The organism is Brevibacterium epidermidis NBRC 14811 (assembly GCF_001570805.1).
GTDB classification, from domain to species: domain Bacteria; phylum Actinomycetota; class Actinomycetes; order Actinomycetales; family Brevibacteriaceae; genus Brevibacterium; species Brevibacterium epidermidis.
In genome coordinates this window covers 1-57671 of the sequence record NZ_BCSJ01000013.1, presented here as the reverse complement: position 1 = coordinate 57671, position 57671 = coordinate 1, and the positions used below count along the sequence as shown (strand labels likewise).

At 63.5% G+C, this 57671-nt stretch carries 50 protein-coding genes (1 of these 50 running past the window's edge); 29 read left to right on the top strand and 21 right to left on the bottom strand.

Going from position 1 to position 57671, the window contains the following annotated elements:
• From BEP01S_RS09370 to BEP01S_RS09355, 4 genes are all read left to right on the top strand, one after another.
• On the top strand, positions 1–1637 hold the 3' portion of the coding sequence (locus tag BEP01S_RS09370) for an ATP-binding cassette domain-containing protein (protein ID WP_244882176.1). It extends 736 nt beyond the left edge of the window; only the last 1637 of its 2373 coding nucleotides appear in the window; the start codon falls outside the window, past its left edge; it ends in the stop codon at positions 1635–1637.
• Positions 1638–1866: 229 nt separating this feature from the next.
• Positions 1867–2361 carry a transglycosylase family protein gene (locus BEP01S_RS09365; protein WP_062242508.1) on the top strand — a complete coding sequence of 165 codons (495 nt, stop codon included), beginning with the start codon at positions 1867–1869 and terminating at the stop codon, positions 2359–2361.
• A 403-nt stretch (positions 2362–2764) separates the two neighbouring features.
• The gene (locus tag BEP01S_RS09360; protein WP_244882175.1) at positions 2765–3265 is read left to right on the top strand and encodes an MFS transporter; all 501 of its coding nucleotides are present in this window, start codon (positions 2765–2767) and stop codon (positions 3263–3265) included.
• Between the two features lie 192 nt (positions 3266–3457).
• A complete protein-coding gene (locus BEP01S_RS09355; RefSeq protein ID WP_235354943.1) occupies positions 3458–3964 on the top strand; it encodes a hotdog fold domain-containing protein in 507 nt (168 codons plus the stop codon).
• Positions 3965–3976: 12 nt separating this feature from the next.
• Here BEP01S_RS09355 and BEP01S_RS09350 read toward each other — a convergent pair whose 3' ends face one another.
• Positions 3977–4537 (bottom strand): maleylpyruvate isomerase N-terminal domain-containing protein, encoded by a 561-nt coding sequence (locus BEP01S_RS09350; RefSeq protein ID WP_062242504.1) that lies wholly within the window; start codon positions 4535–4537, stop codon positions 3977–3979.
• A gap of 223 nt (positions 4538–4760) precedes the next feature.
• Between BEP01S_RS09350 and BEP01S_RS09345 the strand changes: the two genes are divergently transcribed.
• The 5 genes from BEP01S_RS09345 (at position 4761) to BEP01S_RS09325 (ending at position 9731) form a co-directional block, all read left to right on the top strand.
• A complete protein-coding gene (locus BEP01S_RS09345; RefSeq protein WP_062242502.1) occupies positions 4761–5507 on the top strand; it encodes a DUF5058 family protein in 747 nt (248 codons plus the stop codon).
• Between the two features lie 9 nt (positions 5508–5516).
• A complete protein-coding gene (locus BEP01S_RS09340) occupies positions 5517–6254 on the top strand; it encodes a hypothetical protein (protein ID WP_062242500.1) in 738 nt (245 codons plus the stop codon).
• Positions 6255–6361: 107 nt separating this feature from the next.
• Entirely contained in the window at positions 6362–7603 is a 1242-nt protein-coding gene (locus BEP01S_RS09335) for an amidohydrolase (RefSeq protein WP_062242498.1), read from the top strand.
• Positions 7600–9033, top strand: coding sequence for an amidase (locus BEP01S_RS09330; protein WP_062242496.1), 1434 nt, complete (start codon positions 7600–7602; stop codon positions 9031–9033). Before BEP01S_RS09335 ends, BEP01S_RS09330 begins: the two co-directional genes overlap by 4 nt.
• Before the next feature lie 182 nt (positions 9034–9215).
• Positions 9216–9731, top strand: coding sequence for a ferritin (locus tag BEP01S_RS09325; RefSeq protein ID WP_039207667.1), 516 nt, complete (start codon positions 9216–9218; stop codon positions 9729–9731).
• A gap of 138 nt (positions 9732–9869) precedes the next feature.
• On the opposite strand, the gene BEP01S_RS09320 is transcribed toward BEP01S_RS09325, so the two are convergent.
• A complete protein-coding gene (locus BEP01S_RS09320) occupies positions 9870–10802 on the bottom strand; it encodes an AEC family transporter (protein WP_062242494.1) in 933 nt (310 codons plus the stop codon).
• A gap of 82 nt (positions 10803–10884) precedes the next feature.
• Here BEP01S_RS09320 and BEP01S_RS09315 point away from each other — a divergent pair, with 82 nt between their 5' ends.
• Positions 10885–11355, top strand: a complete 471-nt coding sequence (locus tag BEP01S_RS09315; RefSeq protein WP_039207672.1) for an Hsp20/alpha crystallin family protein — start codon at positions 10885–10887, stop codon at positions 11353–11355.
• Positions 11356–11462: 107 nt separating this feature from the next.
• Here BEP01S_RS09315 and BEP01S_RS09310 read toward each other — a convergent pair whose 3' ends face one another.
• A complete protein-coding gene (locus tag BEP01S_RS09310; protein ID WP_062242492.1) occupies positions 11463–12197 on the bottom strand; it encodes a class I SAM-dependent methyltransferase in 735 nt (244 codons plus the stop codon).
• 130 nt (positions 12198–12327) lie between these two features.
• On the opposite strand from BEP01S_RS09310, the gene BEP01S_RS09305 reads away from it, so the two are divergent.
• Positions 12328–13587 carry an aspartate aminotransferase type Ic gene (locus BEP01S_RS09305; protein ID WP_083532644.1) on the top strand — a complete coding sequence of 420 codons (1260 nt, stop codon included), beginning with the start codon at positions 12328–12330 and terminating at the stop codon, positions 13585–13587.
• A gap of 85 nt (positions 13588–13672) precedes the next feature.
• Here the strand turns inward: BEP01S_RS09305 and BEP01S_RS09300 are convergent, their stop codons facing one another.
• From BEP01S_RS09300 to BEP01S_RS09290, 3 genes are all read right to left on the bottom strand, one after another.
• Positions 13673–14527, bottom strand: a complete 855-nt coding sequence (locus tag BEP01S_RS09300; protein WP_062242490.1) for a 3-hydroxybutyryl-CoA dehydrogenase — start codon at positions 14525–14527, stop codon at positions 13673–13675.
• A gap of 66 nt (positions 14528–14593) precedes the next feature.
• Positions 14594–15100, bottom strand: a complete 507-nt coding sequence (locus tag BEP01S_RS09295; protein ID WP_062242488.1) for a peptide deformylase — start codon at positions 15098–15100, stop codon at positions 14594–14596.
• Positions 15093–18494 carry a pyruvate carboxylase gene (locus tag BEP01S_RS09290; protein WP_062242486.1) on the bottom strand — a complete coding sequence of 1134 codons (3402 nt, stop codon included), beginning with the start codon at positions 18492–18494 and terminating at the stop codon, positions 15093–15095. The genes BEP01S_RS09295 and BEP01S_RS09290 overlap by 8 nt, the downstream gene beginning before the upstream one ends.
• A gap of 176 nt (positions 18495–18670) precedes the next feature.
• Between BEP01S_RS09290 and BEP01S_RS09285 the strand changes: the two genes are divergently transcribed.
• On the top strand, positions 18671–19516 hold the full coding sequence (locus BEP01S_RS09285) for a ParA family protein (RefSeq protein WP_052239803.1): 846 nt from the start codon (positions 18671–18673) through the stop codon (positions 19514–19516).
• A 212-nt stretch (positions 19517–19728) separates the two neighbouring features.
• On the opposite strand, the gene BEP01S_RS09280 is transcribed toward BEP01S_RS09285, so the two are convergent.
• Positions 19729–20310: a MerR family transcriptional regulator gene (locus tag BEP01S_RS09280; RefSeq protein ID WP_025778331.1), complete on the bottom strand. Its 582-nt coding sequence runs from the start codon at positions 20308–20310 to the stop codon at positions 19729–19731.
• Positions 20311–20552: 242 nt separating this feature from the next.
• Positions 20553–21395, bottom strand: coding sequence for a lysophospholipid acyltransferase family protein (locus BEP01S_RS09275; protein WP_062242485.1), 843 nt, complete (start codon positions 21393–21395; stop codon positions 20553–20555).
• 106 nt (positions 21396–21501) lie between these two features.
• On the opposite strand from BEP01S_RS09275, the gene BEP01S_RS09270 reads away from it, so the two are divergent.
• From BEP01S_RS09270 to BEP01S_RS09260, 3 genes are read left to right on the top strand one after another with little or no spacing between them, the layout of a single operon-like run.
• Positions 21502–22290 (top strand): alpha/beta hydrolase, encoded by a 789-nt coding sequence (locus BEP01S_RS09270; RefSeq protein WP_062242483.1) that lies wholly within the window; start codon positions 21502–21504, stop codon positions 22288–22290.
• A 28-nt stretch (positions 22291–22318) separates the two neighbouring features.
• Positions 22319–22771: a hypothetical protein gene (locus tag BEP01S_RS09265; RefSeq protein ID WP_062242481.1), complete on the top strand. Its 453-nt coding sequence runs from the start codon at positions 22319–22321 to the stop codon at positions 22769–22771.
• 46 nt (positions 22772–22817) lie between these two features.
• A complete protein-coding gene (locus BEP01S_RS09260; protein WP_062242479.1) occupies positions 22818–24575 on the top strand; it encodes a DEDD exonuclease domain-containing protein in 1758 nt (585 codons plus the stop codon).
• Here BEP01S_RS09260 and trpD read toward each other — a convergent pair.
• Positions 24543–25646, bottom strand: coding sequence for an anthranilate phosphoribosyltransferase (trpD, locus tag BEP01S_RS09255; protein ID WP_062243011.1), 1104 nt, complete (start codon positions 25644–25646; stop codon positions 24543–24545). The two genes, BEP01S_RS09260 and trpD, sit on opposite strands and share 33 nt — an antisense overlap.
• A gap of 197 nt (positions 25647–25843) precedes the next feature.
• Between trpD and ctaE the strand changes: the two genes are divergently transcribed.
• Genes ctaE through qcrB form a run of 4 tightly spaced genes read left to right on the top strand, consistent with a single transcriptional unit; the run spans position 25844 to position 30076 of the window.
• Complete coding sequence (gene ctaE / locus BEP01S_RS09250; protein WP_172169436.1) at positions 25844–26518, top strand: aa3-type cytochrome oxidase subunit III; 675 nt, start codon at positions 25844–25846, stop codon at positions 26516–26518.
• Between the two features lie 57 nt (positions 26519–26575).
• Entirely contained in the window at positions 26576–27361 is a 786-nt protein-coding gene (gene qcrC, locus BEP01S_RS09245; RefSeq protein WP_062242477.1) for a cytochrome bc1 complex diheme cytochrome c subunit, read from the top strand.
• A 49-nt stretch (positions 27362–27410) separates the two neighbouring features.
• Positions 27411–28454: a cytochrome bc1 complex Rieske iron-sulfur subunit gene (gene qcrA, locus BEP01S_RS09240; protein WP_062242475.1), complete on the top strand. Its 1044-nt coding sequence runs from the start codon at positions 27411–27413 to the stop codon at positions 28452–28454.
• Positions 28451–30076 (top strand): cytochrome bc1 complex cytochrome b subunit, encoded by a 1626-nt coding sequence (qcrB, locus tag BEP01S_RS09235; RefSeq protein WP_062242473.1) that lies wholly within the window; start codon positions 28451–28453, stop codon positions 30074–30076. The genes qcrA and qcrB overlap by 4 nt, the downstream gene beginning before the upstream one ends.
• Before the next feature lie 1191 nt (positions 30077–31267).
• On the opposite strand, the gene BEP01S_RS09230 is transcribed toward qcrB, so the two are convergent.
• From BEP01S_RS09230 to BEP01S_RS09205, 6 genes are all read right to left on the bottom strand, one after another.
• Complete coding sequence (locus BEP01S_RS09230; protein WP_062242471.1) at positions 31268–31669, bottom strand: cytochrome c oxidase subunit 4; 402 nt, start codon at positions 31667–31669, stop codon at positions 31268–31270.
• Positions 31666–33363 carry an aa3-type cytochrome oxidase subunit I gene (gene ctaD, locus BEP01S_RS09225; protein ID WP_062242469.1) on the bottom strand — a complete coding sequence of 566 codons (1698 nt, stop codon included), beginning with the start codon at positions 33361–33363 and terminating at the stop codon, positions 31666–31668. Before ctaD ends, BEP01S_RS09230 begins: the two co-directional genes overlap by 4 nt.
• Positions 33360–34232, bottom strand: coding sequence for an aa3-type cytochrome oxidase subunit II (gene ctaC / locus BEP01S_RS09220; protein WP_039207704.1), 873 nt, complete (start codon positions 34230–34232; stop codon positions 33360–33362). The genes ctaD and ctaC overlap by 4 nt, the downstream gene beginning before the upstream one ends.
• Before the next feature lie 110 nt (positions 34233–34342).
• The gene (aat, locus tag BEP01S_RS09215; RefSeq protein ID WP_062242467.1) at positions 34343–35020 is read right to left on the bottom strand and encodes a leucyl/phenylalanyl-tRNA--protein transferase; all 678 of its coding nucleotides are present in this window, start codon (positions 35018–35020) and stop codon (positions 34343–34345) included.
• 29 nt (positions 35021–35049) lie between these two features.
• Positions 35050–35403 carry a HesB/IscA family protein gene (locus tag BEP01S_RS09210; RefSeq protein ID WP_039207708.1) on the bottom strand — a complete coding sequence of 118 codons (354 nt, stop codon included), beginning with the start codon at positions 35401–35403 and terminating at the stop codon, positions 35050–35052.
• Positions 35404–35482: 79 nt separating this feature from the next.
• Entirely contained in the window at positions 35483–36859 is a 1377-nt protein-coding gene (locus tag BEP01S_RS09205) for a dipeptidase (protein WP_062242466.1), read from the bottom strand.
• 23 nt (positions 36860–36882) lie between these two features.
• Here BEP01S_RS09205 and BEP01S_RS09200 point away from each other — a divergent pair, with 23 nt between their 5' ends.
• Positions 36883–37494 (top strand): DUF3043 domain-containing protein, encoded by a 612-nt coding sequence (locus BEP01S_RS09200; RefSeq protein WP_062242464.1) that lies wholly within the window; start codon positions 36883–36885, stop codon positions 37492–37494.
• On the opposite strand, the gene BEP01S_RS09195 is transcribed toward BEP01S_RS09200, so the two are convergent.
• The gene (locus BEP01S_RS09195) at positions 37469–38575 is read right to left on the bottom strand and encodes a quinone-dependent dihydroorotate dehydrogenase (protein WP_083532642.1); all 1107 of its coding nucleotides are present in this window, start codon (positions 38573–38575) and stop codon (positions 37469–37471) included. The two genes, BEP01S_RS09200 and BEP01S_RS09195, sit on opposite strands and share 26 nt — an antisense overlap.
• 122 nt (positions 38576–38697) lie before the next feature.
• Here BEP01S_RS09195 and BEP01S_RS09190 point away from each other — a divergent pair, with 122 nt between their 5' ends.
• The 3 genes from BEP01S_RS09190 (at position 38698) to sucB (ending at position 43575) form a co-directional block, all read left to right on the top strand.
• Positions 38698–40173 (top strand): leucyl aminopeptidase, encoded by a 1476-nt coding sequence (locus tag BEP01S_RS09190; protein ID WP_062242462.1) that lies wholly within the window; start codon positions 38698–38700, stop codon positions 40171–40173.
• Between the two features lie 153 nt (positions 40174–40326).
• A complete protein-coding gene (lpdA, locus tag BEP01S_RS09185) occupies positions 40327–41715 on the top strand; it encodes a dihydrolipoyl dehydrogenase (RefSeq protein WP_039207715.1) in 1389 nt (462 codons plus the stop codon).
• A gap of 21 nt (positions 41716–41736) precedes the next feature.
• Positions 41737–43575, top strand: coding sequence for a 2-oxoglutarate dehydrogenase, E2 component, dihydrolipoamide succinyltransferase (sucB, locus tag BEP01S_RS09180; RefSeq protein ID WP_062242460.1), 1839 nt, complete (start codon positions 41737–41739; stop codon positions 43573–43575).
• Between the two features lie 93 nt (positions 43576–43668).
• On the opposite strand, the gene BEP01S_RS09175 is transcribed toward sucB, so the two are convergent.
• On the bottom strand, positions 43669–45084 hold the full coding sequence (locus tag BEP01S_RS09175) for a hypothetical protein (protein ID WP_062242458.1): 1416 nt from the start codon (positions 45082–45084) through the stop codon (positions 43669–43671).
• 158 nt (positions 45085–45242) lie between these two features.
• On the opposite strand from BEP01S_RS09175, the gene lipB reads away from it, so the two are divergent.
• From lipB to BEP01S_RS09160, 3 genes are all read left to right on the top strand, one after another.
• Positions 45243–45881 (top strand): lipoyl(octanoyl) transferase LipB, encoded by a 639-nt coding sequence (lipB, locus tag BEP01S_RS09170; protein WP_039207718.1) that lies wholly within the window; start codon positions 45243–45245, stop codon positions 45879–45881.
• Positions 45882–45891: 10 nt separating this feature from the next.
• On the top strand, positions 45892–46944 hold the full coding sequence (gene lipA / locus BEP01S_RS09165; protein WP_039207719.1) for a lipoyl synthase: 1053 nt from the start codon (positions 45892–45894) through the stop codon (positions 46942–46944).
• A 63-nt stretch (positions 46945–47007) separates the two neighbouring features.
• Positions 47008–47745, top strand: a complete 738-nt coding sequence (locus tag BEP01S_RS09160) for a DUF4191 domain-containing protein (RefSeq protein ID WP_039207720.1) — start codon at positions 47008–47010, stop codon at positions 47743–47745.
• Between the two features lie 154 nt (positions 47746–47899).
• Here the strand turns inward: BEP01S_RS09160 and BEP01S_RS09155 are convergent, their stop codons facing one another.
• Positions 47900–48340, bottom strand: a complete 441-nt coding sequence (locus tag BEP01S_RS09155) for an RDD family protein (RefSeq protein WP_062242456.1) — start codon at positions 48338–48340, stop codon at positions 47900–47902.
• A 143-nt stretch (positions 48341–48483) separates the two neighbouring features.
• On the opposite strand from BEP01S_RS09155, the gene glnA (BEP01S_RS09150) reads away from it, so the two are divergent.
• The gene (gene glnA, locus BEP01S_RS09150) at positions 48484–49908 is read left to right on the top strand and encodes a type I glutamate--ammonia ligase (RefSeq protein ID WP_062242454.1); all 1425 of its coding nucleotides are present in this window, start codon (positions 48484–48486) and stop codon (positions 49906–49908) included.
• Positions 49909–50057: 149 nt separating this feature from the next.
• Positions 50058–51524: a mycothione reductase gene (locus tag BEP01S_RS09145; RefSeq protein WP_062242452.1), complete on the top strand. Its 1467-nt coding sequence runs from the start codon at positions 50058–50060 to the stop codon at positions 51522–51524.
• A gap of 72 nt (positions 51525–51596) precedes the next feature.
• Here the strand turns inward: BEP01S_RS09145 and BEP01S_RS09140 are convergent, their stop codons facing one another.
• From BEP01S_RS09140 to BEP01S_RS09130, 3 genes are read right to left on the bottom strand one after another with little or no spacing between them, the layout of a single operon-like run.
• Positions 51597–54638, bottom strand: coding sequence for a bifunctional [glutamine synthetase] adenylyltransferase/[glutamine synthetase]-adenylyl-L-tyrosine phosphorylase (locus BEP01S_RS09140; protein ID WP_062242450.1), 3042 nt, complete (start codon positions 54636–54638; stop codon positions 51597–51599).
• Positions 54638–55996, bottom strand: coding sequence for a type I glutamate--ammonia ligase (gene glnA / locus BEP01S_RS09135; protein ID WP_062242448.1), 1359 nt, complete (start codon positions 55994–55996; stop codon positions 54638–54640). Before glnA (BEP01S_RS09135) ends, BEP01S_RS09140 begins: the two co-directional genes overlap by 1 nt.
• 4 nt (positions 55997–56000) lie before the next feature.
• On the bottom strand, positions 56001–56204 hold the full coding sequence (locus BEP01S_RS09130; protein ID WP_062242447.1) for a hypothetical protein: 204 nt from the start codon (positions 56202–56204) through the stop codon (positions 56001–56003).
• Positions 56205–56523: 319 nt separating this feature from the next.
• Between BEP01S_RS09130 and ald the strand changes: the two genes are divergently transcribed.
• On the top strand, positions 56524–57642 hold the full coding sequence (ald, locus tag BEP01S_RS09125; RefSeq protein WP_039207730.1) for an alanine dehydrogenase: 1119 nt from the start codon (positions 56524–56526) through the stop codon (positions 57640–57642).
• The last annotated feature ends 29 nt before the right edge of the window (positions 57643–57671 follow it).

Below are 57671 nucleotides of genomic sequence, written 5' to 3'. Positions count from 1 at the left end.
GCACGAACATCACCTTCGACGGGCTGATCCCGCGGATCCGACGCTCGTTCCTGTCCAAAGACAGGGACGCGATGCAGAAGCACATCCGCGAATTCGTCGACCGCGCCGTCGTGTTCACCACCTGCCCCGAATGCGAGGGAACACGCCTCAACACGGCAGCCCGCTCGTCTCTGATCGCCGGGAAATCGATCGCCGATGTCTGCGCTCTGCAGATCTCGGACATTACGGACTGGCTGGACCAGATCGAGCCTGGGAACGCCTCGGCGTTGCTCGATTCGCTGCGCGCGGATGTGCGCGCGTTCATCGACATCGGACTCGGATATCTGTCTCTGGACCGATCGGCAGGGTCGCTGTCCGGGGGAGAGGCCCAACGGATCAAACTCGTCCGCCACCTGGGCTCTTCGCTCACGGACGTCACTTACGTCTTCGACGAACCGACGATCGGCCTGCACCCGCACGACATCCAATCGATGAACGAGCTGCTTCTGGCACTGCGCGACAAAGGCAACACGGTACTCGTCGTCGAACACAAACCCGAGACGATCCTCATCGCCGACCACATCGTCGACCTCGGACCCGGTGCAGGCAGCAACGGGGGAGAGGTGACCTTCACCGGCACCGTCGACGATATGCGGAATTCGGATACGCTGACCGGGCAGCACCTCGGATACACAGCGGCGCTGAAGGACACGGTGCGAAAGCCGACCGGAGCATTCGAGATCCGCGACGCCGGGTCGCACAATCTGCGCGATGTCGACGTCGATGTGCCCCTCGGCGTGCTCACCGTCGTCACAGGTGTTGCCGGATCCGGCAAGAGCAGCCTCATCGAAGGTTCCCTGCGGGGACGCGATGGGGTCGTGATGATCGACCAGGCGCCGATCAAAGGATCGAGGCGCAGCAACCCTGCCACGTACACAGGGATGCTCGAGCCCATTCGGAAGGCGTTCGCGAAGGCCAACGGGGTCAAGCCCTCCCTGTTCAGCGCAAATTCCGAAGGTGCGTGCCCAGTGTGCAACGGCGCCGGGATCATCTATTCGGATATGGCGCTCATGGGCGGCGTATCCGCACCGTGCGATGAGTGCGAGGGCAAGGGCTTCCAAACCGAGGTGCTCGAATTCACCCTGGGCGGACTCAACATCCGAGAGGTCTTGGATCTGCCAGTGGACTCGGCGATCGAGCACTTCGGTGCGGGGGAGTCGCGCATTCCCGCGGTCGTCAAGATCTTGAAGATCCTCGCCGAGGTGGGACTGGGCTATGTCAGTCTCGGCCAGCCGCTGACGACACTGTCCGGGGGAGAACGACAGCGTTTGAAGCTGGCTGTTCACCTGTCGGCGAAGGCCGCCGATGCCGCACAGGTGATCATCCTCGACGAACCGACGACAGGTCTGCACCTGGCCGATGTCGAGAACCTGCTGCGCCTGCTCGACGGGCTCGTCGATTCCGGACGGACCGTCATCGTCATCGAACACCACCAGGCGGTGATGGCTCATGCCGATCACATCATCGACCTGGGACCTGGCGCCGGACACGACGGTGGAACCATCGTGTTCGAAGGCAGTCCGGCCGATTTGGTCACAGGAGCGAAGGCGAACGAATCGCTCACCGCGAAGCATCTCGCTGAATATGTGAATTCCTGAGCCGGAGGCAACTGTCTGCTGCAGAACTGCGGGTCAGAAACCAGGGGAGTCGTCGACGGTCGGCTCCCTATCGGTCCCGGTCAGGAGGCTCAGAGCCGGTTCTGTGCAGGGTCCGTTCAGGTTGTGCGGATGCGATTCGGATGCTGAATTCACGGTCTCGGGTTCACTCTGCACTGCAGATTCGTTACGGTGTATAACGGCTCGGTAACGACCGGGTTACAGAACCGAAATGCAGTCGTACTTTGGAGAAGACACAGTGAACCTCTACAGCACAAGCCTCCGCAAGGTCGCCCTGCTCGTCGGCGCCGGCGCTGTTGCAGCCGCCGGAATGACCGGACTGAGCGCAGGGGAACCGGCTCAGGCATCTGAGAAGGGCGTCTGGGACAAGGTCGCCGAATGCGAATCCGGCGGTGACTGGCACATCAACACCGGCAACGGATACTACGGCGGACTGCAGTTCTCCGAACAGACATGGAAGGCCTTCGGCGGTGAAGGAATGCCGCACAAGGCCAGCAAGGCAGAACAGATCGACATCGCCCAGAAGACTCTGAAGGAACAGGGCCCAGGCGCCTGGCCGGTCTGCGGCGAAAAGGCAGGACTGACGAAGAAGAACGGAGCGGCCGATGACGGCGGCGGATCCGGCGACGACGGCAAGAAGGACGACGACGGCTCGAGCGACAGCGGCAAGGTCGGCCTCGGCGGAAACGTCACCGTCGGCAGCTGAGATCGCTGAATGATCTGACCTTCGATGATCCGCACGCACGCACATGCGCGCTGTGATCATGGAATGGCCGTGAGCGACACGTTCGTCGCTCACGGCCATTGTCGTGTCAGCGTCATCTGCAGGGTTTCCGGAGCGCTTCATCTCTGTCCACAGCAGTCAGTGTTTCGGCTCTATGCACCAGTTCCGGTATCACGCCGATAATATACATTATGTTAAGTAAAGATCAGGAGCCCCTCTCCCGGGTCGCACTCGGACCGCGTGCAGGCCTGCATCGATCGGTCGCCCGTATAGACTGACCTCGTGCGGTGCCGCACGACTGACAGCGACGTTTCAGGAGGCGATGTGGCGGCCAAGCAGCCGGCGATGAGGCCGACGGGCGAAGCTGTTGAAGAAGTCCTTGCTCGTGCGCTCGGACCCAGACGTCCTCACCTGGCTGCCGTCCTACTTCGAAGTCGGCCTCGGCTACTCTCGACTCAACTCCGGTGTGCTGCTGGCGGCTCCGTCGCTGGCCGGCCTCATCAGCATGGTGAGCGGAACGCTGCTCTCCGACCGTCTGTCGGCAAAAGGGTGGCCGACCCGAGCAGTGAGAATCGTCTTCCCTGCGCTCTGCGCGTTCATCGGCGCTGTCGTACTGCCCCTGGCGAATGCAGCCGTCTCCCAGATCTGCCCGCCGGCCCAGACTGCGGGCACTCTCGGTGTATTCCTGGCGCTCATGGCAATCGGCGGACTCGTCGGCCCCTATGTGACCGGTCTTATCGTCGATGCGGCAAGCGATCCGGGTCTCGGCTACGCCACCGCATTCCGGATCATGGGGATCGTCTCGGGTGTCCGCGCGGTCCTCGCGATCGTCCTCGCCGACCCCGACAGAGACAAGCAGCTCGTGCGAGGGAAGGCCTCCGCTTGAATTATCGGCGGTTCATCGAAGTCGCACTCCCCTGCCGATGAGGTCACTTCCGAGCTCGAGTCGTTCACTCCGAAGCGTCGCTCTGCTAGTGTCTACTGATAAGTAACTTAGTTCACGCTGACTCGCACTGACAGTGACCATCTCGGTCGAACTGAGTTCGCAGTCTTCACACCGCAACGAAGGGACACGACGATGACCGTCGATACTGCAGAGACGACAGCGATGCCCGGCACGGGAAAGACCTACGCGCTGTGGAAGAAGATGAAGGAACTGCCTCTGGGCAAGCACTTGTTCACCCAGGCCGTCTGCTTCAAGGCTCCGTATTTCCGCACGGTCCATCCGCTCATCCACGAGATGCGCCCGGGCTACTGTCGAGTCAGCGCCCCAAACCGCCGCGGTGTGCGCAACCACCTCGGCACCTACCATGCGATCGCCTCGTGCAATATGGCCGAGGTTGCCGGAGGAATGCTCACCGAGGCGACCGTGCCCGCCTCGCATCGATGGATTCCCGCGGGCATGACCGTCGAATACAACGCCAAGGCGACCACTGCGGTCACCGCGATCGCTCGCCTCGATGAGATTCCCGATTTCGGCCCCGAGAAGTTCGACATCATCGTGCCCGTCGACGTCCTCGACGCCGAGGGAACCGCCTTCGTCACGGCCCGCATCACCATGCACGTCTCGCCGAAGAAGGGCTAGTACACCGGGCTCTCACCGACCGGAGAGCAACAACACCCTCTGCGCATACGAATTCCCATCGTCGCTGAAGCGCGGCGGTTCATATCCGCCCACGGCTCCCAGCGCGATGATGAGATCGCCGAGTTCGTCGAAGATGAACTTCGCGAGCTCTTCGTCGATGGGCCAGTCAGAGCCGATTCCACGTGAGAGATCCGCGGCGTGGAGTGTGAGTTCGAGGATGCGCATCTGCACAAGCTGCTCCCCCGGAATGTTCCCGATCCGGTGAGCAACCAGCGCCGTGAGATCACAGCTGTCCGCGAGCGATCTGAACTCCCTCTCGTGCGTCCAGAATGACTCGAGCATGTCATCGCCGAGGTGGTCGGCTCCTCGCGTGGCCTCGACCTCGGCAGTGCTCGCCTGCTCCAGCAGCTTTGTGTAGCGGACTCCCCCGCCGATGAGATGGTGGATGAGCTCCGCATTCGTCCAGTCGCCGGCTCCGCTCGTGCGCTTCAGGTCGGATTCCCGCACCTTCCGGAGCGTCGTCTCCCAGCAGACTTCCGCGCGATCGAGCTGCTCTGCCGTCTCTGTGTCCATGTCCTCAGCCTACGTCGACCAGCCTCCAGAGACGCCGACTTCGACTGCGAGATCGAGAGCGACTATCACAGTGATAAGTCTCGGGAACTGAGAAAATCTGCTCAACCCATGGCCCCTGACCGTTCGGTCAGTATAGGTTGATCCTGCGCACCGCGTGATGGTATACCAATGCCGCCTGCCGGTGTGCGTATCTGCAACTCAACAATGAAGTGAGGAGCTGACCATGCCTATGGCCAGCGGTTCGGCCGACTACCTCGGCCTCGCAAATGCCCCGATACTCTGGATACTCGCTCTGGCGGTGATGGGTGTCGTCGTCGTTCAGTCGCTCATCTACATGACTGCGGTGAAGAAGAACGCCGAGTCCGCAGGAATGAGCCAACAGGAAGTCCGTTCGGCCTTCCGCGCCGGCGGAGTCGCCGCGATCGGACCATCCCTGTCTGTGGTGCTCGTGGCCATCGCCCTCCTGCCTCTGTTCGGCACTCCCCCGGTCATCGTCCGCGTCGGACTCATCGGATCCGCCGCCACAGAGGTCGCCTCTGCCTCGCTGGCGGCAGGCACTATGGGCGCGAACCTCGGCGATGAGACCTTCACCCGCGGTGTCTTCATCGTCGCTCTCATGGCGATGAGCCTCTCGGGCGCAGGCTGGATGATCTCCACCCTCATCCTCACCCCGATCTTCAAACGCAGCTCCCACAAGCTCGAGAAGGTCAACCCTGCGCTGATGTCGATCATCCCGGGCGCCGCACTGCTCGCCGCCTTTGCGGCTCTGACCTTCCGCGAGCTGCCGAAGTCGCCGACACATGTCATCGCCGTCATCGTCTCGGCCGTGGTGATGAGCATCTGCCTGCTGCTGGCCAAAACGCTCAAACAGAACTGGCTGAAGGAATGGGGACTGGGATTCTCCCTGCTCATCGGCCTCGTCGCCGCCTATTTCGCCCACTACGCCGGTCTCGGACTGCCCGAAGCCTGAGGAGAGACCATGTCATCGATCATCACATCACCCTCACACGCGGCATTCGAACGCACCACCACCCGGTGGGGTTCGATCACGCTGTTCATCGGATTCCTCATCGCCACCTCGGTGCCCTTCTATCTGCTCTTCGTCGCCGATGCGAACATCAACTTCGGGGAGATCCTCAAGGGATTCCTCGCCGTGTTCGCCGTCTACGGAGTCTTCTATATCGTCGAACCTCTCACCTACTTCCCGATCCTCGGGCCCGCAGGCATGTACCAGGCCTTCATGATCGGCAATGTCTCGAACAAGCTGCTGCCCTCGGCGATCGTCGCTCAGGACACGATCGGCGCGAAGCCGGGCACCCGCAAGGGCGAATATGCGGCAACGATGGCGATCTGCGGGGCCGCGATCATCCACGTCGCCTCGATGGTCCTCTTCGTCGGCATCCTCGGCACTTGGCTCGTCGCCCTCATTCCCGAGCCGATCACCCTCGTCGCGAAGCTCTACATCCTGCCGGCCATCCTCGGCGGCGTCACCGTCCAGCTCATCGCGTCCCTCAAGCAGCTGAAGTCGACGCTCATCGCCCTGGGCATGGCGGCGCTGGTCATTCTCGTCCTCGTGCAGCTGGTTCCCGTGCTCGCGCCCGGAGACGTCGCCATCGTCGTGTTCCTGACCATCCTCATCACTTGGTTCACACGCAACAAGTCGGTCACGGACAAGAAGGCCGACACCTATGGCACCGATACCGTGGGCATCAACTGACGCACACTGACGACAACCGAATGCGGTCGGCGCCCGACTGCCGAGATCGCCGACCGCATTCGTCAATTCCTGCCAAGATGAGACCAGACCACTGCTGAAAGGACATCATGTCTCTCAACCCCGCCATCCGCGCGTCGATCAGTGCCGATCTCGACCAGACGATCGCCGACTACAAACACTTCCACCGCACTCCCGAACTGTCGATGCAGGAGACGAACACCGCCGCCGAGATCGCCTCCCGGCTCCAGTCCCTCGGCCTCACGACCCACACCTTCGGCGGGACCGGAGTCGTTGCCGTGATCGAGAACGGCGACGGACCTGTCATCGGCTACCGGGCCGACATCGACGGACTGCCGATCAGCGAGGACACCGGGTACGACTACGCCTCCACCGCGGACGGCACGCTTCCCGACGGGGAGACCACTAAGGTCATGCACGGCTGCGGCCACGACACCCACATCACCGTCGGGCTCTACCTCGCCAAGCACCTCGTCACACACAGGGATCTGTGGTCGGGAACCGTCGTCATGATCTTCCAGCCCGGTGAGGAGACCGGCCAAGGTGCGCGCGCAATGCTCGACGACGGTCTGTGGGATCAGATCGTGCGTCCCGAGGTCATCTTCGGCCAGCACGTGTGGCCCGGAGCAGCGGGGCACGTCTACGTCAGCAGCGGCACCGCCATGGCGATGTCCGACTGCCTGCGTGTGACCGTCAAGGGCAAGCAGGCGCACGGCTCACAGCCGGAGAACGCGATCGACCCGATCGTCCTCGGCGCCTATATGATCACCCGCCTCCAGTCGGTCGTGTCACGCGAGATCTCCGGCCGCGATATGTCCGTGGTCACCGTGGGCACCTTCCACGGCGGACTCAAGGAGAACATCATCCCCGACTCCGCCGAGTTCAAACTCAATATCCGCACCTTCACCGAGGATGTCCGCGAAGTCGTCCTCGACCGTGTCCGCCGCATCATCTTCGCCGAGGCGCAGGCGTCTGGGGCACCGGAACCGGAGATCGAGGAGATGTATCGGTTCCCGCGCTGCTTCAACGATCCCGAGGAGACCGAGTCGTTCCTCACCCATGTGGGAGCCGAACTCGGTACCGAGCAGGTTCATCTGGTTGAGCCGTCCACCGGCAGCGAGGATGTCGGAGCCTTCGGCGATGACATCGGAGTCCCGTACGTGTACTGGTTCTTCGGCGGCTACTCCCCCGCGAAGTTCGAAGGCGGAGTGACCCCGCCCGGGAACCACTCCCCGTATTTCGCCCCCGACGATGTTGAGACCACGCTCGAGACCGGCATCAGAGCCGCCCTTTCTGCAGTGCTGAGCAAGGTCGGAAAGGACCGCGCATGAGCGACGAGATGCTGTGGTGGTCGACTCGTGAACTGGCGGCCCGGATCGCATCCAAGGAGGTCTCGGCGCGAGAGGCGCTGCAGGTCCACCTCGACCGCGTCGACGAGGTCAACCCTGCCCTCAATGCCGTCGTCACCCGTGACGACGAAGCCGCCTTCGCCCAGGCCGCAGCCGCCGACGCCGCGACAGCTCGCGGAGAGAGCTACGGTGCCCTGCATGGGGTGCCGATGACCCATAAGGACACTCACGACACCGCGGGAATGCGCACCACCTGGGGTTCGCCGCTCATGGCCGATCGCGTACCCGAATCGGATGCGCTCATCATCGCCCGACTCAGGGCCGCGGGGATCACGACGACGGGCAAGACGAATGTGCCCGAATTCGCGGCCGGCTCGCACACCTTCAACGAGGTGTTCGGCACAACGGTGAACCCGTACGACCGGACGAAATCGGCATCGGGATCCTCCGGCGGGGTCGGGGCGGTGCTCGCGGCCGGGATCCAGGCCTCCGGAGACGGATCGGATATGGGCGGATCGCTGCGCTCGCCGGCATCGTTCAACAACGTCGTCGGATTCCGACCGAGCAACGGCCGCATCCCGCACGTTGCCCCGGGCAATCCCTATGCGTGGCTGTCGCAGAGCGGGTTCATGGCCCGTACGGTCTCCGATGTGGCGCTGCTGATGTCCGTGGCCTCCGGTCCACATGCCTCGGCGCCGGGATCGATCCCCGAGTCGGGCGGAGTCTTCGACCTGCCGGAATTCGCCCTCGAGGCTGACCGCTCCCCCGACCTCACCGGTCTCCGGGTCGGGTTCAGTCCCGATCTGGACGGACTGCTGCCGGTCGAGACAGAGGTGAAGGACATCGTCGCCTCCGCCGCTCAGGTGTTCGGCCGCCTCGGCGCGCATGTGGACGACGAGATCCCGAACCTCATCGACGCCGATGAGGTGTTCATTGTCCGTCGAGCACTTGACTTCGTGGGCTCCTGGGGCGGGCTGTATGAGGCACACCCGGACAAGATCAAGGAATCGGTGAGATGGAACATCCGCATGGGCCTTGAACTCACCGGTGCTGAGGTGGCCTCGGCAGAAGCCGCACGCACTCGCCTCCACGGTGAGATCGACCGCTTTTTCGCCGGACACGATGTCCTCGTGCTCACGACCTGCCAGGTCCTGCCGTTCGATGCGGATATCGAATATCCGACGCAGATCAACGGAGTGCGGCTGGAGAACTACCTCGATTGGATGCGGGCACTGTGCCTGATCTCGGCAACCGGGTGCCCGGCGATCTCGGTGCCGGCCGGCTTCTCGGACTCCGGCCTGCCGGTCGGTGTGCAGATCGTGGCGAAACCAGGTGCTGATGTCGAGCTGCTCCGAGTTGCGCATGCCTTCGAAGCCGCAACCGGCCACCACGCGCGGCACCCTGAGCTCTGAACGGATCTTCGCGCGGAGATCGCTGCCGATTCCGTCTGAATACGGGCAGAAGGGAAGGCAGGTATGGCAAACCTGCGCAGAGTTTGCCGAGCCTTTCCACACTGGAACGGTTCTAGAAAAGGTGTCAGGATAGTGTCTAAGCAGGCGGAATGGATCCGCCTCGAACCGCAAAGGAGTAAAAGATGCACCTGAGCCCCGCCATGCAGAAGGTCCTCAACGAGCAGGTCACCCTCGAACTCGAAGCCTCGTTGGTCTACCTCCAGCTCTCCATCCAGCTCGATGATCTCGATCTGCCCGGAATGACGCGCTGGATGCGCGCCCAGTCAGAGGAAGAGCAGGTTCACGCCGCTAAGTTCACTCAGCACTGCCTCGACCGCGGATTCACCCCTCAGATCGGCGATATCGCTGCTCCGAAGGTCTCCGGCTCGCAGCCGATCGACTACTTCAAGGCCGCTCTGGCACATGAGGAGAAGGTCTCCGAGTCGATCCGCAACCTCTACCGGACCGCTCAGTCCGAAGCCGACCTCGATGTCCTGCCGCTGCTGCACTGGTTCATCGACGAGCAGGTCGAGGAAGAGTCGAGCATTTCCGAGATCATCGGCCGCCTCGAGCGCGTCGGCACCGACGGTGCAGGCGTCCTGCGCATCGATTCCGAGCTCGGCTCACGCCACCCCGATATCACCGCCGACGGCGAGTGACCTTCGCAGTCTGACCACTCGGGCTCAGCGCTCAAATCGAGCGACGTGAGTCGAGCGGTACAACTCAACGGCCGATCCCATAACGGGGTCGGCCGTTCTGCTGTCCAGAAACGAGACGGCGGCAATGAAGCTGAGCGCTCAGCCGAGCACGGACTGTCCGATGAGGAGCACGATCGGCAGGGTCAGAAGCATGACGACGGTCTGACCGGCGATCAGGGCGGCCATGAGCTTCGCATCTCCCCCGAGCTGCCGTGCCATGACGTAGCCCGAGCTCGCCGTGGCGATCGACTGGAAGATCAGCCCGACCAGTGCCGGCACCGTCGGGATGTCGAGAATGGCCAGAGCCGTCAGCGACAGCCCCGGAAGGACGAGCAGTTTGATGAGCGTCGACGCGATGATGGCCCGGGCATGCGCACGCATGGAGAATGTCTGCAGGCCGGCGCCGACGCACAGCAGTCCGATGGGCAGCGAGGCGGCTGCCAAGGGATCGAGGACCGTCGCCGCTACATCCGGCAGCCCCAGACCGGTGATGTTCGCCGCGGCTCCGGCGACGCAGCCGAGGACCAGAGGATTCGTCACGATCGCCTTAATCAGCGCGAGCAGAGAGGTCGGCCCCGTGCGCAGGAATTCGAATCCGAGGCTCGAAATGACATTGACCGTGGGGACGAGGATGGCTGCCACGATTGCGGCCACAGCACTGCCTTCGGATCCGAACAGACTGCCCGCCAGGGACAGGCCGATATAGGTGTTGAAGCGGATCCCGCCCTGCAGCACGGAGGTGAAGGCGGGCAGATCGCGGGCGACGACTCGGCGAGCCAGAACGATGCCCAGGGACACGATCACGGTGGGAATGACGAGTGCCGCTGCCAAGCGCGCGAGCGGGACATGGGCCACGTCCACCTCGGCGACGGAGGTGAAGAGGAGTACCGGAAGCAAGCAGTAGTACGCGAGTCTCTCCGCACCCGACCAGAACTCCGGGTTCCGAAAACCCGGCAGCCTCTTCAGCACGAGGCCGAAGGCGATGAGCGCCGTGACGGGAAGGAGGGCGAGGAGTATCGGAACCAGGCTCACAGACTGAGAATTTCATGAGTTTGGAATCATTTCAAAGTTGAGTGTGTTTGACTCAATGTAGGACCCGAACGAAAGGAAGCACATGGCTACACGTTTCGACCCCATCCGTGACCTCGACCGATTCTTCTCCGAGGTGACCCGCACCCCGAATGCCACCACCCTGCCGATGGACCTCTACCGTGACGGCGAAGTCTTCATCGCCCGCATCGACATGCCCGGAGTCGATCCGAACAGCATCGATGTCGACGTCGAAGACCGCACGCTGACCGTGCGTGCCCGCCGCGAGTCCGAAGTCGCCGACAAGGACGTGAAGTGGCTGACCAGGGAACGCACAAACGGCACCTATGCCCGCCAGCTCACGCTCGGCAACCGGGTGGCCCTGGACCGCATCCGCGCCGATTTCAGCGACGGCGTCCTCACGCTGACGATCCCCGTCGCCGAGGAGGCACGCCCCCGGAAGATCTCCGTGTCGCACTCATCCGGACAGTCCGCCCCCGAGGTGGTCGAATCGTCCTCGTCGGACGAAACCCGCTCCCCCGGCGCCGACAGCTGAATCTGGCGCTGAGTCACAGCGAAACTGAGCGCACTGAGGATCGGACTCCGATCCTCAGATGCTGACAGCGGGCCGCACCCGAAAAGGGTGCGGCCCGCTTCGTTCGTTCAGCGCCGCTCGAGGAGATAGGCCAAGCACATATACGGCAGGTGCACCGTGTCCGGAATCGGATGTTCGACACTCAGATATTCCCGCAGATTCGATTCGACTCTGGCCCGCGTCTTCTCATTGGAGCGCAGCCAATAGGAACGCGTCCGCGCCAAGTCGACGATGCCGTCGACGGACAGTTCGGTGGTGAATTCGACGAGCCGATGATCGATGAGAGTCAGCCCGGCTCCGGGGTCGGGCCGGTACTGCGGGCGGTACACGTCGCCGGCGTGCATGATCCGACTCAGACGCAGCACCCAGTCGACGCGGACATCGAGTTGGTTGATGAGGATGAGGAGCCGGCCTCCGGGTTTGAGGACGCGGGCCACCTCGGCGGCGGCTCTCGGTTCGTCGAACCAATGCCAGGCCTGAGCGACGGTGACGAGGTCGACGCTCTCCGCCTCCATGCCGGTGTCCTCAGCGGTGCCGACCACCGTGGGAGCAGGATTGCGTTCGAGGGCGACAGCGTCGGGATCAACAGCGACGAGTTCGGTGCCCAGAGCGTGCAGTCGGCGGCTGAGGATCCCGGTTCCCGCGCCGAGGTCGCACACTCGCAGATCGGACCATTGCCGGTCCCACCCCGTCAGTGCCAAGGCGAGGGCCGCATCGGGATAACCGGGACGCACCTCGTCGTAGACTCCGGCCTGGGCACCGAAACTGCGTCCGTGGGCGGCCTGCGCGCGTGGTCGCACCATTTAAAGTCTGCCTTTCACCGAGACTGCACCGGTCGTCGCCGCGACCGCTGCAGACCACTCTAGCGTCGTCGGCATTCGGCGAGTCGATAGGATGGAGTCAACGGCCCGTTCCCAGCCCTGAGGAGTCAGTATGTCCGCACCGTCCGATCTCCAGTCCAAACTGGATGAGGCCTCCGCCGCCTACGAGGAATTCGCCTCCCGCGGCCTCGCCCTCGATATCACTCGAGGCAAGCCCGCCCCCGAACAGCTCGACCTCGCTGCGGATCTGCTCACCGCGGTCAGCGACGACGACTGCTTCAGCCCCGGCGGAGTCGACACCCGTAACTACGGCGGTCTCGACGGTCTCATCGAACTGCGCGAGATCTTCGCCCCACTGCTCAAGGTGCCGGCCGAACAGCTGCTGGCCGGTGGCAACGCCTCGCTGACATTCATGGCCCAAGCACTGACCTTCGCGCTCATGCACGGAACAGCAATCGATGACCGCCCTTGGGGCCAGGGCCCGCACAAGCTGCTGTGCCCCGTGCCCGGCTACGACCGTCATTTCACTCTGGCCGAATCGCTCGGCTTCGAACTGCTGACGATCCCGATGGACGACGAAGGTCCGATCATCTCCGAGGCTCAGCGCCTCGCCGAAGATCCGGCGGTCAAGGGCATGTGGCTGGTCCCGATGTACTCCAATCCGACCGGGATCACCATCACCGAGGCGAGGGCGCGGGAACTCGCGGCCATGCCGACGGCGGCACCCGACTTCACCCTACTGTGGGACAACGCCTACGGAGTCCACCACCTGCGTGAGGACCATCCGAACAATCTCGACATCCTCAGCCTGTGCGCCGAGGCGGGTCATCCCGAACGAGCATGGATCTTCGCCTCGACATCGAAGATCACTCATGCGGGCGCCGGAGTCTCGTTCTTCGCCGGCGGCCCGGCCACGGTCGACTGGATGCGAGCGAACCTCGGAAATGTCGCGATCGGTCCGGACAAGATCAACCAGCTGCGACATGTCCGGTTCTTCTCCGATTCCGCCGGTGTCGAAGCTCATATGCGCAAGCACGCTGAGATCATCGCTCCGAAGTTCGAGGCCGTGCTCACGGCGCTGGAGGTCGGACTCGGAGCAGACGAACTCGCACAGTGGACCTCACCGGACGGCGGCTACTTCATCACTCTGACGACGATGGAGGGCATCGCCGATCGGGTGGTCAAACTCGCCGGTGAGGCCGGAGTGAAGCTCACACCTGCCGGAGCCACTCATCCGTACGGGCTCGACCCGCACAACAACGTCATCCGCATCGCCCCGACGATGCCGACCCTTAATGAGGTCGAACTCGCGGCCAAGGGGCTCGTGGCCTGCGTCCGGCTGGCCAGCTATGAGAAGCTGCTGGCCGGCTGATCTCCGAGCAGAGTCTGCAGACGGAAACAGGTCCGCCCCGAACCATTCGGTTCGGGGCGGACCTGTCTTATCCGGGTGATTCGACTCAGTATTCGTAGAAGCCGCGTCCGGACTTCACACCGAGCAGTCCGGCATCGACCATGCGAGAGAGCAGGATCGGCGGCTTCGCGGCCGGATCGCCGGTCTCCTCATACATGCTCTGCGCGGCATAGAGGCAGGTGTCGAGTCCGACGAGGTCGGCGAGCTTGATCGGGCCCATCGGGTGCGCGCAGCCGCCCACCATGCCTGCGTCGATGTCCTCCTTTGTCGCGAACCCGGACTCGAGCATCCTGACCGCGCTGAGCAGGTACGGGATGAGCAGGGCGTTGACGATGAAGCCGGGCCGGTCATCGGCCTGGATCGGGTTCTTGCCGAGCACATCGGCGACGAACGTGGTCACGGTGTCGCGGACATCCTCGGCGGTGAGGATCGAGGAGACGATCTCCACCAGCGGCTGCACGGGTGCCGGGTTGAAGAAATGGACGCCGAGCACGCGTTCGGGACGCGAGGTCGACTGGGCGAAGCGGATGATCGGCATCGATGACGTGTTCGAAGCGAGGATCGTCTCCGGGTCGGTGACGACCTTGTCGAGTTCGGCGAAGATCGACTTCTTGATGTCTTCGTTCTCACTTGCTGCTTCGATGACGAGCTGGCAGTCGGCGAGATCATTGATATCGGTGGTGAACCGCAGCCGGCCCAGGGCCTCGTCGCGGGCAGCGGCATCGAGCTTGCCCTTGTCCACGGCGCGAGCCAGGGACTTCTCGATGCGAGCACGACCGGCGGCCGATGCCTCCTCATTGATCTCACGGACGATGACGTCGAGACCGGACTTCGCCAGCACCTCGGCGATTCCGGCTCCCATGAGTCCGCTGCCGATGACGGCTGTGCGCTGGATGCTCATAAACTTTCTCCTTCTTAGTCGAATTGGTCGACGGTGTGCGAGTCGACGGTAAGCGAATCGATGTGCTCAGGACATGCGTGCAAGGAACCAGTCCGCCGAGCGGATCGCCTTCATGGCTTCCCGCCGGCGCTCTGCGGGCAGGGTCTGGATGTAGACCTGCCCGTCGAGGTGGCCCACCTCGTGCTGAAGCATCTGAGCGAAGACTTCCGTGCCTTCGATTTCGATTGGCTGATTCTTCGCATCCACCCCGCGCACCCGAGCGAACTCATAGCGCGGGGTGGGGAAGAACAGTCCGGGAACGGAGAGACAGCCTTCTTCGATATCGCGCAGCTCCCCGCCGAGCTCGACGATCTCCGGATTGATGACATAGCCGGTGCGACCATCGAGGTCATAGCCGAAGGCCCGCAGACCGACGCCGATCTGCGGGGCGGCGACGGCCGCACGGCCCTCGGGCCGTGCGGTGTCGACGAGGTCGGCGGCCAGCGCTTCGACGTTTTCGTCGAAGACAGTCACCGGCTCACACTGGCTGCGCAGCACGGGGTCGCCCCACAGCCGGATCTCGCGTTCAGGCATCGATCACCACGACGAGGTCTCCGCCTTCGAGCTGCTGGACGTCGGCAATGGCCACACGGGAGACGGTGCCTGCCGTCTGCGTGGTGATCGTCGCTTCCATCTTCATGGCTTCGATCGTGGCGACGGTGTCGCCGGCCTCGACCTTGTCGCCCTCGTTGACCTGCATGGTCACGACGCCGGCGAACGGGCTGCCGACATGGCCGCGGTTGTTCGGATCAGCCTTCTCTGCCGTCTTGACTTCGCTTTCGACGGACCGGTCACGCACCTGCAGGGGACGCAGCTGACCGTTGAGGGTGAACATGACCGAACGCATGCCGCGCTCGTCGGTTCCGCCGATGGCCTGAACGCCGATGAGCAGGTTCTTGCCCTTGGCGAGTTCGACGGCATGCTCTTCGCCGCCGGTGAGTCCGTAGAGGTACTCGGAGGTCTCGACGACGGAGAGGTCTCCGAAGTTCGAGCGCATCGCCAGGAATTCCTTCGTCGGTCCGGGGAACAGCAGCTCGTTGAGCTTGTCCTTGCGGTCCCGGCCCGGGGTCTCCAGGGCCTGTGCATCCGCAGGTTCGAGGTGTTCGACGAGCGGCTTGGCGGAGCGACCGGCCAGAGCCTTCGTGCGGAACGGCTCGGGCCATCCACCCGGAGGATCACCGAGGTCGCCGTTGAGGAATCCGATGACGGAATCCGGAATGTCGAACTTGTCCGGGTTCTCAGCGAACTCCTCCGGTGCAACTCCGGCACCGACGAGGTGAAGCGCCAGATCGCCGACGACCTTCGACGACGGGGTGACCTTGACGAGGTGGCCGAGGATCGAATCGGCGGCCGCGTACATCTTCTCGATGTCTTCGAACCGCTCCCCCAGGCCCAGTGCCACGGCCTGCTGGCGCAGGTTCGACAGCTGACCGCCCGGGATCTCGTGGCGGTAGACGCGACCGGTCGGTCCGGCGAGCCCGGACTCGAAGGGTGCGTAGAGTTTGCGCACGGATTCCCAGTAGGGCTCGAGGTCGCTGACGGCATCGAGGCTGATGCCCGTGTCGCGTTCGGTGTTCTCGAAGGCGGCGACGAGTGCGGAGAGGCTCGGCTGGCTCGTGGTTCCGGCCATGGCCGCCGAGGCGGCATCGACAGCATCGGCACCGGCAGAAGCAGCAGCGTACAGGGTGGCCAGCTGTCCGCCCGCAGTGTCGTGCGTATGGACGTGGACGGGCAGGTCGAAGTTCTCCCGCAGGGCCGTCACGAGCTTGGCCGTGGCGGCGGGACGCAGCAGTCCGGCCATGTCCTTGATGGCGAGCACATGGGCACCTGCATTGACGATCTGCTCGGCCAGGCGCAGGTAGTAGTCGAGCGTGTAGAGCTCTTCCCGCGGATCGAGGATGTCAGAGGTGTAGCACAGAGCCACCTCGGCCACCGAGGTGTTCGTACCGCGCACGGCTTCGATCGCCGGGCGCATCTGCTCGACGTCGTTGAGGGCGTCGAAGATGCGGAAGATGTCGATGCCTGTGCGAGCGGCCTCATCGACGAAGGCGTCGGTGACCTCTGTCGGGTACGGGGTGTAGCCAACGGTGTTGCGTCCGCGCAGGAGCATCTGCAGGTTGATGTTGGGCACCGCTTCGCGCAGGGCCTCGAGACGCTCCCAGGGATCCTCACCGAGGAACCGCAGGGCCACATCGTAGGTGGCACCGCCCCAGGCCTCGATGCTCAGCAGCTCCGGCGTCATCCGGGACACGTGGCCGGCGACGGCCAGCAGGTCACGAGTGCGCACACGGGTCGCGAGCAGCGACTGGTGGGCATCACGGAACGTCGTGTCGGTGACGGCCAGAGCGGTCTGTTCGCGCAGCGCGCGAGCGAAGCCCTCGGGGCCGAGCTCAGCGAGGCGGTCACGGCTGCCCGGAGCAGGAGCCGCGGAGAGGTCGATGCTCGGCAGCTTGTCGCCGGGTCGGATGCGCAGACCGGGTTCGCCGTGAGGACGGTTGACCGTGACATCGGCGAGGTAGTCGAGCAGCTTCGAGCCGCGGTCGGCGCTCACACGCGCATCGAAGAGCTGCGGGCGCTCTTCGATGAAGGACGTGGACAGGTCACCGGCGACGAATGCGGGATCGTCGAGGACGGCCTGCAGGAATCCGATGTTCGAGGACACGCCGCGGATCCGGAACTCCGCCAGCGCGCGCTTGGCACGGCCGACGGCCTGAGCGAAGTCACGGCCGCGGCAGGACAGCTTCACGAGCATCGAGTCGAAGTGGGGGCTGACGGCGGCACCGGCATGGACGGTTCCACCGTCGAGGCGCACGCCTGCACCACCGGCAGAGCGGTAGGCGGTGATGGTTCCCGTATCGGGACGGAAGGAGTTCGCGGGATCCTCGGTGGTGATGCGGCACTGCAGAGCGGCGCCCTTGATGCGCATCTCCTCCTGGCGCAGGCCGATCTCCTCGAGGCTCTCCCCGGCGGCGATGCGCATCTGGGAGGCCACGATGTCGACGTCGGTGATCTCTTCGGTGACGGTGTGCTCGACCTGGACGCGCGGGTTCATCTCGATGAACACGTGCTTTCCGGCGCGCGGACCGTCGGTTTCGAGGAGGAACTCCACGGTGCCGGCGTTCTGGTAGCCCAGGGCCTTCGCGAACTTCAGGGCGTCTGCGTGCAGGGCGGCCGCGATCTCGGGCTCGAGGTTCGGGGCCGGAGCGATCTCGACGACCTTCTGGTGCCGGCGCTGCACCGAGCAGTCACGTTCGAACAGGTGGATCGCGTTCGAGTCGTTGTCGGCCAGGATCTGGACCTCGATGTGGCGGGGGCGCTGCACGGCCTGCTCGATGAAGACCGTGGGATCGCCGAAGGCGCCTTCGGCTTCACGCATGGCGGCCTTGAGGGCGTCCTCGAGATCCGAGGCCTGTGCCACGCGGCGCATTCCGCGTCCGCCGCCGCCGGCGACTGCCTTGACGAAGAGGGGGTATTCCATCGATTCGGCATCGGCGAGCAGCTGGGCGATATCGGCCGAAGGACGGGTGGAGTCGAGCACGGGGATGCCGGCATTGCGTGCGGCGCCCAGTGCCTGGACCTTGTTTCCGGCCAGTTCGAGCACATCGGCCTTCGGGCCGATGAAGGTGATTCCGGCTTCGGCACAGGCGCGTGCCAGATCGGGGTTCTCGGAGAGGAAGCCGTAGCCGGGGTAGATGGCGTCGGCGCCTGCTTCCTTCGCCACCCGCAGCATCTCTTCGACGCTGAGGTAGGCGCGGACAGGGTGACCCTCTTCACCGATCATGTAGGCTTCGTCAGCCTTCATGCGGTGTTCGGAATTGCGGTCCTCATAGGGGAAGACTGCGACTGTGGAGGCTCCGAGCTCATAGGCGGCACGGAACGCACGGACGGCGATCTCTCCGCGGTTGGCCACGAGAACTTTAGAGAACATAGGTGTCTCTCACTTCTGTATCGGCCGCACTGGGCGACTGTTCGACAAGCTGTCGGAAACATACTCTACTCAGTGACCTGGAACACCTCTGCGACCGGGGGGTCACTTTGGACTGAGACGTGAGTCTCGGCGTGGTCGGCACGGCTCGGCAGCCGCCGATACGTTAACGTAGGAGGGTGCTTGTCCTAAGTATCAGCAGCCTCAAAGGCGGAGTCGGTAAGACATCCGTGACGCTCGGTCTGGCCTCGGCGGCCTACAACAGGGGGATTCCCACCCTGGTCGTCGACATGGACCCGCAGGCGGACTCGTCGACCGGCCTTGATGTGCCGACCTCGACGCGTGTCGACATCGCCGATGTGCTCGCTGCTCCGAAGTCCCAGAAGATCCTGTCCGAGGCGATCATCCCGTCCGGGTGGGTCGGCGACAGGCTCGGCCACCTCGATGTGATCTCCGGTTCTCCGCGTGCCGCAGAATTCGATCGGCCTTCGCTGTCCGAGCGCTATCTGCGCCGGCTCCAAGATGCCCTCACTCGGATCGCCAAAGGCTACCGGCTCGTCCTCATCGACTGTCCGCCCAGCCTCAACGGTCTGACCCGCACGGCGTGGACGGCGAGCAACCGAGTCGCAGTAGTGACCGAGCCCAGCCTGTTCTCCGTCGCGGCTGCCGACCGTGCGCTGCGCGCGACGGATGAGCTGCGGCAGCGTGGCGCCGCCGACCTGCAGCCTCTCGGCCTGGTCGTCAACCGTGTGCGTGCCGGTTCGACCGAGCATGACTATCGCATCCAGGAGATGCGTGAGATGTTCGGTCCGCTCGTGCTCAATCCGCCTCTGGCCGAACGTGCGGTCCTGCAGCAGGCTCAGGGATCGGCACGCCCGATCCATTCCTGGCCCGGCAAGCCCGCCGAGGACGTCGCCGGCTCCTTCGATGCTCTTCTCGAACGCGCACTGCGTTCGGAGAACATCCGCGGTCGGCGTGGCGCCGCCCCGGCGAAGAACGGTGCGCAGCAGTCCGAGAAGAAGTGAGTCTCTAGACGCCGCTCCCCCAGCAGCAATTCGACTGCCGTCGCGAACTTGACTTCGCGGCGGCAGTTCTGCATTCACAGGAACATCACGCGCTGTCGATGTCACGATCGATGCGCCGCAGACGCCATCCATCAGATCCCATACGAAAACCGAGGCGGTCCGCTCGAACTGAGCGGACCGCCTCGGTGGTGGTGTGAGTTCTCTGCCGGCTGTCAGCCGGACTTGCGTGCGCGACGGGCAGCGAGTTCGTCCATGGCCTCGAGCGCCGCGTCGTCTTCGGGAATCCGTTCGCTCGGGAACTCGGAGAGCGTGCCTTCGACTTCGTTCCAGACGCGACCGACGGCGATGCCGAATACGCCCTGTCCGCCCTGGAGGAGGTCGACGACCTCATCGGGTGACGTGCACTCGAAGACGCTGGCGCCATCTGACATGAGGGTGATCTGAGAAAGATCCTCGACGCCGCGGGAGCGCAGGTGCTCGACCGCTGTGCGGATCGACTGCAGTCCGACGCCGGTGTCGAGGAGCCGCTTGACGATCTTGAGGACGAGGATGTCACGGAAGCTGTAGAGCCGCTGGCTGCCGGATCCGGTCGCATTGCGGATCGACGGGGTCACCAGGTCGGTGCGCGCCCAGTAGTCGAGGCGACGGTAGCTGATGCCGACGACCTTGCAGACGGTGGGACCGCGGTAGCCGGCCTCTTCATCGAGTACGGGCAGATCATCATCGAACAGCAGCCCTTGAGCTGCTGACGGCATCGGCGTCATGTCGACGCTTTCATGACTTGAGCGGTTCACACCGACTCCTCCTTAAAGTCCCTGGGGGAAGCGAAGGTCGCTTGGAAGGACCGAGAACATAGTCATTCTAGCCCTCTTCCCAGCGAACCTACAGTGGGATTCAACAACTCCAAGTTATTCTGCCGTCCCGGCCAGGACAAACACCTCGAGGTAACAATTTCAGCGTGTCGCCGTTATCGCAGTATTCGAACATGTCACATGGTTGTCATTCAGGCAGTTCCGAGCGGAAGGAGTCGGGGCTGTCAGGCCGAAGTCGATGGGCTCTCTGTACCCGATTCCGGCTCGTCCCGGCCCGAGGAATCCTGTGTCTTCGCGGCGCCCTGTGTCTTCGCGGTGCCTTTGGCCTTCGCCGCACCTGAGCCCTTAGCCGAGTCCTTCTCAGACTCGGACTTCTTCGGCTTCGCGCTCGTCAGCAGCTTCGTCTTGACCGTCGACGCATAGGTGTCGACGTATTCCTGACCGGACAGGCGCATGATCTCGTACATGATTTCGTCGGTGACGGACCGCAGCATGAAGCGATCGACCGGAAGGCCCGCGTACTTCGAGAAGTCCATCGGTGAGCCGAAGACGACGCCGACACGCCGGAGTTTGGGGACGAGGCGGCCGGCAGGCTGCAGCTTGTCCGTGCCGATGATCGCCACGGGAATCACAGGTGCTCCGGATTCGAGGACGAGGCGGGCGATGCCGGTACGCCCGCGGTAGAGCTTTCCGTCGGGCGAGCGGGTGCCTTCGGGGTAGATGCCCAGCGAGTTGCCCTCGCGGAGAACCTTCAATCCCGATTCAAGCGAAGCCTGGGATCCCGAGCCGCCGCCGCGGTCCATGGGCAGCTGGTTGTTGAGCTTGAAGAACCAGCGTGTCACCGCTCCCTTGATTCCGCGGCCGGTGAAGTAGTCCTTCTTCGCCAGGTACACGACGGGGCGTGGGGCGAGCAGCGGGACGAAGATCGAGTCCATGAAGTGGTTGTGGTTACCCGCGATGATCGCTGGACCTTCGGCCGGCAGATTGTCCAGGCCGCGCACCCACGGACGGAAGAGGATCCGCAGGATGGGTCCGGCGAGGACCCGCTTGAGAAACCAGTAGAACACGCGCACCCTTCCGACTACGACTCTTTGTCGTCCTCGGCAATCATATATCGACAAGAACCATGAACAGCGAAGGCCGCTGACGTCGCATCCGTGCCATGCTGGAACCATGGAGATCGATTTCACACTCAGGCCGGATCCGACGGCCGCTTTCCGCAGCCTCGGCGCCGGTTCATCCACCGCGGTCCTGTTCCTGCACGGGATCACCGGTTCCCCTGTCTCCTGGGTGCCGATCGCCCGCGCGATCGCCGCTGAGGGCATCGACGTCAGCGTTCCCCTGCTGCCCGGACACGGCACCACCTGGCAGGACATGGACTCCACGGGATGGGCCGACTGGCTCGGCGAGGCGCGCACGGAGCTGGGCCGGCTGCAGGCCGATCATGACAGGGTCATCGTCGCCGGACTGTCGATGGGCGGAGCCCTGGCCCTGTCTCTGGCCGCGGCCGAGGCATCACCCGACGAGATCATCGTCGTCAATCCCGCCCTCTACGTCGACTCCCCCTTCGCTCCACTGCTGCCAGTGCTCAAGCACTTCGTGCGCACGATCCCGTCCATCGGCGGAGACATCGCCCATCCGGACCGTGACGAGTACGCCTACGATAGGACGCCGTTGGCCCCCATGGCTTCGTTTCATCGCGCGCTGACGACCGTGCGTGAGGACCTGTGGAAGATCGACTGCCCCGTCACCGCCATGATCTCCGGAGAGGACAATGTCGTCGGTCCGCGCACGCAGCGCGCGCTGCGTTCGGACCTTCCGCACCCGCCGCACATCGTCGCCCTACGCCGGTCCCGACACGTCGCGACCCTCGATTTCGATGCGGACACCATCGCCGAGGCGGTCCTGCAGGCAGCTCGCACCGAGGCGGCCGTTCACTCCCCGTCGGAGACCGGGGAATAGCTCGGCCGGAGGAATTGCTGAAACAGACATGAACGACGACGGAAGCGCTTCGACTCCCGACGACGAAGGCCGGGAGGATTGGCGACGAGACGTTCCCGATCCGGAGAGGATCGGACAGGACCGATCCCGCATCAGCGACGAGGAATGGGATGACCTCGTCCGACAGATCGCCGAGCCCTCGGCGACCATGGGCGATATGCCCGCCGAGGATGTCCGCGACGCCCTCGAGGATGCCGAGCATTGGGAACCCGAACCGGCTGAACCGATCGGGTGGCGCACCGCTTCGCCCACTCTGGTCCTGTCCTGGGCCGCGGCCCTCGGTGCAGTCCTGCTCTTGCTCATCGGCGTCATCTTCTTCCGACCGCTGCCGGGCTGGTACCTGCTCATCGGTCTGGCCGTCGGCATCGGCGGAGCGGTCGGCCTGTTCTTCCACCTTCCGAGCCATCGTTCTCCCGACGACGGCGACGGCTCTTCGGTGTGAACGATGCTGACTGCTCGTGTCAGGGACACCTGAGAGACTGAACATCATGACCGCCCCGTTCGACCGCGCACCCAGCGCACTGCACAACACTCAGCTGTCCTTCGACAGTCTCGGCACTCCCCTGTCAGACGTCACCTTCGTCATCGTCGACCTCGAGACGACCGGCACCCGGGCCGGACAGTCGGAGATCACCGAGATCGGTGCGGTCAAAACTCGCGGCGGCGAGGTCATCGGCGAATTCCAGACCCTCGTCAAACCCGAGCACTCCGTGATCAGCCCATTCGTCGCCCGGCTCACCGGCATCACCCATGCGATGGTCGATGACGCCCCTTCGATCAGTTCGGTTCTGCCCAGCTTCCTCGAATTCTCCATCGGCGCTGTGCTGGTCGCCCACAACGCGCCCTTCGACATCGGCTTCCTCCGCTCGGCGTGTGAGCGCCTCGACTACCACTGGCCGGCGTCCACGGTGCTCGACACCGTGACGCTGGCGCGCCGTGTCGTCGGCCGTGACGAAGTGCGCAATCACAAGCTCTCGACCCTCGCCGCACATTTCGGCACTCAGGTCGAACCCGATCACCGTGCGCTCTCCGACGCTCGCGCCACCGGCGAGCTCCTCCACCATCTGTTCGAACGCTTCGGCGGCTACGGTGTGACCACCCTGGAGGAGCTGTCCACCGTCCGGCAGTCCGGTTGGGCGAAGCGACAGGCGAAATCCCATCTGGCCAAGGGCGTTCCGTCCGAACCCGGCGTGTACATGTTCCTCGACGGCACACGCCGTGTCCTCTACATCGGCAAGTCCGGGAATATGGCCAGGCGGGTGCGCGGGTATTTCAACGCCTCGGAGAACCGCGGCCGCATGGCCGAGATGATCACCGCGGCGCAGGAGGTCAGCTGCCTTCCCTGCGCTCACGCGCTGGAGGCCGAAGTCCGCGAGATCCGCCTCATCGGCGAGCTGGCGCCGCCCTACAACAGACGATCGAAGAATCCGGAACGCAATTCATGGATCGTGCTCAGCGATGAGCTCTTTCCACGACTGTCGGTGGTCCGGGCGAACTCGGCTCTCGAACGCTCCCCCGCCCCGCCGTTGGGACCGTTCCGATCGCGGAAGTCAGCACAGGCGGTCAAGGAACTCCTCGACACCCTCTACCCGGTCAAGAGGTGCACAGCGACCATCACGAAGCGCAGCCTCGGCGAACATCGTCCTTGTGTGAGTGCACAAGTCGGTCAGTGCGGAGGTCCGTGCGCGGGAATCACGGATACGGACGATTATCGGAGCTCCATCAGCGAACTCATCGATCTGCTCGCCGGTGACCTGTCTTCACTGCAGCGCTTGGCCGCAGAGCGGATGCAGCGGCTGGCCGGAGAGGCCAGATTCGAAACGGCCGCAGAGGTCCGTGACGCGATGCGCTCCGCGGTGGCGATAGCCTCACGGGCGGAACAGGTCTCGGCGCTGCGGAGAGTGCCCGAACTGATTGCGGCCGCGCCTGGATTCGACTCCGGGTGGGACCTGGCGATCATCCGCCACGGGAAACTCGCCGGCGCTGGCCATGTCTCGGCGAGGCCGTCGATGGGAGAGTCCCTGACGGCACTGCAGTCGACGGCCGAATGGGTGCCCGCCCCCGGTCCGATGCCCCAGGAGACCGACTCACTTCCGGAGGAGACTCGACTGCTGGCCGGCTGGCTGGAGACCGCCGAACTCATCTCCGTGATCCCCGCAGACGACCGTGGCTGGTCGCTGCCCCGACAGGGAGCGACCAGCCACGCGCACAGCTCAGGAGCGGTTCGTCTCAGCAACCCGGTGTGAGACGTCGATGAGCTGCTGAAGCTTATTCGCTCCGCCGCCGTTGTCGATCGTCTCCACCGCAGTCTCGAGCTTGACAGCCAAGCGTTCGGTGAAGGAACCCACAGCCGATTCGTCCGCGGCCACGAGAGCCGCTGCGGCGTTGATGGCCACGATGTCGCGCACGGCCGATCGCTCACCGTTCAGTACCGCTCGGGTGATGGCGGCGTTCTCATCCGGGCCGCCGCCGCGCAGATCGTCCTTCGTCGCCCGTTCGAAGCCGAGATCGAGTGCGTCGAAGGTCGTGTGTTCGATCTCGCCGTGGCGGACTTCCCACACATCGTTGGCAGCGGTGTTGCTCAGCTCGTCGAGGCCGTCACGCGACCGGAACACCACGGCCTGATGGCCGCGCTTGGCCAGAGTGCCGACGACGAGAGGAGCCATCTGGGCGTCGGCGACGCCGATGGCCGTATGCCGAGCCCGAGCGGGGTTCGTCAGCGGGCCGAGGATGTTGAAGGCCGTGGGGACGTTGATCTGGCGCCGCACTGCGGCGACGAACTGCATCGACGGGTGGAAGACGTTGGCGAAGCAGAAGGCCAGCCCGACCTCGTGGGCGATCTGACCGGTCTGCTCGGGTGTGATGTCGAATCGCACGCCGAGTGCTTCGAGCACATCAGCCGAACCCGACGCCGAGGATGTCGCGCGGTTGCCGTGTTTGACGACCCGCTGACCGGCCGCGGAGATGATCATGGCCGCAGTCGAGGAGATGTTCGCCGTCTTCGCGCGGTCGCCTCCGGTTCCGACGATGTCGACGGAGTCTTCAAGACCGGGCAGGGGAACGGCATGGTCCATCATCGCGGCCACAAGACCGGCGATCTCCTCGACCGTCTCCCCCTTCGTATGGTGCGCGGCGAGAAATGCGGCCATTGTCACATCAGCGGTTTTGCCGGACATGATCTGATCCATCGCCCAAGCCGCCTGAACGCCGTCGAGGTCCTGCTGGTGCATGAGAGCCATAAGCAGGTCGGGCCAGTTCACATCGGCCGCCGGAACCGTGGTGCTGGCCTCGGACGCCAGGGCTGCCGTGGTGGTCATGGGCGTGGAATCGGTCATCCGTTTGAACTCTCACTAGGCGTTGCCGCCGCCCCGTTGCATGGGGCGGACCTTACCTGCGGCATACTATCGCGACTTCGACACGCGGGTGGAAGGTGCTTCCGAATCGAGATTTCGGCACCAAATCGCGGTTTTTGCTACGTCGTGTAGAAATTTCTTTCTCGAAACCTGGGTAAAAGATGAAAACTCACCCCGAGACGGGTAATAATGGGGTTGTGTCAACTGCCACTGCATCTCAAACAGCGCCAGCACATCCGGTTGTCAATCGTCCGAATGTGACCACGGTGGGCTTCATCGTGTTCCTCGCGAGCGACCTGATGTTCTTTGCCGCGCTCTTCGCCATGTACTTCACCGTCCGATCCGTCGTGCCGGAGCTATGGGAGGCGAGGACCCAGATCCTCGACATCCCCTACGCCCTGGGCAACACGTTGATCCTGGTGTCGTCTTCGTTCACCTGCCAGATCGGCGTGTTCGCAGCCGAGAGGTTCCGCCCACGGCGGACCGGCTCGCTGTTCAACATCGCCAAATGGGGAATGGTCGAGTGGTTCTACCTCACCTTCGCCCTGGGCGCGATCTTCGTCTCCGGTCAGGTCATGGAGTATGCGACTCTCGTCAGCGAGGGCATCTCCATCAGTTCCGACGGCTACGGTTCCGTCTTCTACCTGACCACGGGCTTCCACGGCATCCACGTGACCATCGGACTGATCTGCTTCCTGCTCGTCATCGGACGTGCCTACGGAGCGAAGAAGTTCGGTCACCACGAAGCCACATTCGCAATCTGCGTGTCCTACTACTGGCACTTCGTCGACGTCGTCTGGATCGGTCTCTTCGGCGTCATCTACCTGCTCCAGTAGCCGGCCTGAGATGCTCGGCCCCCAGGACTCACAACACTTCAAGCAAAGGACGATCAAGTGAAGCTTCTAGCAGATCGCCGCAGACACCCCATGGCGCTGGTCGCGCTTCTTCTCGTGGGACTGCTGCTGACCGGCGGAGCCTATGCACTCTTCACGCAGACTTCGAGCGCCAAGGCGGACACAGCCAGCGCCTCTGACATCGAAGAAGGCAAGAAACTCTTCGCGGCCAACTGCGCCACCTGTCACGGCATGAACGCCGAAGGCACGAAGGCCGGACCTGGCCTCATCGGTGTCGGCGCCGCTGCTGTTGACTTCCAGGTCGGCACCGGACGTATGCCGCTGCAGGCCAACGGCCCGCAGGCTCGCGTCAAGGAACCGCAGTTCGATGAAGAGCAGACTGCTCAGCTCGCTGCTTACGTTGCTTCGCTCGGCCCCGGACCCGCAGTCCCCGAAGATAAGTACCTCGATGCTTCGAAGGGCGACCCGGCTGCCGGCGGCGGTCTGTTCCGCACCAACTGCGCCATGTGCCACAACGTGGTCGGCTCCGGCGGTGCGCTGACTCGCGGCAAGTATGCACCGAACCTGGCCGACGTGTCTGAGAAGCACCTCTACGAAGCGATGCAGACCGGCCCGCAGAACATGCCGATCTTCAACGACGCGAACCTGACTCCCGAAGACAAGCGCGATGTCATCGCCTACGTCAAGGAAGTCTCGGACAACCCCTCCCCCGGCGGCTTCAAGCTCGGTTCGCTGGGACCAGTGGCAGAGGGTCTGTTCATCTGGTTCTTCGGACTTGCTGCCGTCATCGGTCTGACAGTGTGGCTGTCATCCAGGGCCAAGTGAGTCTGACAGTGTCGTTCACCATCAATTACGAGAATAGACGGGGAATTCAATGACCTCGAAAGAGCACTCCGGCGGCGGCAGCCAGCTCGAGGAGTTGAACGGGTTCACGAACCCAGGTCTGCCCGAGCACAAACCGCGCCTGTCCGACTCGGACCCGCGCGCCGAGAAGGTCGCCGAACGACAGGTAGCTGCCTGGTTCATACTCTCGATGATCGGAACCATCTGGTTCATCGTGGCCTACTTCCTGTTCACCCCCGGCGAATCGATGCAGAGCATCCGCCTCCACAACATGTTCGTCGGCCTCGGCGCCGCTGTCGCGATGTTCTCCATCGGCTTCGGCGCTGTGCTCTGGGCCAAGAACCTCATGAGCGATCACGAGGGCATCGACGAACGTCATGACATCGGCGGCAGCGAAGAGGATCAGGCAATTGCGCTCGAGATCCTCCACCAGGCCAAGGAAGAATCGGGCATCGCCCGTCGCCCGCTGATCCGCAACACGCTCATCGCCGCACTTGCGATCGCTCCGCTGCCCGCGGTCCTCGTCTTCCGCGACCTCGGTCCGCTGCCGGGCGACAAGCTGTTCAACACGCTATGGGAGAAGGGCACTCGGCTGATCCGCGATCCGGGCGGAATCCCCTCTGTGGACTCCGAGCGTCCGATCAAGGCCGACGAAGTCACCATCGGCTCGGCTTACCACGTCCTGCCTTCGGGCATCGGCGATCACGAAGCAAGCGATCACCCGATCAACGAGAAGGCCAAGGCGGCCGTGCTCCTCATGCGCATCGATCCCAAGGAACTCAAAGAGGATCCGGACCGCAAGGACTGGTCGCACGACGGCATCGTCGCCTACTCGAAGATCTGCACGCACGTCGGCTGCCCCGTGGCGCTGTACGAGCACCAGACGCACCACCTGCTGTGCCCCTGCCACCAGTCGACATTCGACGTGACGGAACACTGCAAGGTCATCTTCGGCCCGGCCAAACGACCGCTTCCTCAGCTGCCCATCACCGTGGACAGCGAAGGCTACCTGGTTGCCCAGTCGGACTTCCCTGAGCCTGTCGGACCTACGTTCTGGGAGATCAACCACCCATGAGTACTACACAGCCAACCACCACCATCGGGAAGGCGGCGAACTTCGCCGAAACCCGCGTCGGGGCATCCGTCCTCGTGCGCGAGTTCGGTCGCAAGATCTTCCCTTCGCATTGGTCGTTCATGCTCGGCGAGGTTGCTCTCTACAGCTTCGTCATCGTCGTCCTGTCGGGAACGTTCCTCACGTTCTTCTTCCAGCCCGCCATGGGCGAGCTGCACTATGACGGACCGTGGCTGCCGCTGCGCGGCGTCGAGATCTCCGAAGCCTACGACTCGACTCTGGCGATCTCGCTGGAGATCCGCGGCGGTCTGTTCATTCGACAGATGCACCACTGGGGCGCTCTGCTCTTCGTCGCTGCCTTGAGCATCCACATGCTGCGTGTGTTCTTCACCGGTGCGTTCCGTCGCCCGCGTGAGCTCAACTGGGTCGTCGGTGTTCTGCTCGTCATCATGGGCATGGCTGCCGGCTTCACCGGCTACTCCCTCCCCGATGACCTGCTCTCCGGCAACGGTCTGCGAATCATCGACGGCATCCTGAAGTCGCTGCCGCTGGTGGGAACCTACATCTCGTTCTTCCTCTTCGGAGGCGAGTTCCCGGGCATCGACATCGTGGCGCGCCTGTACACCCTGCACATCATGATCGTGCCGGCTCTGCTCATCGCGCTCATCGGCATCCACCTGATGTTCGTCGTCGTGCACAAGCACACCCAGTACCCGGGTGCAGGCAACACCGAGAAGAACGTCGTCGGAGAGCCGGTTCTGCCGACCTTCGCGGCCAAGGGCGGAGGATTCTTCTTCCTCATCTTCGGTCTGCTCGCACTCATCTCGGCTCTGTTCACGATCAACCCGATCTGGAACTACGGTCCCTACGACCCGTCACCTGTTTCGGCTGGTACGCAGCCTGACTGGTACATCGGCTGGGCCGACGGATTCCTCCGCATCGTTCCGGGTTGGTTCGAGTTCTACATCTTCGGATGGCCGATCTCGTTCAACATCAACAGTGCCGTGATCGTCATGGGCGGCGTGTTCGCTGTCATGTTCATCTACCCGTTCTTCGAGGCGTGGTTGCAGAAGGACCATCGGGAACACCACATCCTCGATCGTCCGCGCAACAACCCGACTCGTACCGCCATCGGCGTTGCAGGAATCATCTTCTACTGCAACATGTGGGCGGCTGCATCGGGTGACATCGTGGCCGTGTTCTTCCAGATGTCGCTCAACGACATGATCTACATCTTCCGGTTCCTGTTCTTCTTCGGACCGATCATCGGTTATGTCATTACCAAGCGCATGTGCCTGGCACTTCAGCGCAAGGACCGCGAGATCGCTCTGCACGGACGGGAGACGGCCCACATCATCCGTCTGCCGCACGGTGAGTTCCTCGAACGCCACGAGGCTCTTCCTCCGCACAAGCTGTGGAAGATCACCGCATTCGAATCGCCGGCTTACGTTCCGGCCGAACCGAATGCCGAGGGCAAGATCACGGGTATGGAGAAGTTGCGTGCACGTCTGTCTCGCTTCTTCTTCGAAGATCGCGTGGCTCCGGTGACGAAGCAGGAGCTCGAAGCTTCGCACCACGACCACGACGCGGTCGAGGGTTCGAACAACAACGAGCTCGGACACTGACCGGTCAGTCCAGCCAAGCTCGAGGGGCTCAGCAGTTCAACTGCTGAGCCCCTCGCTCTATTCACAGACGGTCCGGACGTGCCTCACTCCCCCGCCATGCACTCTGTCCTCCTCCTTCGGAACCGCTCGACTAACGCACTGTGAGTCACCCGCTGCTTCTCGAATCGCTCTGGACCACCACGGGCGCGTTCAACACTTACTGGATGGCTATTACCCGTCCGATACTTCCGAAGGCCCTAGACGGCCTCACAGGTAGTTTCTGAACGCACGACCACGTGCGCGTCAGCTCGGCACAGCAATTTGGACGGCAGTCTGTCGAGAGAAGTGGAGAATCGGAGTATGCCACTCCCCTAGACCCGTTGCACGGTGCCTTATCAGACCACAGGTTGTCACCCGGGCTTCAGACGCCTCGACGCAGATCGCGCCGGTGCCCTCTCGACCTCTTCGCTATGCCCCGTCCATGTTCAGATCCCAAAGGTGTAGTGTCTGGTCGCTTATCGGACAAAGTTCCTGCAAACTGGGTGCGGCCACCTCCCCGACTGCCTCAGACCCGACCTACAGCCCATATGCATGCGCTGGAGCAGGGGTCATCGTGAACCATCTCCACGAACAGTGCTGCACCACAAGTCGCTAAAGACGATTGGGTCGGCACAACAGCCTCTTCGCAATGGTGCGATCTGGCGAATTGGTACTGAATGTTCTGAAATGCTCACCGAAGAAAGTGATGACTTCAGACCAACAACGTGCACCAGAATCGCCTTCTGCCAGTCGTGCCAGCCGTGCACCGCAGAAATCACTTAGCCCGTGTCTGATAAGTGGGTCGACATCATTCAGATGAGTAATGCGACAACCTATCAGTTGGGTCACTCGACAACACCGTCGGACTCCAGAGGCGCCACCAGGTGCAATCCGACGATCAGTCCAGGAAGTCCATAGTCGGAGCAGTTCTCGTCGGCAGCCACTGACCTGCTGGGGCACCGCAACCGCTAGGAAGACTCGGCGACTGGCTCTGAGGGCCTCGGAAGGCCACTCACAGTCCGGTAGGCATCGATGGGCTCTCCGGGGGTAGCGTCTCGGTCCGAACAACGTTCCTGCTCCGCTGTGTTGGCCGGCTGGCAGCTGGTGAATAGCATTGTGGCCCGGACTCGTCTCGAGTCCGGGCCACCATAGCTGGGTAATCAGTTCACCGAATCAGTGGGCGAAATCGCCGCGATCGTGTTCATAGGTGAGTCCGATGAGCGCAACGATGCCGATCACGACACCGAACGGGAAGATCCACCAACCCATTGCGATTCCGTAGAAGGCAACAGCTGCAGCACCGGCGCAGGTGATGGGCCACCAGCTCCAGGGGCTGAACATACCGTAGTCGGCGTCAGCATCGGAGATCTCAGCATCGTCGTTGTCCTGGGGCTGACGACCGACACGGCGGTCAGTCAGCCACAGGTAGATGCCGATCATCGCGGACATCGCACCGAGGAGCAGCAGTGCCGGGAACCCGGCAAGCTCTCCGAAGTCGGTGGCGAAGCCGTAGATGATCCCAACGATCACGAAGAACACTGCGGAGAACATGAAGACGAAGATGGAAGCTCTCACTTGACTGCTCCTCCTGCCGTCAGCTGCTCTTCATGCGAGTGTCCCGCATACTCGAGCAATTCGGGGTGGTTGAGGTCGAACGCAGGACGTTCGGAACGGATCCGCGGCAGCGAGGTGAAGTTGTGACGCGGGGGCGGGCACGAGGTTGCCCACTCGAGCGATCCTCCGTATCCCCACGGGTCGTCGACCGTCACCTTGGGTGCGTTGCGGTGGGTGATCCACACGTTCCAGAAGAACGGAACCATGGACAGACCCAGCAGCAGCGAACCGACCGTCGACACCTGGTTCATCCAGGTGAAGCCGTCCTGCGGCAGGTAGTCGGCGTAACGACGCGGCATTCCGTCGACACCGAGCCAGTGCTGGACGAGGAAGGTTCCGTGGAAGCCGATGAACAGCATCCAGAAGTGGATGTGTCCGAGCTTCTCGTTGAGCATCTTGCCCGTCCACTTGGGCCACCAGAAGTAGAATCCGGCGAACATCGCGAACACGACGGTACCGAAGACCACGTAGTGGAAGTGAGCCACGACGAAGTAGGTGTCAGACACCTGCTGGTCGAGGGCGGGGCTGGCCAGGATGACGCCGGTGAGACCACCGAAGAGGAACGTGGCGAGGAAGCCGATCGACCACACAATGGGCGTCTCGAACGTTATCGAGCCCTTCCACATCGTGCCGATCCAGTTGAAGAACTTCACACCTGTCGGAATCGCAATGAGCATCGTCATGAACGCGAAGAACGGCAGTGCGACGACGCCCGTGACGTACATGTGGTGTGCCCACACGGTCACCGACAGAGCAGCAATGGCGACTGTCGCGAAGACGAGTTCCTTGTAGCCGAAGACTGGCTTGCGACTGAATACCGGGAAGATCTCTGTGACGATTCCGAAGAACGGCAACGCAATGACGTAGACCTCCGGGTGACCGAAGAACCAGAACAAGTGCTGCCAGAGTATCGGTCCGCCGTTGCCCGGACTGAACACATGGGAACCGAGGATGCGGTCGGAGCCGAGCACCAGCAGCGATGCTGCCAGGGGCTGGAAGGCCATGAGCACGAGGATGCCGGTGACCAGAACGTTCCAGGTGAAGATCGGCATCCGGAACATTGTCATGCCCGGTGCGCGCATGGTGATCACAGTGGTGATGAAGTTGACGGAGCCGAGAATGGTTCCGAAGCCCTGCAGACCGAGTCCGAGGACCCACAAGTTACCACCGGCGCCCGGTGTGAACGTCGTATTGCTCAATGGTGCATATGCGGTCCAGCCGAATGATGCCGCACCCTGCGGGGTGAGGAATCCGGAGATGGCCACGAGGCTGCCGAAGAGGTACATCCAGAACGCAAAGGCGTTCAGTCGCGGGAAAGCCACATCCGGTGCACCGATCTGCAACGGCATGATGACGTTGGCGAAGCCGGCGAACAGCGGGGTGGCGAACATCAGCAGCATCAACGTGCCGTGCATGGTGAACAGCTGGTTGTACTGTTCCTTCGTCTCAACGATCTGCATTCCGGGCTCGAAGAGCTCGAGACGGATGATGAGCGCCATCACACCGCCGACGCAGAAGAAGAAGAACGAACCGATGAGGTACATGTACCCGATCGTCTTATGGTCAGTCGACGTGATCCAGTCGACGATGATCTTGCCCTTGCTCCGTGGAACTACTGGAGCGTCAAGAGCCGCCTGATCCATCGTGGCGGTCATTTCTCAGCACCTTCTTTCGGGTACCAGTTGCGATCGTACTCCGGTCCCAGTTGGCCTGTGTTGCCCTGATCGGCAAGCGACTGCGTGTAGTCCTGGAATTCTTCCTTGGACACGACCTTGACGTTGAAAAGCATCTCCGAGTGGTACTCGCCGCACAGCTCGGCACACTTGCCGACGTACTCGCCTTCCTTCTCGGCGCGCAGATGCAGGCTCTGATCGTGGCCGGGGATCATATCGCGCTTCTCGAGGAAGGCGGGGACCCAGAAGGAGTGGAGGACGTCGCGGGAGTGCAGACGGATCTCCAGGTCGGTGTCGACCGGGAGGTAGAGCACGGGAGCGGTCTCCTCGGGCTTCTCGGTGCCGTCGAGTTCGACCTGAGTGCCGGCGTAGTAGACGTCTTCGGTCTCGTAGTTGAAGTCCCAGGCCCACTGCTTGGCAGCGACTTCGATGACCTGCTCGCCGGGGGTCGTGTCATCCGTCGTCTGCTCCATGACCTGGACGTTCTGGAAGAAGAACCCGAGGACGAGGACGACCGGAGTCACGGTGAAGAGGATTTCGATCGGCATGCTGTAGCGCATCTGCACCGGCAGACCGCGATCATGCTTGCGGCGGCGGTAGGCGACCATGGCCCACAGCATGAGGCCCCACACGATGAGACCCACGATGAGGAGGGCGATCCAGCCGCCGTTCCACAGCGCTGTATAGGCGTCCGTGTGGCTCGTCGCGCCTTTCGACTCGACGGGAAAAAATCCTGTGGCGATCTGCTCTTTAGTGCAACCCGATAGCAACGCCGGTATCAACACGGCGCTCAGAATGCCGAGCCGCTTCGCCCAGGACCGCTGCGGTCCTGACTGATTCGGAGAATCCACGTGCAGCCTTTCACAACGTTCTGCGTCTCCAGGTCAGGCCGAGAGACGTGTACTTACTCTGTCACCCACAAGACTACCGCTACAAGCGGTAGAAATTCACCTGCAGATGTTCATTTGTTGAGAATATCCTGACAGATGCGGCCCCTGAGCGCGGAATCTAGGTGCGCGGAGTACTCGAGGCCGCTGATCTCCGACACGCCGAGGGTGGACAGATGTGATGTCTGCCACTGTGTATCGATGAGCCAGTCGCCCGGCTTCTCATCGTCATCCGCCGAGGCGGGGCGTCGTTCTCCGCTGACGACGTCGATGCCGTCGAAGAGCCCGACGAGGTGGGCCAGCGCCGCCTTCGACGCATCACGCAGAGTGTGGAACATCGATTCGCCGGCGAAGAACGATCCGATGGCGACTCCGTAGAGTCCGCCGACCAGTTCGTCCTCGTTCCATACCTCTACCGAATGGGCCCATCCGTCTTCGTGGAGGCCCATATAGAGCTGGATCATCTCCTCGGTGATCCAGCTGCCTGTCCGTCGTGGGTCGGCGCAGGAGCGGATGACGTGTATGAAGGCTCGGTCGGTGGTGAAGGTGAAGTGCTTCATCGACTTGCGCAGGCTCTTGGTCACCCGCAGGTCTCCGGGGAACAAGACTCCGCGGCGGCGTGGAGCCCACCATCCCATCCGGCCGGAGCCGCCGTGGCCGACTCCCATCGGGAAGAGCCCCGCCCTATACGACAAAAGGACCTGGGACTGCGTGGCCGTGTACGACACGGCACGCAGATCTTCCAGGTCCATGAGAAGAGTTCCTCCTCAGCCGAGGCTGATCAGTGGAACGAATCTCCGCAGGCGCAGGAGCCGCCGGCGTTGGGGTTGTCGATGGTGAAGCCCTGCTTCTCGATGGTGTCGGAGAAGTCGATGGTCGAACCGCTGAGGTAGGGAACGCTCATCCGGTCGACGATGACCTCGACTCCGTCGAAGTCGCGGACTGCGTCTCCGTCGAGGTAGCGCTCATCGAAGTAGAGCTGATAGATCAGTCCGGAGCATCCGCCGGGCTGGACAGCCACGCGCAGGCGCAGGTCGTCGCGACCTTCCTGTTCCAGCAGGCTGCGGACCTTGTCGGCAGCGGTCGACGACAGCTCCACCTCATGGGTGGCTTCAGCTTTTTCGGTCACAGTCATAGTTACTCCTTTTCGCGTTCCTGTCCCCAGGCTACACCGGTGTCAACATCGGTGCCGTGCAAGCTATTCCCCGCTCGTGTCATCCTCTTTCGCCGAGGCGCTGCAGCAGCAGGGCTTCTGCGACGATCGCGGCCCTGAAGTCGGGCAGGTAGAGCGATTCGTTGGCACTGTGGGCTCGGGCGTCCGGGTCTTCGACGCCCGTGACGAGGATCGACGCGCTGGGGAACACCTCGAGCAGATCGGCGATGAAGGGGATGGAGCCGCCGATGCCCATCGTCACCGATTCGGTGCCCCAGGCATCGGTGAGTGCCTGTCGGGCGGTCTGGACCACGGGGTCGTTCTCATCGGCCTGCCAAGGGCTGCCGCCTTCGGTCTCACCGATGCTCAGCTGCGCACCGAAGGGCAGGTGCGCCCGCAGATGGTCCTCGACGGCCCTGACCGCCGAGTCGGGGGTGTCGCCGGGTGCGAGGCGGATGGAGAGTTTGGCCTTCAGCGAGGACTGCAGGGTGTTCGACGAGACCGCCACGTCGGGGATGTCGAGGCCGATGACGGTGATCGACGGCTGGGTCCACAGTCGGGAGGCCAGGGTGCCTGCGCCGATGAGTTCGGTGTCAGGGAGGACTCCGGAATCGGTGCGCAGCGTCGCCTCGGCGTAGTCGATGTCCGTGTCCGTGCTCGAGTGCAGTCCGGCGACTGCGACGGAGCCGTTGTCATCGTGGAGAGTGGCCAGCAGCTTCGTCATTGCGAGCATCGCATCTGGTGCCACTCCCCCGTACATTCCCGAGTGCACCGCATGGTCGAGAGTGGAGACCTCGAATTCGACGGCGCACATTCCGCGCAGGCTCGTCGTTAGTGCCGGGGTCCCCGCGGCCCAGTTTCCGGAGTCGGCGACGACGATGACATCGGCGCGCAGACGATCCCGATAGGTCTCGAGGAAATTGCGGAAGCTCGGGCTGCCGGCCTCTTCCTCGCCTTCGAAGAACAGAGTCACACCGACGCCGAGGCGGTCGGCCAGCAGCCGCAGAGCCGTGAGGTGGACCATGATTCCGGCTTTGTCGTCGGCGGCTCCGCGACCGAAGAGACGATCGCCCTTGCGCGTGGCGACGAACGGTTCGGTGTCCCAGTCCTCGGCGCGTCCGGGCGGCTGGACGTCGTGGTGGGCGTAGAGGAGGACGGTCGGGGCGCCTTCGGGCGCCGGCACGGAGGCCACGACGGCCGGGTATCCAGGGGTTCCGTCGGGCTGGTCGGCGCTGAGGATGTCGACGTCGAGGCCGAGGTCGCTGGCCAAGCCGGCGACCGCCTCGGCGCTGGCCGTGACATTCGCGGCGTCGAAGCTCGGCCAGGCGACGGAGGGGATGGCTACGAGATCCGTGAGATTGCCGAGGACCTCGTCGAAGATGGTGTCCAGTTCGGCATGCAATTGTGCACTGTCAAGTGCTGAAGTCGATTCGCTCATTCTCCAAAGGTAGTATTCATCTCGTGTTCGGAAGCAAAAAATCTCGCGCGGAGGACGAAACCTCTGCCTCTCAGCCAGTCCATGACGACCTCTCCGCAGAAGCCGACGCCCGTCGCGATGCGGAAGCGAAGAAGGGACGGCCCACGCCCAAGCGCAGCCAACAGGAGTCTGCGCGCCGTCAGCCCTTGGTGAACAAGGATCGCAAGGTTGCGAACAAGAAGGCCAAGGAACAGCAGCGGCAGGAGCGTGATCGCGCGCGCATCGGCATGATGAACGGTGAGGAGAAGTACCTCACCCGCCGTGACAAAGGACCTCAGCGTCGGTACATCCGCGACTACATCGATGCTCGCTTCTCGATCGGCGAGATCTTCATCCCCGCCGCGATCCTCATCCTCGTCATCGCCTTCACCCAGCCGGTGCAGATTCAGCAGTACTTCACCTATGCGGTCTGGGGACTCATCGCGCTGATCGTCCTCGACGGGTTCGTGCTCAACTACATCCTGAAGAACCGACTGCGCAATAAGTTCGGCGAAGTCGAACGGGGAATCACCTTCTATGCCGTCATGCGCAGCATCCAGCTGCGTCCGCTGCGCATGCCCAAGCCGCAGGTCAAGCGGCGTCAGTACCCCGAGTGAGCAGTCGGCTCGACTCGAGGCCGCGGACGATGCGGCCGGGGAAGAACGGACCGGAGTAGATCATCTCCGAATAGACCTGAACCAGATCGGCGCCCGCGGCCACTCGTGCCCGGGCGTCTTTCGCATCCGCGACTCCCCCGACGGAGATGACGGTGAGCTCATCGCCCACATGCTTCTTCACCAGACGCAGCACTTCGAGCGAGCGTTCGGCCACGGGGCGTCCGGAGATTCCACCGGCCTGGCCTTCGGCGAACTTCGCCTCGGCGCCGGTCAGCACGGACCGGTCGATCGTCGTGTTCGTCGTGATGAGTCCGTCGACTCCGGTGCGCAGAGCGAGATCGCAGATTTCGACGACATCCTCATCGGCCAGGTCCGGTGCGATCTTGACCAACAGGGGCACATGTCCCAGCCTCGATCGCGGACTGTCCACCACCTCGGCGGCGGTGTCGCGGACTGCGGTGATGATCGGCTCCAGGCTGCTCGTGGACTGCAGATCCCGCAGACCGGGGGTGTTCGGTGAACTGACATTGATGACGAGATAGTCGGCCAAGGGAGCCAGCGCACGGGTCGAAGAGGCATAGTCGGAAACTGCATCGGCCGCCTCGACGACCTTCGTCTTGCCGATGTTGATGCCCACGATCGGGCGCAGCCGCTGCGGGAGGGCGTCGATCTTCGTCCGTTCGGCGGCGATGTTGAACGAAGCCTGGCGAGCTCCGTCATTGTTGAACCCCATCCGGTTGAGAAGAGCGAGGTTCTTCCGCAGACGGAACAGCCGGGGCTGATCATTGCCCGGCTGGGCGTGGGCGGTGATCGTTCCGACCTCGATATGGCCGAAGCCTAGGGAGGACAGTGCGCGGACACCTACTCCGTTCTTATCGAAACCTGCGGCCAGGCCGACCCGATTGGCGAACGGCAGACCCATCACCTCGACCGGTCGGACTGTGCCGCGGGCACAGACGAAGCGGAGCAGCCGTCCGAGCAGAGGCACGGAATCGAGGAACCGCAGAGCGGTGAACGAGAGGTGATGGGCCCGTTCGGCATCCATCGGAACGAAGAGGAGTCTGAAGATCAATGAGTACACGCACTCAAGAATATGTCAGAGTCCCGCAACGCTTCAGCACGTGCTTGCCTCACTCCTTCAGCACGCGGACGTGTTAGGCATTAGGATCGAATCAACGTTCAAAGACGACTGAAAGGGAACTCATGGCTGGTGCATCCACCCTCAGCAGCTACTCCACGACCTCACCGGTGAAGGCCACCGCCTCCGTACTGGTGCTGGCAGCAGCGGACTCGAAGGTCCTCGGGCTCGAAGGCGCAAAGGCGGCGAAGACCGCGCTTGACGCCGCGGCCCAGGCGATCGGGTTCAGCGGAAAGGCCGGATCCACCGCTCGTGTTCCCGCTCCGAAGGGTGTCGCCGCCGGCTCCGTCCTGCTGGTGGGCCTCGGCGATTTCGATGCCGACGATACCGATGTCGCCGCAACAGCAGAATCGCTGCGCCGCGGTGCCGGTGCAGCACTGCGCGCCCTGGACGGAGTCGAGTCGATCGCTCTGGCTCTGCCCGCCGCTACTCCGGCCGAGGTCGAAGCGGTCACCGTGGGTGCCGGACTCGGTGCCTACCGGTTCCTCGACTACCGCAGCGAAGGCAAGACCCCGGGCGAGATCACTGTCATCGGCCCCAAGGGCAAGACCTTCACCGCCGCCCATGACGCCGGTGAGGTCATCGCGGCCGCAACCAACCGAGCCCGCAACCTCGTCAACACTCCCCCGCTGGATCTCTACCCCGAGTCCTATGCCGAGATCGTCAAGGACCAGGCCAAGGACCGCAAGCTCAAGGTCACCGTCCTCGGCGAGAAGGAGCTCAAGGCCGGAGGCTACGGAGGAATCATCGGCGTCGGCCAGGGTTCGACCCGCGGGCCCCGCCTCGTCAAGGTCGAATACGCGCCACGCGGAGCCAAGCATCATCTCAGCTTCGTCGGCAAGGGCATCACCTTCGACTCCGGCGGCATCTCGCTGAAGCCCGCGAAGAGCATGGAGGACATGAAGTCCGATATGGCCGGTTCCGCGGCCGTCGTGCAGGCGCTCTTCGGCATCGCCGACCTCAAGCTGCCGGTGCGAGTGACCGCATGGCTGCCGATGGCCGAGAACATGCCCGGATCCTCTGCGCAGCGTCCCAGCGATGTACTGAAGATGCGCAGCGGCAAGACCGTCGAGGTCACGAACACCGATGCCGAAGGCCGTCTCGTCCTCGCCGATGCCCTCCACGACGCAGGTGCGGAGAACCCCGACCTGCTCATCGATGTGGCCACTCTCACCGGCGCTCAGATCGTCGCGCTCGGTGAACGCACCTCCGGAGTCATGGGTTCGGAAGCCGCACGGGCTGAGGTCATCGCCTCGGCGTCCGTGGCCGGTGAACAGATGTGGGCGATGCCGATCCCCGAGGAGATGCTCTCCGGTTTCGACTCCACCGCCGCCGATCTGACGAACTCGGGACCGCGCCCCGGAGGCATGCTCGCCGCCGCCGCGTTCCTGCGGGAATTCGTTGCCGAGGATGCGAGCTGGGCGCACATCGATATCGCCGGGCCGAGCTTCAACGGGTCCGCACCCTTCGGCTACACACCGAAGGCCGCGACCGGAGCAGCGGTGCGCACCCTCATCGAAATCGCGAAGGCGAAGGCCTGAGCCCAATGTTTCTACCCGCTGTCGAGGTGAACGTGATGATGCCCACCTGTGTCCAATCAGACAGCGTTTTTCTTCGCCCCGCGCAAGAAAAGTGGAAAGATAAGACTGAAAGCTGCGTACTGCAGGCTTATTCACAGCTACGAGGAGAAATCCGTGAGTGACGAATTGACCTACGACCTTGTCGTTCTGGGTGGCGGAACCGGTGGCTACGCCGCTGCTCTGCGCGCCGCAGAGCTCGACATGAAGGTCGCTTTGATCGAACGCGACAAGGTGGGAGGCACCTGCCTGCACCGTGGCTGCGTGCCGACGAAGGCTCTTCTGCATGCCGCAGAAGTCGCCGACACCGCCAAGAACTCCGAGACCTTCGGCATCGAAGCCGAGTTCAAGGGGATCGACATCGCCAAGGTGCTCGAGTACAAGGACGGGGTCATCACCCGCAACTACAAGGGTCTGCAGGGTCTGGTCAAGGCTCGCGGAATCGACACCTACTTCGGAACCGGCAAGCTCGCCGGCAAGGACACCGTCGAGGTCGCCGGTGAAGACGGCAACCACACCGTCAAGGGCACGAACGTTCTGCTCTCGACCGGTTCGACGTCGAAGACCATCGGACTCGAGATCACCGACCGCGTGATCACGAGCACCGAGGCCCTGCAGCTCGACAAGGTCCCGAAATCGGCCATCGTGCTCGGCGGCGGCGTCATCGGCGTCGAGTTCGCCAGCGTCTGGAACTCCTTCGGAGCCGACGTCACGATCGTCGAGGGCCTCAAGCACCTCGTGGCCAACGAAGACGAGACCATCTCGAAGAACCTCGAGCGCGCCTTCAAGAAGCGCAAGATCAAGTTCAAGCTCGGCGTGATGTTCAAGGGCGTCGAAGAGACCGCCGACGGTGTCAAGGTCACCCTCGAAGACGGTTCGACGCTCGAAGCCGAGTACCTCCTCGTGGCCGTCGGCCGCGGCCCGGTCACCGAGGGCTTCGGATTCGAAGAGCAGGGCATCCCGATGGATCGCGGATTCGTCCTGGCCAACGAGCGTCTGCACACCGGCGTCGGCAACATCTTTGCGTGCGGCGATATCGTCCCCGGACTCCAGCTGGCCCACCGAGCATTCGGTCAGGGCATCTTCGTCGCCGAGGAGATCGCCGGGCTCAACCCGGCACCGGTCGTCGAATCGGGCATCCCGCGCGTCACCTACTGCGAGCCGGAGATCTTCTCCGTCGGACTCTCCTCGGCACAGGCCGAAGAGAAGTACGGCAAGGATCAGGTCGAAGCACTCGAGTACAACCTCGGCGGCAACGGCAAGTCTGTGATCCTGGGCACCACGGGTCTCATCAAGGTCATCCGCGAGAAGGACGGCCCGGTCGTTGGTGTGCACGGAATCGGAGCGCGTCTGTCCGAACAGGCCGGTGAAGCTCAGCTCATCGTCAATTGGGAAGCATTCCCCGAGGAAGTCGCGCAGCTCATCCACGCGCACCCCACGCAGAACGAAGCGCTCGGCGAGGCCCACCTGGCCCTGGCCGGAAAACCCCTGCACTTCCACTCATAAGATCCGAGGAGACGAATACTCATGTCGAATTCCGTTCAGATGCCGGCTCTCGGAGAGTCGGTCACCGAGGGCACTGTCACTCGCTGGCTCAAGGAAGTGGGCGAAGAAGTCGAGGTAGACGAGCCATTGCTCGAGGTGTCGACCGACAAGGTCGACACTGAGATCCCCAGCCCGTACGCGGGCACTCTCGAGCAGATCCTCGCCGAAGAAGATGACGTGGTCGAGGTCGGCGGCGACCTCGCCTACATCGGCGACGGCAGCGGTGCCTCCTCCGAGGACGAGGCTCCTGCCGAGGAACCCGCCGAAGAGCCTGCAGAGGCCCCGGCCGAAGAAGCTCCCGCCGAAGAGGCACCGGCAGCTGAAGAGGCTCCTGCGGAGGAATCCGCTCCGGCCGCTTCGGATTCCGGTTCCTCCGAAGGCACCGAGATCACGATGCCCGCGCTCGGCGAGTCCGTCACCGAAGGCACCGTGACGCGTTGGCTCAAGGAAGTCGGCGAAGAGATCGAGGTCGACGAACCACTCCTCGAGGTCTCAACCGACAAGGTCGACACCGAGGTCCCCTCCCCCGTCGCCGGAGTCGTTCAGGCTCACCTGGCGGAAGAGGACGACACCGTCGAGGTCGGCGCTCCTCTGGCCCGCATCGGCTCCGGTGCCCCGGCCGAATCCGCACCGGCTGAGGAAGCGCCCAAGGAAGAGGCCCCCGCAGAAGAAGCTCCGGCCGAAGAGGCTCCGAAGCAGGAAGCCCCCAAGCAGGAGGCCCCCGCCGAGGAAGCTCCCAAGCAGGAAGCACCGAAGCAGGAGTCGGCTCCCAAGCCGGCCGCGACCGCATCGGCACAGTCCGCTTCGGCCGCTCAGGCTGAAGAGCCGGTGGAGGCCGCTGCACAGGCCCCTGCCGCCGCCGACACCGTGGGCGAGAACGCTGCCTACGTCACTCCCCTCGTGCGCCGCCTGGCTCGCGAGAAGGGTGTCGACCTCTCGAAGGTCACCGGCACCGGAGTGGGCGGTCGCATCCGCAAGCAGGATGTCGAGACTGCCGCGAAGAACGGCCCTGCCTCCGCACCGGAAGCGCAGTCCGCGGCTCCGGCCGGAGCACCCAAGGCTCCGTTCAAGGTCGAGATCCCCGAGGAGGTCGCGAAGCTGCGCGGCACCACGGAGAAGGCTTCGCGCATCCGCCAGACCATCGCCAAGCGCATGAGCGAGTCCCTCGATGTCTCCGCTCAGCTCACGCAGGTCGTCGAAGTGGATATGTCTCGCGTTGTGAAGCTGCGCAAGGCCAACAAGGAAGCATTCCAGGCCAAGCACGGTTCGAAGCTGACCTATCTGCCGTTCTTCGCGAAGGCCATCGTCGAGGCACTGCAGGTGCACCCGAAGGTCAACGCCCAGTACGATCTCGAGTCGCAGGAGATCACCTACTTCGATCATGAGCACCTGGCCGTCGCGGTCGACACTCCGCGCGGACTGCTCGTGCCCGTGATCAAGGATGCCGGTGAACTCAGCGTCGCAGGTCTGTCGAAGGCCATCGACGATGTCGCCGACCGGACCCGCAACAACAAGATCATGCCGGACGAACTCTCGGGCGGAACCTTCACGGTGACCAACATCGGCTCCGTCGGAGCGCTGTTCGACACGCCGATCATCAACCAGCCGCAGATGGGCATTCTCGGCACCGGTGCGATCGTGCGTCGTCCCATCGCCGTGAAGACGGCCGATGGCGACGAGGCGATCGCCATCCGCGACATGGTGTACCTGCCGTTGACCTACAACCACCAGCTGGTCGACGGTGCGGATGCAGGACGCTTCCTGCAGACCATCAAGGCACGCCTGGAAGAAGGCAATTTCGAGGCCGATCTCGACCTCTGAGCCTGACTCTTCCGTTTACCTTCCGAGGGGCTGACCATTCGTGGTCGGCCCCTCGGGGCATTCACGGACCGGCTCATTCACAGCACCTCGCATTCACGGCGCAGCGACCTCCCGGACCTCGGCCACGAGCCATCGCCCCTCGACCCTCTCAAGTTCGAACTCGACGGTCTGTGCGGTGAACTTCTGCAACGCAGCACCGGTGCCCGCACTGGAGCGCATGAGCGCAGAGACGACCACCCGGTCCTCGTCAGTCGCGACGATCTCTACGTTCTCGACGTCGATCGCATAGTCAGTCTCGGCATACGCTGCAGGATCGATGAGCTCATCCGCCGCCGCGGCAGCGGATTCCGGCACCGTCAACGCCTGCAGAGCAGCCTTATCGCCGTCGCTGAGAGCCTTTGCCCGCGATTGGCACAGGTCTTCGAGGACTTCCGCGACGTCCTCCACTTTCGGAGGCGACGTCTGCTCGGGAGACGGAGCCGTCCCCTGGCCGGAGGAGGCTTCTTCTCCCCTGACGGCCGCTGTGTTCGACCATGAGGACCAGACGACGATTCCGCCGACGAGCGTCAGGCATACGGCGATGCCGATCAGCAGGGTGCTGCGTCCGAACACTCGAGACAGCTGAGCACTCCTCAGCCGAAACCACAGCGGCTCCACGGCGCTCTGCACCACTGCCTGCAGCTGTCTTCGTCCAACCGGTCGCCGGCGTTCCCGTCTCGAGCGCCGCGAGTTCTTCGCCCCGGCTCGCAGCGGAGACACCCCTCCACCGCGCAGAGGCGGAGCCGGTGCTCCGAGCGTCGACGAGACGGTCTCCTTCGAGTCCCGGCTCGGTCTGAGTCCCGACGCCACCCGCAGCCGCGCCGTCAGCGCCGATTCCGGCGCGGTACCGCTTTCAGCGGGAACAAGCGGCAGTGCCGCGGGACGGTCGAGCGTACGGAACGATTCGGCCGCCTCGGCGAGGGCTGCGCCCAATCCGCTGTCTGATGCCGAGTCATCGAGGAGATCGGCAACGAGCGTTCGCAGGGCCGGCGACGAATCGGTCAGCGCGAGATCGACGGGAAGCAGCACCTCGGCCCACGGTCGTCCGTACACGGCATGGTAGATCATCTCCCCCAGCGCACGGCGCGGCGTCGTCGCCAACGAAGCTGTTACGCCGGGGACGATCACCGGGCGTCCGTCCGCGTCGAGGGCGAACGCGGACAGAGTGAGCCGATCCTCAGGGCGCGTGCACGTCCGCAGCTGTTCGATGATGCCGAGGAAGAGGGTACACAGCTCAGCCTCGGTCAGTCCCTGATAGGCACGGACGACATCGAGGACGAGCCCACCGGGCGAAGCCGGGACGACGAGAACGGAACGGGTGCCGTTCGGGAGTGCCACCTCGGCGAAGGCGAGAACTCGGGGATCGTCGGCATCGAAATCGTTGTGCTCGACACCCCACGCACTGCGACCATCGGAATCGACGACACGGTGGATATCATCAGCGATCGTGGCTCGGAACTCCCATGTCATCGTTCGTCATCTCCAGTGATGATGTTTAATGTCGTTTGATAACGCTCAATGATCGTCGCTGAAGTAGTGGTGTGTCAAGGGCCACAGCCCCGTTGGTGGTCGACAGATGTGATTGGGAACAAATTGAACACTAGGGTCAAGAGTCATAGTGTGGAGCCATGCCCCTGGCCACAGAAACGCTCGGGTTCGCCCCTGTCCTCTCGGACTATCGGCAGACTTGGGAATTGCAGAAGAGATACCACGAAGAAGTGCTCGCAGGTCACCGTCGATCGACGATCCTGCTCCTCGAGCATTCACCGGTCTATACGGCTGGGAAGCGCACCGAGGATTTTGAGCGGCCGACCGACGGAACCGATGTCATCGACGTCGACCGCGGCGGGAAGATCACCTGGCACGGTCCCGGACAGCTGGTCGCGTACTGCATCTACAAGCTCTACGACCCCAAAGAGGTCCGGCTATTCGTGTCCCAGCTCGAGGACGCGATGATCGCCCTGCTCGCGGAATACGACATCGATGCGACCACGATCGAGGGCCGGGCCGGCGTCTGGCTGAAAGGCGACGATGTGCGTCGCGACCGCAAGATCGGCGCCATCGGCATCCGTATCCACGAAGGCGTGACGATGCACGGTTTGGCCCTGAACTGCAGCAACGACCTCGGCGCCTACGAGTCCATCATCCCCTGTGGGATCACCGACGCCGACACCACGACCATCAGTGCCGAGCTCGGTCGCACCGTCACCCCCGCAGATGTGGCACAGCGACTCGACGAAATCTTGCACGAGACCATCACCGCATAGGAGAACTCAGATGACGATCGCACCAGAAGGCCGCCGCATGCTCCGCGTCGAAGCCCGCAACTCCGAGACTCCCATCGAAGACAAGCCGGCCTGGATCAAGGCGAAGGCCCATATCGGTCCCGAGTACACCGCGCTGAAGTCGCTCGTGCGCAAACAGGAGCTGCACACGGTGTGCGAGGAGGCCGGATGCCCGAACATCTTCGAATGCTGGGAGGATCGCGAAGCGACATTCCTCATCGGCGGCGAACAGTGCACCCGGCGCTGTGACTTCTGCCAGATCGACACCGGCCGACCGGCCGAATTCGATGCTGACGAGCCTCGCCGTGTAGCCGCCTCGGTGGCGGAGATGGGTCTGCGCTACTCGACGATCACCGGCGTGGCCCGTGACGACCTCGAGGACGGCGGCGCCTGGCTCTATGCCGAGACCGTACGCCAGATCCACGACCTCTCATACGTCGACGGTCGCGGCACCGGCGTCGAGCTGCTCATCCCCGACTTCAATGCCAAGCCGGACCAACTCGCCGAGGTCTTCTCCTCCCGTCCAGAGGTGCTCGCGCACAACGTCGAGACGGTTCCGCGCATCTTCAAGCGGATCCGTCCCGCGTTCCGCTATGAACGTTCGCTGTCGGTCATCACTCAGGCCCGCGAGGCCGGTCTGGTGACGAAGTCGAACCTCATCCTCGGGATGGGCGAGACGAACGACGAGATCATCTCCGCTCTGCAGGACCTGCACGACGCCGGATGCGACCTCATCACGATCACGCAGTACCTGCGCCCGTCGCCCCGTCACCACCCCGTGACCCGGTGGGTGAAGCCTGCGGACTTCGTGATGCTGCGCGATGCGGCCGAGGAGATCGGCTTCCTCGGTGTCATGTCGGGCCCGCTCGTGCGTTCGTCCTACCGTGCCGGTCGTCTGTGGGCGACCGCCATGCGCCGTCGCGGCGAGGAGATTCCCTCGCATCTGTCGCACTTGGACAAGCACACGCCGGCCAAACAGGAAGCGCAGGCCGTTGTGGATACCTTCGGCCCTGGCGAAGAGGTAGACTTGACTGCTGAGCAATGAGCATCGGCCTCCCCCTGATTTCCGGAGGCGACGCCGCAACGCCCCTCAAGAGCAAGTGAGAGAATGAGCGAAGAACCGCGTAAGGGACTCTTCCGGCGCAAGCCGAAAGATCCGAACAAGAAGCCCGGCCGTCTGGCGCAGATGCGTCAGGTCTACGAACTGTCGGCCAAACACAATAAGGCGACCCCGTGGCTGCTGGCCGCAGCCGTGCTGGGCTGCACGATCATCGGCCTGTTGATCGGTCTGCTCATCGGCGGCACCACCGCGATCTTCACGACGATCCTCGGCTTCATGGTCGGCCTGCTGCTGGGCATGTTCATGCTCGGACGCTTCGCCGAGACCGCCGCATTCGCTCAGATGGACGGACAGCCCGGAGCCTTCGGCGCCGTCCTCAACACCGCTCGTCGCGGATACCTCATGGATGAGAAGCCGATCGCCGTCGATCCGAAGAGCCGGGATCTCGTGTTCCGCTCGACCGGTCGTGCCGGTGTCGTCCTTCTCAGCGAAGGTCCGAAGGGCCGCAGCGCGAAGCTGCTCGCCAAGGAGAAGAAGCGTCACGAGCGCATCCTCCCCAACGTCCCGGTTCACACCTTCCAGGGTGGCAAGGAAGAGGGACAGCTGGCGATGAAGCAGGTCGTTCCGGCCGTGCAGAAGCTGCCGCGCAAACTCAACCGCGCCGAGGTCCTGGCCGTGCGCAATCGCCTGGCCGCTCTGGGAACACAGGGTTCGCGCCCGCCGATCCCGAAGGGCATCGACCCGAACAAGGCCCGCCCGAACCACAAGGCCATGCGCGGACGCTGATCCACAGAAAACTTTACTCAGAAGGGAACGGCGCCGACTCACACGAGTCGGCGCCGCTTCCTTTTGCCCGCTCACCTATCCCCAATTGCTACCTGACGGGGGCCCAGCTACCTCGCGCGAGGTATCTAGGCCGCCGTCAGGTAGTTCGGGGAGGTCAGCGGCGGAGGATGACGGTTCCTGCCGCAAGGTCGTGGACTCCGCGGTTGTCGCGGTTGAAGATGAGCGCCGGAATGACGAGCACGACGAGAACGGCGCGGATGAGCGACTTGATCAGTCCCGGCACGTGGCCGTCGAGGCGCCGGACTTCGATGCCGAAGAGACGATGGCCAACCGAATACCCGAGAGTTCCCACGAGCACGAAGTTCTCGAGAGCGAAGATCGCAGGAGCGAGGATCGGATTCGCCGGATCGATGAGATTGGCGATGGCCAGACACATCAGCCAGTCGACGAGCAGGGCGAGGATGCGCTTCCATGCCGGGGCCAGAGAATGCGAGCCGTTGACAGGCAGACCCAGCCGCTTTCCGGGCCAGTCGTCTTCTTCCCTGTCGAACCGGGGTCCTTCGAGCCAGGAACCAAGGTCGTCACGATTGATCACTCCCCCAGCCTACGAAATCCGGCCTGAGTGGATCCTCAGGAAACATGCCCGAAACACGGGCGACATCACCACTTCATTGTTCGGCGACTAAGATTGACTGTGGTCAGGACAAACGGCCACCGTACACGAACTAGGAGACCTAAGTGTTCTCGTCTGCTGAAGAACTCGTCAACTACATATCGGAGAACGACGTCAAATTCGTCGATGTCCGGTTCTGCGACCTGCCCGGTGTGGTCCAGCACTTCAACCTCCCAGCCGCCTCGTACGGCATCGAGGAGATCACCGAAGGTCTGCTCTTCGACGGGTCCTCCATCACAGGCTTCCAGGGCATCCATGAATCCGATATGAAGCTGCTGGCCGATGTCACGTCCGCGTACATCGACCCCTTCCGTGAGGCCAAGACGCTGGTCATCACCCATTCGATCGTCGATCCGTTCACCGATGAACCCTACTCGCGCGATCCCCGCCAGGTCGCGGCCAAGGCCGAGTCCTACCTCGAGTCCACCGGCATCGCCGATACCGTCTTCTTCGGCGCCGAGGCGGAGTTCTACCTCTTCGACTCCATCCGCTACGAGAACACTCCCGGCGGCAGCTTCTACAAGATCGGCTCACAGGAAGCCGCGTGGAACACCGGCTCTGATGAGGTCGGCGGAAACCAGGGCTACAAGACCCCGTTCAAGGGCGGCTACTTCCCGGTCTCGCCGCAGGATCAGTACGCAGATGTCCGCGACAAGATGTCGCTGACGCTCGAGGAGATCGGCTTCGAGATGGAGCGGGCGCACCATGAGGTCGGCACCGCCGGTCAGCAGGAGATCAACTACAAGTTCAAGACGCTCCAGCACGCAGGCGATCAGCTGCTCGACTTCAAGTACGTGATCAAGAACACCGCTTTCGAGCTCGGCAAGTCCGCGACCTTCATGCCCAAGCCGCTCTTCGACGACAACGGCTCCGGCATGCACTGCCACCAGTCGCTGTGGAAGAACGGAGAGCCTCTGTTCTACGACGAGAACGGCTACGGCGGACTCTCCGACCTGGCTCGGTGGTACATCGGCGGACTCATCGAGCACGCCGGCGCGGTGCTGGCGTTCACGAACCCGACTATCAACTCCTACCGCCGCCTGGTGCCCGGCTATGAGGCTCCGGTCAACCTCGTCTACTCCGCCCGCAACCGTTCTGCCGCGATCCGCATTCCGGTGACCGGATCCTCGCCGAAGGCCAAACGGCTCGAGTTCCGCGTTCCGGACCCCTCGTCGAACCCGTACCTCGCCTTCTCTGCCCAGCTCATGGCCGGGCTCGACGGTATCCGCAACCGCATCGAACCGCCGGAGCCCATCGACAAGGACCTCTACGAGCTCCCACCCGAGGAGGCCAAGGACATCAAGCTCGTTCCGGGCACCCTCGACGAGGCGCTCAACGAGCTCGAGAAGGACCACGACTTCCTCACCGCCGGCGATGTGTTCACTCCCGACCTCATCGAGACCTGGATCCGCATCAAGCGTGAGAACGAACTCGATGTCGCTCGCCTGCGTCCGACACCGACGGAGTTCGAGCTCTACTACGCACTCTGATCTCGGCCGGCGGCCGATCTCGGGCCACCTGAGATCGCGCAGCCGAGTGGAATAGAGTGAGGGCGTCACGGGTTATCCCCGTGGCGCCCTTTCGGCTCTGCGGCCGCAGACACGGCCGGTCGGATCACGCACCATCGGAGGGATGGACTTTGACGCACTATGACCTGCTGCTCATCGGCACCGGTTCGGGAAATATGTTTCTCGACAAGCGATTCGCGGGTCTGAAGACCGCCATCGCCGAGGAATGGCACTTCGGCGGAACCTGCCTCAACGTCGGGTGCATTCCGACGAAGATGTTCGTCTACCCCGCCACCCTGGCCGAGCAGGCCACCCAGGCCGAACGCTACAACCTAACCCCGACCCACCCCGAGGTGGATTGGACCGGACTCCAGGAACGCATCTTCTCCCGCATCGACGCGATCGAGTCCGGAGGACGCGAGTACCGCAGCAGCGATCGACAGCCCAACGTGACAGTTGTTCCCGAACACGTTCACTTCACCGGAGAGAAGACCGTGCGCACAGCCTCCGGTGAGGAGATCACCGCCGATCGCATCGTCATCGCCGCCGGGGCCCACCCGTTCATCCCCGATATCGCAGGGCTCGACACCGCCCGCATTGACACCGACGAATACCCCGTGTTCACTTCCAACACTGTGATGCGCCGTGCCGAACAGCCGCGACGCCTGGTCATCATCGGCTCCGGGATCGTGGCTATGGAATTCGCCCATGTCTTCGCTGCGCTCGGCACCGAGGTGACCGTCCTGGCTCGCGGTCCCCGCCTCCTGGGCAATATCGACGAGGAGGCCGCCGACGAGTTCACACGGATCTTCGACTCCTCCCACGCCGTCCTCCACGGAGCACAGGCCAAGCAGATCGACATCACCGACGGTGAGGTCACATTGACCATCGAACCCAGCGGGCGCCTCGCCGAGGCGGACCTGCCGGAGACGATCACCGCGGACGGTGTGCTCGTGGCCACGGGAAGGATCCCCAACACGGCCGAGCTCGACGCCGAAGCCGCCGGGTTCGACATCACCGACGGGAAGCGCCTGTCAGTTGATGAGCACCAGCGCGTTCTGTCCGCCGGTCAGCCGGTGCCCGGCATCTTCGCCCTCGGAGACATCTCGTCACCCCATCAGCTTAAACACGTCGCCAATCACGAAGCGAAGATCGTCGGCCGTAACCTGGCCGCCGACGTCGCGGCTGGAGCTCCGGGCAGTGCTCGGACCGATGACCTCGCCACGGTCAACCATCATGCCGTTCCTGGGGCCGTGTTCTCCTCTCCTCAGGTCGCCTATGTCGGCATGACCGAGGCGCAGGCCGCGGATGCCGGACACGATGTCACGATCAAGGTGCAGAAGTTCTCCGATGTCGCCTATGGCTGGGCGATGGCCGATGATCCGGGCATTGTGAAGATCATCGCCGATCGCAAGACTCGGCACATCCTCGGCGCTCATATTGTCGGGCATGAGGCATCGATGCTCATCCAACCGCTCATCCAGGCGATGGCCTTCGGCCAGAAGGCCGACGAGGTGGCCACCGGGCAGTATTGGATCCACCCGGCTCTGCCCGAGGTGATCGAGAACGCCCTGCTCGGACTCGAGTTCAACGACTGACCTCTCAACCGCAATCTGACTTGGCGGACGCCGAGACAGGCATCGCGACAGTGATCTGCCGCGGCCGGTGAGTCAGAAGTCGTAGAAGCGGTGCTCCATCACGGAACGTGCGTGCCTGGTGGTGCGCAGGTAATCGTCTTCGAGGTCATGGCCTGCCCCTGCCGGATAACCGAGCAGGCGGGCCGTGGCCTCGAGTTCGGTGTGATCGGCGGGCAGCGATTCGGCGGTGCGGCCGCGGAAGAGCATCACAGCTGAACGTACATCGGTGGCCAGCTGCCAAGCCGCTGCGAGCTGTTCGGCATCCTCGGCCGGCAGCAGATCCTCGTCCGCGGCCACTTCGAGAGCCGGCAGAGTCGAGGTCGTGCGCAGCATTTCCAACCGATGCCCGTGCTGGAGCTGCAGGAGCTGGACGGTCCATTCGACATCGGAGAGGCTGCCTCGGCCGAGTTTGAGATGTCGACGCTTGTCGGCATTGCGCGGCAGCCGTTCGTCTTCCATCCGCGCTTTGAGCGTGCGCACCTGCGTCAGTGCTTTCTGCGGCATCTCCGTCGGGTAGCGAAGCGGGTCGATGAGTGCCAGGTAGGCAGCGATGAGTTCGTCGTCGCCGGCCACCGGACGTGCCCGTAGAAGTGCCTGTGCCTCCCACGGCTGAGACCACTTCGCGTAGTAGGCCTGGTAGGACGAGAAGCTGCGCACCAATGGTCCGTTCTTGCCCTCCGGACGCAGATCGGCGTCGAGGTCGACTCCCTGAGCGCCTTCGCTGGCCTTGAGCCGGGACGACAGCTGGAGGGCCACTTTCGTCACATGTTTGCTCAGCTTCGCCCGTGCCTCGGCGTCGAGATCCTCGCCTACCGGGCGGTACACGAACATCGCGTCGGCATCGGAGAAGTAGCCGATCTCTCGTCCGCCCCAGCGGCCCATGGCGATTATCCCGAATTCGTAGTCCGGAGTCTCGGGTCCGTCCAAGTCTGTTCGGACCGCCTGCAGGGCTCCACGCACCGCCAGGTCCATGAGGTCAGAGAGATCACCGGGTATCTCAGCCCGGTCTCCGACGTCGAGGACGTCGCGCAGAGCGATGCGCAGCAGCTCTCGGCTGTAGGTCTCACGGATCGGGGTGACTGCGTCGGCTCCATGGCGTTTGAGCAACCCGTCGACCTCAGCGTTGAGGATCGCCAGGTCGCGAGCCTCGAGGTTCTCATAGCGATCCAGCCAGGCGACGGCAGCGGGCTGGCGCAGCAGAAGTTCCGTCGCATACCCGGACAGGGAGAGCACTTCGGCTACGGATTTGGCGGCCAGACCGGAGTCGCGCAGCATCTTGAGGAACCAGCCGGACGAAGACAGCGATTCGCTCAGCCGTCGGAAGGCCAGCAGCGCTCGGTCGGGTTCGACTCCATCGGAGAACCAGTCGAGCAGGGCCGGAAGCACCTGCTTGATGACCATTGCGGTTCGCGACATCCCGGTGGTCAGTGCCTTGATATGGCTCAATGCGCCTTGCGGGTCGACGTATCCGAAGGCCTGGAGACGATCGGCAGCCGCCTGCAGGCTCGATCCCCGTTTCTGCGCATCGACGACGGCACCGTGGATGCCGACGGCCGCCTCGAGGATGGGGCGATAGAAGATCTGTTCGTGGAGGCGGGTGACCTGCTTCGCATAGTCGCGTCGAGCCTCTTCGAGGCGGTCACCGGTCCGGGAACCGGAGCGGAAGACGGAACGGGCCAACATCCGCAGCTTGTCCTCGTCGTCGGGGATGAGAGCGTTGCGCATCATCCGCGGGATCTGCACGCGGTGTTCGACGACGCGCATGAACCGATACGCAGCGGAGAAGACAGAGGCGTCCTGCTGGCCGATATATCCGTGCTCACCCAGCTCGCCGAGCGCGACGAGGGTGTTCGGGGTGCGGATGTCCTCATCATTGCGGCCGTGGACCAGCTGAAGCATCTGTGCGGAGAATTCGACGTCCCGCAGTCCGCCGCGGCCCAGTTTGATCTGCCGTGGGGCCTCAATAGCCGGGATGAGGTCGACGACGCGACGCCGCATCGCGCGGATCCCGTCGATGAAGCCGGGACGGCTGGCCGCCTTCCAGACCAAGGGCAGAAGGGATTCTGAGAATGCCTCCCCCACTTCGACGTCACCGGCGACTGGGCGGGCTTTGAGGAGGGCCTGGAATTCCCAGTTCTCCGCGATATCGGCGTAATAGTGTTCGAACTCTGAGAGCGTGCGCACGAGCGCCCCGGCTTTGCCCTCGGGACGCAGCGCCGTGTCGACTTCCCACAGCGCGGGTTCGCCTCCCGCGTCGGAGAGGATGCTGCGCATGCGTTGGGCGAGTTCGGTCGCCAGGTGTCTGTCCTCCTCCGACTCGGCGGAGTCGAGGACGAAGACGACGTCGACATCGGAGACGTAGTTGAGCTCTCGTGCTCCGGTCTTGCCCAGGGCGATGACCGCCAGACGGATGCCGGCCGCCTCGTCGAGCTCTGCCCGCGCGATGGCCAGGGCCGCATCGAGCGCGGCCGCGGCCAGGTCGGACAGGACGGCCATGACGTGGTCGACGATCTCGTCCGGGGTCTCTGCCGACAGGTCGTCGGCGACGAGGCGGAGCACAGCGTCTCGGTAGTTCCGGCGCAGCGCCTTGACGCCTTCGTCTCCGGTCACAGTCGCGCGCGGAGCCGGGTCCTCGGGGTCCGCACCGAGGACCGTGAGCATCTCTGCTCGCAGGGATACCGCCGAGGCGGCAGGCGTGGAGATCAGCAGGAACGGGTCGGGAACGAGCAGCAGCGGCAGGGAGTCGGGATGCCGGACCAGATGGTCGACCATCGCCTCCGAGGTGCCGACGACCGCGAGGAGCCGGGCCAGGAGGGGGCGGTTGAGTTCGTCCTCGGCCAGCTCGCTCTTCGATCCGGTCCGCACTGCGTCCAGCAGGGCCGCGGAACCCTCCCCCGCGGCCTCGATCACGCGCAGCAGACCCAGCGCCGCTCCATGCGGATCCGGGGTTGCCACGAGGAGATCAACGAACCGCGAATCAGTGGCCAGAGGGACGCCGAGGAGCTCATCGAGCTCATGGAGGAACCGAGAGGTGGCCTCCGGGACGCTGGTCGTGCGTGAGGTGATAGCGGCCATCACATCGAGGTGAAGTGCTTCGCGAGCTCATATGGAGTCACCTGCGCGCGGTAATCGGTCCATTCCTGCCGTTTGTTGCGCAGAAAGAAGTCGAACACCTCTTCGCCCAGGGTCTCGGCGACGAGATCCGATCCCTCCATCAGCTCCAGGGCATGGGACAGACTGCGCGGCAGCGCTTCGATCCCCATCGCCCGACGTTCGGTGGAAGAGAGCAGCCAGACGTTGTCCTCGGCCTCTTCGGGCAGTTCGTAGCCCTCTTCGATCCCCTTGAGTCCCGCTGCGAGCATAAGCGCATACGACAGGTACGGGTTGGCCGAGGAGTCCAGAGCACGGTACTCGACGCGGGCGGATGAGGACTTTCCGGAGTTGTACTGCGGGACCCGCACGAGAGCAGAACGGTTGCGGTGGCCCCAGGAGATGTACGACGGAGCTTCATGGCCGGTCCAGAGGCGTTTATAGGAGTTCACGTGCTGGTTGGTCACTGCCGAGATCTCGGCGGCGTGGGTGAGCAGTCCGGCGATGAACTGTCGGCCGGTTTTCGACAGCTGATATTCGGCCCCCGGTTCGAAGAAGGCATTGTTCTCGCCCTCGAACAGGGAGACGTGCGTGTGCATCCCATTGCCCGGGTGATCGGCCATCGGCTTGGGCATGAACGAAGCGTAGACGCCTTGGGAGATCGCGACCTCTTTGATGACCGACCGAAACGTCATGACGTTGTCGGCCATGGTCAGCGCGTCGGCGTAGCGCAAGTCGATCTCGTTCTGACCGGGCCCGGCCTCATGATGGGAGAACTCCACGGACAGCCCCATCGCTTCGAGCATGGTCACAGCTTCGCGGCGGAAATCATTGGCCGTTCCCCCGTTGACATGGTCGAAGTAGCCGGCTGTGTCGACGGGCATCGGCGCTGTGCCGTCGCTGATCCCGGACACAGGGTCGAGATTGTCGGTCTTGAAGAGGTAGAACTCGATCTCAGGATGCACATAGAAGGTGAAGCCGCGTTCGGCGGCTTTGGCCAGAGTGCGTTTGAGGACGTTGCGCGGATCGGCCGGCGCCGGCTCTCCCCCGGGCACGTGGATATCGCAGAACATCCTCCCGGTGGGCTCGGTCTCCCCGCGCCAGGGCAGCAGAGAGAACGTCGAGGGGTCGGGCTTGAGCACCATATCGGCCTCGAACACGCGGGACAGCCCTTCGACTGCCGAGCCGTCGAATCCGATGCCTTCGGAGAAGGCGCCTTCGAGTTCGGCGGGGACGATGGCCACGGACTTCAGCTGTCCCAGGACATCAGTGAACCAGAGTCGGATGAATCGCACTTCACGATCCTCGACGGTCCTGAGAACGAATTCCTCCTGACGCGACATCTATTCAGCCGTTCCACTTCTCGTCGTCTTCGTCCCACTGCTGATTGCGTTCACGTGCCTTCTCCAGGGCGGCGCGGGCGACTTCCTCGGTCTCGTAGGGCCCCATGCGGTGGGTCCAGTCGCTGACCAGGCCCTTTTCCACGGTGTTCGTCTCGAGGTTGAAGTAGTACTTCGAGTTCGGGTCGTCGATATCTTCGTAGAGTCCCATGGCGAGCCTTCTCTCCTCTGCGGGGTTCTGCATTGACGCTTTCAGCTTACCGTTTCAAGTCGCGAACTGACGGAATGTGTCGCTTATGCGTTGGAAGCGCCCTATCTGCATCTTTGGTGCAGTCTGAGCCCGACTGGAATCATGTTTTCCGCGTTATCTGGCACCCAGACGCACTGATTTCGCATCATTGGTGACGAAAACAGATTTAAAGGTTTGCTCTCCAAACCTTCTAAGGAATAGAGTTGTCACCATCGACGACCGACGGAGAAGTCGGCCGCCTCCGCCCCTGCGGCACACGATCAGGAGAGAAGGACACACCATGCGCATTTCAGTGCCCACCGAGGTCAAGAACAATGAGTTCCGAGTCGCCATCACCGCTGCCGGCGTCCATGAACTCGTCGCCCACGGCCATGAGGTCACCGTGCAGGCAGGAGCCGGCGAGGGCTCCTTCATCGCCGATGCCGAATACGAGGCTGCCGGAGCGAAGATCGCCCCCGACGCCGCCACCACATGGGCAGCCGGCGACCTCGTGCTCAAGGTCAAGGAGCCGATCGCCCAGGAGTACGGCTTCCTGCGCAAGGATCTCGTCCTGTTCACCTACCTCCACCTCGCCGCGGATGAGGCGCTCACCACTGCTCTCATGGAGGCCGGCACCACCGCCATCGCCTATGAGACCGTCCAGCCCGACGGCGGCGGACTTCCGCTGCTGGCTCCGATGAGCGAGATCGCCGGACGCCTGTCGACTCAGGTCGGCGCTCACAGCCTGCTCAAGGCCAACGGCGGCCGCGGGATCCTGTTGTCCGGAGTCCCCGGTGTCGAGCGCGCGAATGTCGTCGTCATCGGTGCCGGTGTGGCCGGGACGAATGCCGCCCGGATGGCTCTGGGCCTCGGAGCGACCGTCGAGGTCATCGACATCAACATTCCGCGTCTGCGGCAGATCGATGAGACCTTCGCCGGTGCCATCGGCACGAAAGTGTCGAACAAGTACGAGATCACGAAGTCTCTGGCCACAGCCGACCTCGTCATCGGTTCGGTGCTCATCCCGGGCAAGAAGGCGCCGAAGCTCGTCACCGACGAGATGGTCGCTGGGATGAAGCCGGGATCGGTGCTCGTCGATATCGCCATCGACCAGGGCGGCTGCTTCGAGAATTCTCGTCCGACGACTCACGACGATCCGACGTTCACCGTCCATAACTCGGTCTACTACTGCGTGGCGAACATGCCGGGTGCGGTGCCGAACACAGCCACTGCGGCGCTGACGAATGCGACTCTGCCCTTTGCTGTGAAGATCGCCGACCAGGGGTGGCACAAGGCACTGTCGAACGATTCTGCGCTGGCCCGTGGTCTCAACATCCACAATGGGCACGTCACGAACGACAACGTCGCAGAGGCATTCGGCTTCGAAGCCGTCTCCGTGGCCCACGCTTTGGCCAACTGACCCAATTACTACCTGACGGCGGCCCAGCA

Excerpts from the sequence above, each read along its gene's own strand:
- BEP01S_RS09310 (WP_062242492.1), bottom strand. The coding sequence starts at position 12,197 with ATGGTGCGACCACGCGCGCAGGCCGCCCACGGACGCAGTTTCGGTGCC.
- BEP01S_RS09130 (WP_062242447.1), bottom strand. The coding sequence starts at position 56,204 with ATGGGACTCTACGAAGATATCGACGACCCGAACTCGAAGTACTACTTC.
- BEP01S_RS09345 (WP_062242502.1), top strand. The coding sequence starts at position 4,761 with ATGCCTATGGCCAGCGGTTCGGCCGACTACCTCGGCCTCGCAAATGCC.
- BEP01S_RS09270 (WP_062242483.1), top strand. The coding sequence starts at position 21,502 with ATGGAGATCGATTTCACACTCAGGCCGGATCCGACGGCCGCTTTCCGC.
- BEP01S_RS09290 (WP_062242486.1), bottom strand. The coding sequence starts at position 18,494 with ATGTTCTCTAAAGTTCTCGTGGCCAACCGCGGAGAGATCGCCGTCCGT.
- BEP01S_RS09295 (WP_062242488.1), bottom strand. The coding sequence starts at position 15,100 with ATGCCTGAACGCGAGATCCGGCTGTGGGGCGACCCCGTGCTGCGCAGC.
- BEP01S_RS09330 (WP_062242496.1), top strand. The coding sequence starts at position 7,600 with ATGAGCGACGAGATGCTGTGGTGGTCGACTCGTGAACTGGCGGCCCGG.
- ctaE (WP_172169436.1), top strand. The coding sequence starts at position 25,844 with ATGAAAACTCACCCCGAGACGGGTAATAATGGGGTTGTGTCAACTGCC.
- BEP01S_RS09315 (WP_039207672.1), top strand. The coding sequence starts at position 10,885 with ATGGCTACACGTTTCGACCCCATCCGTGACCTCGACCGATTCTTCTCC.
- BEP01S_RS09190 (WP_062242462.1), top strand. The coding sequence starts at position 38,698 with ATGGCTGGTGCATCCACCCTCAGCAGCTACTCCACGACCTCACCGGTG.
- trpD (WP_062243011.1), bottom strand. The coding sequence starts at position 25,646 with ATGACCACCACGGCAGCCCTGGCGTCCGAGGCCAGCACCACGGTTCCG.
- lipA (WP_039207719.1), top strand. The coding sequence starts at position 45,892 with ATGACGATCGCACCAGAAGGCCGCCGCATGCTCCGCGTCGAAGCCCGC.
- BEP01S_RS09140 (WP_062242450.1), bottom strand. The coding sequence starts at position 54,638 with ATGGCCGCTATCACCTCACGCACGACCAGCGTCCCGGAGGCCACCTCT.
- aat (WP_062242467.1), bottom strand. The coding sequence starts at position 35,020 with ATGGACCTGGAAGATCTGCGTGCCGTGTCGTACACGGCCACGCAGTCC.
- BEP01S_RS09335 (WP_062242498.1), top strand. The coding sequence starts at position 6,362 with ATGTCTCTCAACCCCGCCATCCGCGCGTCGATCAGTGCCGATCTCGAC.
- BEP01S_RS09350 (WP_062242504.1), bottom strand. The coding sequence starts at position 4,537 with ATGGACACAGAGACGGCAGAGCAGCTCGATCGCGCGGAAGTCTGCTGG.
- lipB (WP_039207718.1), top strand. The coding sequence starts at position 45,243 with ATGCCCCTGGCCACAGAAACGCTCGGGTTCGCCCCTGTCCTCTCGGAC.
- BEP01S_RS09210 (WP_039207708.1), bottom strand. The coding sequence starts at position 35,403 with ATGACTGTGACCGAAAAAGCTGAAGCCACCCATGAGGTGGAGCTGTCG.
- ctaD (WP_062242469.1), bottom strand. The coding sequence starts at position 33,363 with ATGACCGCCACGATGGATCAGGCGGCTCTTGACGCTCCAGTAGTTCCA.
- BEP01S_RS09365 (WP_062242508.1), top strand. The coding sequence starts at position 1,867 with ATGCAGTCGTACTTTGGAGAAGACACAGTGAACCTCTACAGCACAAGC.
- BEP01S_RS09355 (WP_235354943.1), top strand. The coding sequence starts at position 3,458 with ATGACCGTCGATACTGCAGAGACGACAGCGATGCCCGGCACGGGAAAG.
- qcrB (WP_062242473.1), top strand. The coding sequence starts at position 28,451 with ATGAGTACTACACAGCCAACCACCACCATCGGGAAGGCGGCGAACTTC.
- BEP01S_RS09305 (WP_083532644.1), top strand. The coding sequence starts at position 12,328 with ATGTCCGCACCGTCCGATCTCCAGTCCAAACTGGATGAGGCCTCCGCC.
- ald (WP_039207730.1), top strand. The coding sequence starts at position 56,524 with ATGCGCATTTCAGTGCCCACCGAGGTCAAGAACAATGAGTTCCGAGTC.
- BEP01S_RS09160 (WP_039207720.1), top strand. The coding sequence starts at position 47,008 with ATGAGCGAAGAACCGCGTAAGGGACTCTTCCGGCGCAAGCCGAAAGAT.
- qcrA (WP_062242475.1), top strand. The coding sequence starts at position 27,411 with ATGACCTCGAAAGAGCACTCCGGCGGCGGCAGCCAGCTCGAGGAGTTG.
- BEP01S_RS09340 (WP_062242500.1), top strand. The coding sequence starts at position 5,517 with ATGTCATCGATCATCACATCACCCTCACACGCGGCATTCGAACGCACC.
- BEP01S_RS09300 (WP_062242490.1), bottom strand. The coding sequence starts at position 14,527 with ATGAGCATCCAGCGCACAGCCGTCATCGGCAGCGGACTCATGGGAGCC.
- glnA (WP_062242448.1), bottom strand. The coding sequence starts at position 55,996 with ATGTCGCGTCAGGAGGAATTCGTTCTCAGGACCGTCGAGGATCGTGAA.
- BEP01S_RS09325 (WP_039207667.1), top strand. The coding sequence starts at position 9,216 with ATGCACCTGAGCCCCGCCATGCAGAAGGTCCTCAACGAGCAGGTCACC.
- BEP01S_RS09265 (WP_062242481.1), top strand. The coding sequence starts at position 22,319 with ATGAACGACGACGGAAGCGCTTCGACTCCCGACGACGAAGGCCGGGAG.
- sucB (WP_062242460.1), top strand. The coding sequence starts at position 41,737 with ATGTCGAATTCCGTTCAGATGCCGGCTCTCGGAGAGTCGGTCACCGAG.
- BEP01S_RS09260 (WP_062242479.1), top strand. The coding sequence starts at position 22,818 with ATGACCGCCCCGTTCGACCGCGCACCCAGCGCACTGCACAACACTCAG.
- BEP01S_RS09175 (WP_062242458.1), bottom strand. The coding sequence starts at position 45,084 with ATGACATGGGAGTTCCGAGCCACGATCGCTGATGATATCCACCGTGTC.
- BEP01S_RS09205 (WP_062242466.1), bottom strand. The coding sequence starts at position 36,859 with ATGAGCGAATCGACTTCAGCACTTGACAGTGCACAATTGCATGCCGAA.